At 43.0% G+C, this 57671-nt stretch carries 48 protein-coding genes (1 of these 48 running past the window's edge); 23 read left to right on the top strand and 25 right to left on the bottom strand.

Annotated features, from left to right (window positions below; all coding sequences use genetic code 11):
• The 4 genes from hutI to BLS59_RS29040 form a co-directional block, all read right to left on the bottom strand.
• Positions 1–534, bottom strand: the start of a protein-coding gene (hutI, locus tag BLS59_RS29055; RefSeq protein ID WP_091156829.1) for an imidazolonepropionase. Its footprint begins 687 nt before the window's first position; only the first 534 of its 1221 coding nucleotides appear in the window; it begins with the start codon at positions 532–534; its stop codon lies off the left edge, out of view.
• 219 nt (positions 535–753) lie between these two features.
• Entirely contained in the window at positions 754–2427 is a 1674-nt protein-coding gene (hutU, locus tag BLS59_RS29050) for a urocanate hydratase (RefSeq protein ID WP_091156825.1), read from the bottom strand.
• A complete protein-coding gene (hutH, locus tag BLS59_RS29045; RefSeq protein ID WP_091156822.1) occupies positions 2405–3961 on the bottom strand; it encodes a histidine ammonia-lyase in 1557 nt (518 codons plus the stop codon). Before hutH ends, hutU begins: the two co-directional genes overlap by 23 nt.
• A 4-nt stretch (positions 3962–3965) precedes the next feature.
• Positions 3966–4463 (bottom strand): MarR family winged helix-turn-helix transcriptional regulator, encoded by a 498-nt coding sequence (locus tag BLS59_RS29040; RefSeq protein WP_091156817.1) that lies wholly within the window; start codon positions 4461–4463, stop codon positions 3966–3968.
• A 201-nt stretch (positions 4464–4664) separates the two neighbouring features.
• Here BLS59_RS29040 and BLS59_RS29035 point away from each other — a divergent pair, with 201 nt between their 5' ends.
• A complete protein-coding gene (locus BLS59_RS29035; RefSeq protein ID WP_143014272.1) occupies positions 4665–5414 on the top strand; it encodes a hypothetical protein in 750 nt (249 codons plus the stop codon).
• Between the two features lie 63 nt (positions 5415–5477).
• Positions 5478–7349, top strand: a complete 1872-nt coding sequence (locus BLS59_RS29030) for a patatin-like phospholipase family protein (protein ID WP_091156811.1) — start codon at positions 5478–5480, stop codon at positions 7347–7349.
• A gap of 92 nt (positions 7350–7441) precedes the next feature.
• On the opposite strand, the gene BLS59_RS29025 is transcribed toward BLS59_RS29030, so the two are convergent.
• A complete protein-coding gene (locus BLS59_RS29025) occupies positions 7442–7954 on the bottom strand; it encodes a YdeI/OmpD-associated family protein (protein WP_091156807.1) in 513 nt (170 codons plus the stop codon).
• 160 nt (positions 7955–8114) lie between these two features.
• Between BLS59_RS29025 and BLS59_RS29020 the strand changes: the two genes are divergently transcribed.
• Positions 8115–8543, top strand: a complete 429-nt coding sequence (locus BLS59_RS29020; RefSeq protein ID WP_091156803.1) for a nuclear transport factor 2 family protein — start codon at positions 8115–8117, stop codon at positions 8541–8543.
• A 68-nt stretch (positions 8544–8611) separates the two neighbouring features.
• Here BLS59_RS29020 and BLS59_RS29015 read toward each other — a convergent pair whose 3' ends face one another.
• From BLS59_RS29015 to BLS59_RS28995, 5 genes are all read right to left on the bottom strand, one after another.
• The gene (locus BLS59_RS29015) at positions 8612–9271 is read right to left on the bottom strand and encodes a GDSL-type esterase/lipase family protein (protein WP_091156799.1); all 660 of its coding nucleotides are present in this window, start codon (positions 9269–9271) and stop codon (positions 8612–8614) included.
• 4 nt (positions 9272–9275) lie between these two features.
• Positions 9276–9764 (bottom strand): cytidine deaminase, encoded by a 489-nt coding sequence (locus tag BLS59_RS29010; RefSeq protein ID WP_091156796.1) that lies wholly within the window; start codon positions 9762–9764, stop codon positions 9276–9278.
• Between the two features lie 154 nt (positions 9765–9918).
• Positions 9919–10338 carry a hypothetical protein gene (locus BLS59_RS29005; RefSeq protein ID WP_091156792.1) on the bottom strand — a complete coding sequence of 140 codons (420 nt, stop codon included), beginning with the start codon at positions 10336–10338 and terminating at the stop codon, positions 9919–9921.
• A 184-nt stretch (positions 10339–10522) separates the two neighbouring features.
• A complete protein-coding gene (locus tag BLS59_RS29000; protein WP_091156790.1) occupies positions 10523–12418 on the bottom strand; it encodes a DNA topoisomerase IV subunit B in 1896 nt (631 codons plus the stop codon).
• Positions 12419–12530: 112 nt separating this feature from the next.
• Positions 12531–13223 carry a hypothetical protein gene (locus tag BLS59_RS28995; protein ID WP_091156787.1) on the bottom strand — a complete coding sequence of 231 codons (693 nt, stop codon included), beginning with the start codon at positions 13221–13223 and terminating at the stop codon, positions 12531–12533.
• 314 nt (positions 13224–13537) lie between these two features.
• On the opposite strand from BLS59_RS28995, the gene BLS59_RS28990 reads away from it, so the two are divergent.
• Together BLS59_RS28990 and BLS59_RS28985 are read left to right on the top strand one after the other, a co-directional pair.
• Positions 13538–13831 (top strand): GNAT family N-acetyltransferase, encoded by a 294-nt coding sequence (locus BLS59_RS28990; protein WP_091156784.1) that lies wholly within the window; start codon positions 13538–13540, stop codon positions 13829–13831.
• 24 nt (positions 13832–13855) lie between these two features.
• Complete coding sequence (locus BLS59_RS28985; protein ID WP_091156780.1) at positions 13856–14470, top strand: class I SAM-dependent methyltransferase; 615 nt, start codon at positions 13856–13858, stop codon at positions 14468–14470.
• A gap of 135 nt (positions 14471–14605) precedes the next feature.
• Here BLS59_RS28985 and BLS59_RS28980 read toward each other — a convergent pair whose 3' ends face one another.
• The 3 genes from BLS59_RS28980 to BLS59_RS28970 form a co-directional block, all read right to left on the bottom strand.
• Positions 14606–15607, bottom strand: a complete 1002-nt coding sequence (locus BLS59_RS28980) for a LiaI-LiaF-like domain-containing protein (protein ID WP_091156776.1) — start codon at positions 15605–15607, stop codon at positions 14606–14608.
• 4 nt (positions 15608–15611) lie between these two features.
• On the bottom strand, positions 15612–16202 hold the full coding sequence (locus BLS59_RS28975) for a PspC domain-containing protein (protein ID WP_091156773.1): 591 nt from the start codon (positions 16200–16202) through the stop codon (positions 15612–15614).
• A 178-nt stretch (positions 16203–16380) separates the two neighbouring features.
• Positions 16381–17085 carry an SDR family oxidoreductase gene (locus BLS59_RS28970; protein WP_091156771.1) on the bottom strand — a complete coding sequence of 235 codons (705 nt, stop codon included), beginning with the start codon at positions 17083–17085 and terminating at the stop codon, positions 16381–16383.
• A gap of 217 nt (positions 17086–17302) precedes the next feature.
• Here BLS59_RS28970 and BLS59_RS28965 point away from each other — a divergent pair, with 217 nt between their 5' ends.
• The 6 genes from BLS59_RS28965 (at position 17303) to BLS59_RS28940 (ending at position 24889) form a co-directional block, all read left to right on the top strand.
• Complete coding sequence (locus BLS59_RS28965; protein WP_091156767.1) at positions 17303–18034, top strand: MlaE family ABC transporter permease; 732 nt, start codon at positions 17303–17305, stop codon at positions 18032–18034.
• Positions 18031–18783 carry an ABC transporter ATP-binding protein gene (locus BLS59_RS28960; RefSeq protein ID WP_091156764.1) on the top strand — a complete coding sequence of 251 codons (753 nt, stop codon included), beginning with the start codon at positions 18031–18033 and terminating at the stop codon, positions 18781–18783. Before BLS59_RS28965 ends, BLS59_RS28960 begins: the two co-directional genes overlap by 4 nt.
• A gap of 113 nt (positions 18784–18896) precedes the next feature.
• Positions 18897–19787 (top strand): class I SAM-dependent methyltransferase, encoded by an 891-nt coding sequence (locus BLS59_RS28955; RefSeq protein ID WP_091156761.1) that lies wholly within the window; start codon positions 18897–18899, stop codon positions 19785–19787.
• Positions 19788–19909: 122 nt separating this feature from the next.
• On the top strand, positions 19910–20977 hold the full coding sequence (locus BLS59_RS28950; protein WP_091156758.1) for a hypothetical protein: 1068 nt from the start codon (positions 19910–19912) through the stop codon (positions 20975–20977).
• A gap of 133 nt (positions 20978–21110) precedes the next feature.
• Positions 21111–22076, top strand: coding sequence for a Gfo/Idh/MocA family protein (locus tag BLS59_RS28945; protein WP_091156755.1), 966 nt, complete (start codon positions 21111–21113; stop codon positions 22074–22076).
• A 257-nt stretch (positions 22077–22333) separates the two neighbouring features.
• Positions 22334–24889 (top strand): phosphocholine-specific phospholipase C, encoded by a 2556-nt coding sequence (locus BLS59_RS28940; protein ID WP_091156752.1) that lies wholly within the window; start codon positions 22334–22336, stop codon positions 24887–24889.
• A gap of 237 nt (positions 24890–25126) precedes the next feature.
• Here BLS59_RS28940 and BLS59_RS28935 read toward each other — a convergent pair whose 3' ends face one another.
• Entirely contained in the window at positions 25127–26377 is a 1251-nt protein-coding gene (locus BLS59_RS28935; RefSeq protein ID WP_091156748.1) for an alkaline phosphatase family protein, read from the bottom strand.
• Between the two features lie 326 nt (positions 26378–26703).
• Here BLS59_RS28935 and BLS59_RS28930 point away from each other — a divergent pair, with 326 nt between their 5' ends.
• On the top strand, positions 26704–28401 hold the full coding sequence (locus tag BLS59_RS28930) for an ArnT family glycosyltransferase (RefSeq protein WP_091156744.1): 1698 nt from the start codon (positions 26704–26706) through the stop codon (positions 28399–28401).
• A 3-nt stretch (positions 28402–28404) separates the two neighbouring features.
• Here the strand turns inward: BLS59_RS28930 and BLS59_RS28925 are convergent, their stop codons facing one another.
• From BLS59_RS28925 to BLS59_RS28895, 7 genes are all read right to left on the bottom strand, one after another.
• Positions 28405–29733, bottom strand: coding sequence for an acetylxylan esterase (locus BLS59_RS28925; protein WP_143014271.1), 1329 nt, complete (start codon positions 29731–29733; stop codon positions 28405–28407).
• A 25-nt stretch (positions 29734–29758) separates the two neighbouring features.
• Positions 29759–30628, bottom strand: a complete 870-nt coding sequence (locus BLS59_RS28920; protein WP_091156737.1) for a hypothetical protein — start codon at positions 30626–30628, stop codon at positions 29759–29761.
• A gap of 19 nt (positions 30629–30647) precedes the next feature.
• On the bottom strand, positions 30648–31985 hold the full coding sequence (locus BLS59_RS28915) for an acetylxylan esterase (protein ID WP_162842805.1): 1338 nt from the start codon (positions 31983–31985) through the stop codon (positions 30648–30650).
• 10 nt (positions 31986–31995) lie between these two features.
• Positions 31996–33228: an acyltransferase family protein gene (locus BLS59_RS28910; RefSeq protein WP_091156731.1), complete on the bottom strand. Its 1233-nt coding sequence runs from the start codon at positions 33226–33228 to the stop codon at positions 31996–31998.
• A gap of 157 nt (positions 33229–33385) precedes the next feature.
• Positions 33386–34336 carry a tRNA modification radical SAM protein MnmL/YtqA gene (locus BLS59_RS28905; protein WP_091156727.1) on the bottom strand — a complete coding sequence of 317 codons (951 nt, stop codon included), beginning with the start codon at positions 34334–34336 and terminating at the stop codon, positions 33386–33388.
• Between the two features lie 340 nt (positions 34337–34676).
• Positions 34677–35456 carry a DUF5995 family protein gene (locus BLS59_RS28900; RefSeq protein WP_091156723.1) on the bottom strand — a complete coding sequence of 260 codons (780 nt, stop codon included), beginning with the start codon at positions 35454–35456 and terminating at the stop codon, positions 34677–34679.
• Between the two features lie 219 nt (positions 35457–35675).
• The gene (locus tag BLS59_RS28895) at positions 35676–35912 is read right to left on the bottom strand and encodes an HTH domain-containing protein (protein ID WP_091156719.1); all 237 of its coding nucleotides are present in this window, start codon (positions 35910–35912) and stop codon (positions 35676–35678) included.
• A 387-nt stretch (positions 35913–36299) separates the two neighbouring features.
• Between BLS59_RS28895 and BLS59_RS28890 the strand changes: the two genes are divergently transcribed.
• The 5 genes from BLS59_RS28890 to BLS59_RS28870 all read left to right on the top strand — a co-directional run bounded on the left by BLS59_RS28890 (position 36300) and on the right by BLS59_RS28870 (position 42911).
• Complete coding sequence (locus BLS59_RS28890) at positions 36300–40250, top strand: methylmalonyl-CoA mutase family protein (RefSeq protein WP_091156716.1); 3951 nt, start codon at positions 36300–36302, stop codon at positions 40248–40250.
• Positions 40251–40351: 101 nt separating this feature from the next.
• Complete coding sequence (locus BLS59_RS28885) at positions 40352–40927, top strand: pentapeptide repeat-containing protein (RefSeq protein WP_091156713.1); 576 nt, start codon at positions 40352–40354, stop codon at positions 40925–40927.
• 45 nt (positions 40928–40972) lie between these two features.
• Positions 40973–41683, top strand: coding sequence for a M23 family metallopeptidase (locus BLS59_RS28880; protein WP_091156710.1), 711 nt, complete (start codon positions 40973–40975; stop codon positions 41681–41683).
• Positions 41680–42441 carry a DUF4846 domain-containing protein gene (locus tag BLS59_RS28875; protein WP_091156707.1) on the top strand — a complete coding sequence of 254 codons (762 nt, stop codon included), beginning with the start codon at positions 41680–41682 and terminating at the stop codon, positions 42439–42441. The genes BLS59_RS28880 and BLS59_RS28875 overlap by 4 nt, the downstream gene beginning before the upstream one ends.
• Positions 42442–42635: 194 nt before the next feature.
• A complete protein-coding gene (locus tag BLS59_RS28870; RefSeq protein WP_091156703.1) occupies positions 42636–42911 on the top strand; it encodes a hypothetical protein in 276 nt (91 codons plus the stop codon).
• Positions 42912–42917: 6 nt separating this feature from the next.
• Here BLS59_RS28870 and BLS59_RS28865 read toward each other — a convergent pair whose 3' ends face one another.
• The gene (locus BLS59_RS28865) at positions 42918–43937 is read right to left on the bottom strand and encodes an aldo/keto reductase (protein WP_091156700.1); all 1020 of its coding nucleotides are present in this window, start codon (positions 43935–43937) and stop codon (positions 42918–42920) included.
• 112 nt (positions 43938–44049) lie between these two features.
• On the opposite strand from BLS59_RS28865, the gene BLS59_RS28860 reads away from it, so the two are divergent.
• The gene (locus BLS59_RS28860) at positions 44050–44376 is read left to right on the top strand and encodes a hypothetical protein (protein WP_091156696.1); all 327 of its coding nucleotides are present in this window, start codon (positions 44050–44052) and stop codon (positions 44374–44376) included.
• A gap of 43 nt (positions 44377–44419) precedes the next feature.
• Entirely contained in the window at positions 44420–46063 is a 1644-nt protein-coding gene (locus BLS59_RS28855) for a mechanosensitive ion channel family protein (protein WP_162842804.1), read from the top strand.
• Positions 46064–46284: 221 nt separating this feature from the next.
• Here the strand turns inward: BLS59_RS28855 and BLS59_RS28850 are convergent, their stop codons facing one another.
• Both BLS59_RS28850 and BLS59_RS28845 read right to left on the bottom strand, forming a co-directional pair.
• A complete protein-coding gene (locus BLS59_RS28850; protein ID WP_091156690.1) occupies positions 46285–47265 on the bottom strand; it encodes an acyl-ACP desaturase in 981 nt (326 codons plus the stop codon).
• Between the two features lie 52 nt (positions 47266–47317).
• The gene (locus tag BLS59_RS28845; RefSeq protein ID WP_143014270.1) at positions 47318–48346 is read right to left on the bottom strand and encodes a glycoside hydrolase family 5 protein; all 1029 of its coding nucleotides are present in this window, start codon (positions 48344–48346) and stop codon (positions 47318–47320) included.
• 193 nt (positions 48347–48539) lie between these two features.
• Between BLS59_RS28845 and BLS59_RS28840 the strand changes: the two genes are divergently transcribed.
• From BLS59_RS28840 to BLS59_RS28825, 4 genes are all read left to right on the top strand, one after another.
• Positions 48540–49886, top strand: a complete 1347-nt coding sequence (locus tag BLS59_RS28840; protein ID WP_091156682.1) for a sensor histidine kinase — start codon at positions 48540–48542, stop codon at positions 49884–49886.
• Between the two features lie 13 nt (positions 49887–49899).
• Complete coding sequence (locus BLS59_RS28835; RefSeq protein ID WP_091156679.1) at positions 49900–51981, top strand: cellulose biosynthesis cyclic di-GMP-binding regulatory protein BcsB; 2082 nt, start codon at positions 49900–49902, stop codon at positions 51979–51981.
• Positions 51982–52097: 116 nt separating this feature from the next.
• Complete coding sequence (locus BLS59_RS28830; protein WP_091156835.1) at positions 52098–53942, top strand: glycosyltransferase; 1845 nt, start codon at positions 52098–52100, stop codon at positions 53940–53942.
• Positions 53942–55507: a hypothetical protein gene (locus BLS59_RS28825; protein ID WP_091156676.1), complete on the top strand. Its 1566-nt coding sequence runs from the start codon at positions 53942–53944 to the stop codon at positions 55505–55507. The genes BLS59_RS28830 and BLS59_RS28825 overlap by 1 nt, the downstream gene beginning before the upstream one ends.
• Positions 55508–55599: 92 nt before the next feature.
• Here BLS59_RS28825 and BLS59_RS28820 read toward each other — a convergent pair whose 3' ends face one another.
• A complete protein-coding gene (locus BLS59_RS28820; RefSeq protein ID WP_091156672.1) occupies positions 55600–56991 on the bottom strand; it encodes a glycoside hydrolase family 76 protein in 1392 nt (463 codons plus the stop codon).
• Between the last annotated feature and the right edge of the window lie 680 nt (positions 56992–57671).

Below are 57671 nucleotides of genomic sequence, written 5' to 3'. Positions count from 1 at the left end.
GGTTGGTATTAAACCGGCACGGGTTTTCTCCGCCGCGTTTTGTATTGCTTTTAATTGTTTTAACTCGGCATCCATACTTAACCCGTAACCACTTTTTATTTCGATAGTGGTTATACCCTCGGCCAAGTGCCGTTGTACGCGTTGCAATAAAAGATTAGTGAGCGTAGCCTCATCAGCAGCGCGGGTTTGGGTTACAGAATCCCAGATGCCGCCGCCCGATTGTGCAATTTCGAGGTAGGTCTTTCCGCTATTGCGCATGGCATAATCCTTTGCCCGACTGCCGGCAAAACAAATGTGCGTATGGCAATCTACAAAGCCGGGAAGCAGCACATGTTCGCCAATAATTTCCTCAATTTGTGCGGATGGATTGGCTTTTCTTAATTCTTCAAAACTTCTAACGTCCGCTATCAATCCATCATTAACCAACACGCCCCCTTGCGGAATAATGTGCAATTGCTCATCATTCAAAGCACCTTTAAGCGGCAGCCCTGTTAATGGCAATATTTGCGTAAACGGACCGATTAGTTTTTTCATTTACTTTACCCCTTTATAGAAATTTGTCATTGCGAGCGATAGCGTGGCAATCTCCTCGTGCTATTCCACCTCACTAAGCGTGCTGCCTGTCCCGTGAGATTGCTTCGTTCCTCGCAATGACATAGTTCTTTTAAGACTTATGAAGTTTTAAAAACTTCGTAAGTCTCTTACCATTATTACGATGCTTTGAGCTTTTTGCTTTAAGCCCTCAGCTTCCTCCTACCACACCTTCAACCCAAACTTATCTGCCCATTCCTGCGCCTTGTCGTAACCGGCATCGGCATGGCGAAAGATGCCCATTGCCGGGTCGTTGTGTAAAACGCGGGCAAGGCAGGTTGCGGCGCGGTCGGTGCCGTCGGCCAGTACAACCATGCCGGCGTGCTGCGAGTAGCCCATGCCTACCCCACCGCCGTGGTGGAACGAGATCCAGGTAGCGCCGCCCGATGCATTGGCCATCAGATTTAACAATGGCCAGTCCGATACCGCATCCGATCCATCTTTCATGGATTCGGTTTCGCGGTTGGGTGAGGCCACCGAGCCGCAATCCAAATGATCGCGACCTATAACTATAGGGCCTTTTACCTTTCCTGTACGTACCAATTCGTTAAAAAGCAAACCGGCCTTTTCCCTGTCGCCCATGCCCAGCCAGCAAATACGGGCGGGTAACCCCTGGAACGAGATCTTTTCCTGCGCGTTCTTTAACCATTTTATCAGTGGCTTATCTTCAGGGAACAGTTCCATCAGTGCCCTGTCTGTAGTAAAAATATCTTCCGGATCGCCGGATAAGGCTACCCACCTGAACGGGCCCTTCCCCTCGCAAAATAGCGGACGGATATAGGCCGGTGTAAATCCGGGGAAATCAAAGGCGTCCGGCTCGCCTCCCTGCCTGGCAAACTCGCGCAGGTTGTTACCGTAATCAAAGGTTATGGCACCTTTATCCTGCAATTGCAACATGAGGCTAACGTGGCGGGCCATACTTTTCAGGGATAGTTTTTTATATTCAACCGCATCAGCTATGCGCAGGGCAGCCGCTTCGTTCAACGACAGTCCATTTGGGATATAGCCATTAAGCGGGTCATGCGCCGATGTTTGATCGGTTAAAATATCGGGAATAATATTGTCTTTCAGCAGGTGCTCCAGCATATCGCCGGCATCGCTCACCAGGCCAACCGAAAGCGTTTCTTTTTTGGCGATAGCTTCCTTAACCCAGGCAATCGCCTCGTCATAAGAATGTGTTATCCTGTCGATATATTGCGTATCCACCCGTTTTTGAATGCGGGTTTCATCTACATCGGCACCTAAAAACACGCCACCTGCCATAGTCGCGGCCAAGGGCTGTGCACCACCCATGCCGCCTATACCGGCGCTCACGATAAGCTTACCCGCCAGATCGCCGTTAAAATGCTGATTGCCACACTCCACAAAAGTTTCGTAAGTGCCCTGCAAAATACCCTGCGTACCTATGTAAATCCAGCTGCCGGCAGTCATCTGTCCGTACATCATGAGGCCTTTGGCACGTAGTTCGTTAAAATGCTCCCAGTTTGCCCAGGCAGGTACCAGGTTACTATTGGCAATTAAAACACGCGGCGCCTGCGGATGGCTACGGATGATACCAACCGGTTTACCCGATTGCACCAATAGCGAATGATCTTCGTCCAGTTCTAAAAGCAGTTCGATGATCTTGCGTAATGCTTCGGGATTGCGGGCGGCCTGGCCAATACCGCCGTATACTACCAGTTCATCCGGATTTTCGGCAACCTGCCCATCCAGGTTGTTGAGCAGCATACGCAATGGCGCTTCGGTTTGCCAGCTTTTGGCGTGCAGTTTCATGCCGCGCGGGGCCTTGTATACCGGGTGGTTGGCGTAGATATTAATAAATTCCGAACTCGTCATGACTGAGGTTTATATGGTTTTCAACGGCAGCTTCATCGGCAGTAGCCAACAATACGCCATTGGTAATTAGTTGATGTAAATTATTGATATCATCCGCGAAAACACGATCGTCATTTATAAAGGGCACATGCTTGCGAACCAGGCTGTGCAGCGCTTCAATAACCGGGGTTGACTTTAACGGCCTGCGAAAATCCATGGCCTGTGCAGCGTACAGCAGTTCAATAGCCTGGATGTATTCTATATTATCCATCACCTGGTGCAGCTTGCGCCCGCTGATAGAACCCATAGATACATGGTCTTCCTGCCCAAGCGATGTTGGCACACTATCAGCACTGGCCGGGAAACAAAGTGTTTTATTCTCGGTAACCAATGCAGCCGTGGTATACTGCGGAATCATCAGGCCGGAGTTTAGTCCCGCGTTGTGCGTAAGTAATTTGGGCAAACCGTAGCGACCTTCGCTCATGAGGTAACAGCGGCGATCGGCTATGTTACCCAGTTCCGCGGCGGCAACCGTGGCGTAATCCAGCGGCAGGGCCAATGGCTGGCCGTGAAAATTGCCACCGCTAATGGTATCATCGGCATTAAAAATAACGGGGTTATCGGTAACCGAGTTTAGTTCTATCTCGGTAAGTTCTTTTAAATGCAGCCAGGCATTGCGAGATGCACCATGTACCTGCGGCATACAACGCAACGAATACGGGTCCTGCACCCTATCGCAATTGATGTGCGATGTGTTTATCTCCGAGCCATCCAACAAGGTAGATAACCGCTGGGCTACGTGTTTTGTACCCTTAAACGGACGAATGGCATGTAAACGCGCATCAAACGGCCGCGCCGAACCCATCAATCCTTCTAAAGACATCGCGCCTATCAAATCGGCCCGGTTAAGTGCATCATCCAATCGCTGTACCGCTTTTACGGCAAACGACAAAATGAACTGTGTTCCGTTAATCAGCGCGAGGCCTTCTTTTGGGCCTAAAATTAAAGGTTGCAGGTTATGTTTTTTCAACAAAGCCCCGGCAGGTATCGGCTGGTCGTTCTCATAAACTTCGCCTAAGCCTATCAGGGGTAAAAATAAATGCGAAAGCGGCGCCAGATCGCCGGAGGCACCTACTGAACCTTTTTCGGGTACGAGGGGTATAATATCATTATCGATATGCCAGATGATGCGCTCCAATGTTTCCAGCGCCACGCCAGAATAACCCTGCGCCAGCGCCTGCACTTTGGTAATGAGCATCAGCTTGGCTATTTCCTGCGGGATGGGTTTGCCCACGCCTACGCTATGGCTTTTTAAAATATTACTTTGCAGCAGACTGGTATCGGCTTCAGAAATGCGGGTATCGCAAAGCGGACCAAAACCTGTATTAATGCCATAAACCGGGTGCTGCGCGTGTACAATTTTTTCTACCTCGCGCCATGAAGTACGGATGGCTTTTTCTGCATTGGCGTTGATAATGCCCTTGGTTTTACCCGCAGCAATATCAAGGCAAATGCCTATGGTAAGATGGTCTGTGCCATAATTAAATATACTCATGGCTTTATGATTTTGATTGGTTATGAATATTACGGCTAATACGGTTTGCCAGCGGGTATGATTGCAGGGCGCTTTCCAGCGCGGTAATGGCTGGCAAAAGTTCCTTGCAGCCCAGCTCGCTATCCATCATGGCGTTCATGGATAGTTCAACCGCGTCCCAAACAGGTTTTATTTGGGTTAACAGCTCGCGGCCTTTGTCGCTAAAAGTAACTTGTTGTTTTCGGCCATCTGTAGTACTGGTGGTGGTAACTAACAACCCCTTTTGTTTGAGGTTGGTAATAAGCTGACTTGCGGCCGGATGGCTCACCTCTATCTGCTCACTTAACTCTTTAATAGATAAGGTATCATGCTGCGACAATAAATAAAAAACAGGAAACCAGCTGGCCTCAAATTCAATACCTTCCTGCTGGTAAGCACGGTTAATTTCCGATAAAAAAGATTCACTGATCCGCCGTAACCGACTGCCCAAAACCAGGTAACCCAAACGCTGATAAAAATTCATAACGCAATTTATATAAGTACTTATATAAATACAAGTTTTGGAGGAAGAATATTTAGGGGCAGGCGCGGAGTATCGATGCCAGGTTAATTGCATGCGTTAAACTACGTGTTAACACCCTACAAGTCAGGTATTTTTACGCATGTCAATATGTACCAAACACGTTATTTTTATACAAACCGAAATACCTTAATCCTTAACAGCATGGCGAAAGAACAAGTAAACGTACCTGAACCGGCAGCAAAACCTCTTTTTAGTAACACATTAACCGTTTGGATAGGAATTATTACCTCTATTACAACCATCGTGTTAACTATTTATACTACCTCAAATAAAGTACGGCTGGATCAATTGGAAACTGATTTTAAGGATCGGTCTGCCAAGGTGGAAGAATCAAAAGAAAGAGTTGAGCGCTACAAATGGGTATATAGTTTATACAGTGATTTAAATAATACCGATGTAAGAAAGAAAAACTTTACCGTTGGCTTAATAACCCTCGCTCTTAACGACCAGGAATCAAAAAAACTATTTTCGGCTTTGCAAACATCCAATGATACGCTGCTGCAAGGTGTGGGCCAAAGCGGGTTAAAGGCTTTAAAAGCAATAGCGAACAATGACATTGCTGTTCTGGTATCGAAGATAGATACCTCAAATTATAATGAACGGGTAAAAGCCGTTGGTAAACTCGAAAGCGATTATATAGCATCGCCCCCGGCTATAACTATGGTTTTAAACCTGTATAATCCGGATAATATTGTCACGCTATCGCCTGATGGGATCATCAACGGTCTGTACTTTTTAAACCGTACCAATCCAAAAGCCTGGAACCAACAGCAAATAAAACAGGGGCAGGATGTTACCGACCAGATAAAAACCTTAAACCCCGGACCAAATACCCTTAAAGAACTCGCAAAGTTTAATAAGATACTAACGCAAGCAGCAAAGGGCCAATAAAACAATCTTTTTTATCCCAGCTATAATTACCTAAATTTATACAGTCTGCATCATTCAATTTATATGAAGAAGATCCCGCCTCAAAATCTCGCCGCCCAGATCGAACTAAAACCCGATTCGATAAAACCGTTTGAAAACATTGCGCTGGCCTTTTCTGGCGGTGGCTTTAGGGCGGCATCGTTTTCGCTCGGCGTGCTTTCGTTTCTTAATACGGTAACGTTTGACGATGAAACAGATGAACTTGCGGGCCAGGTGCTTTTGCAGCAGGTAAGCTATATGTCGTCGGCCTCGGGTGGTACTATTGCCACCACCTTGTATGCTTTGTATAGCGCCCGGGGAAATAGCTTTGGTACGTTTTACAGTAAACTGCTTACGCAACTTACCGGCGATAATCTGCTTAAAGATTCCCTGAAAAATCTGGCGGGCAAAAAATGCTGGGACAAAACAAGCCACAAAAGCCGAAACATTATTAATGCCTTCGCGCTGGCTTATAATGCCGATTTGTTTGAAGGTGCCACGCTGCAGACCCTTTACCCGGTTGATGTACCTACGGCGCATTTGAAAGAGGTTTGCTTTAACGCTACTGAGTTTTATACCGGCCAATCATTCAGGCAACACGTTAAGCTGGCGCCCGATAAAAAACCCGATCTATCATTTGTATACGGCAACGCCGATATCTACCTTGATAAAGCAGAAGCTGAAAAAATACGCTTGGGCGATGTACTGGCAGCCTCATCTTGTTTCCCGGCGGGTTTTGAGCCGATTGTTTTCCCGGAGGATTTCACTTATAACGGTGGATTAACCGAGGCAGAGCTAAAAAAAGCCGTTCACATGGAGCCGCAAACCGACGATAAGAAGGAAACCAAATTTATAAAAGAAGCGCAGTTTGGTTTAATGGATGGCGGCATAACCGACAACCAGGGACTGCAAAGTTTGATGGATGCCGATAAAAGACGGCTGGAAAAACAAACCGACTTTGCCCCTTTCGACCTGATGCTGGTTAATGATGTGGGCAGTCACTTTATACATCCTTATGAAATACCCAAAGTTAAGAAGGATGGCACACTTACCATAAACAGCACATTTGGTTTGGCGGGTACATTTCTCGTACTGTTTGCCGGCCTGGTATGGTTCGGCATTTGCAAGCATTGCACCTTTGCCGTAATAACAGGATCGCTACTGGCTGCACTGCCTATTATATATGTGGGTGGGATGCTGCTGATTGGTCATTTGCTATTCGGGGCTTCGGAATCATCATCGGGGGTTAACCTGCAGCGGAATTTTACCAAAAAGATCATATCCTTATTACTGAAATATTTTACACAAACTCCCTTAACGGTTATTAAACAGATGCTGGCTGCCAGGGCCGAATCGGTATTGATGCTAAACACCAGTATATTTCTAAAAAGGATACGGCAATTATTGTATGATCAATTTTATGGGTCGCCGCGTTGGGAAAACCGAGGTAAGGGCAACCACGTTTATGACCTTTCTTTTTCAAACGATATTAACCGCGCCAAAAGCCCCGAACCGCCTGAGCTTAACCCAAGCCATGAAATGCAAATTGTGGCACAGGTGGCATTTAATATGGGCACAACCCTTTGGTTTGATAAACAAACCACCGAACAGGAACATTGCGAAGCCTGCCTCATTGCCTGCGGACAATTTACCACCTGCTACAACCTGCTTCAATACACCGAAAGGCTACTGACCAAAAGCACCACAGGCATTTACGATAAAAAATACACAAAGCGTTTACAGCACCTTAAAACCCAACTGCAGGAACATTACGAACATTTTAAGATGGAACCTTTCTTCCTCTACAATCAATCGGGTGTTGGTTTTAACGTGCCGGGCTTTGTTAAGATAACCATGAGAGAGATCCCCATTCCGGATAATTCAAATTACTCGTTAAAGCCAAGGGCGAAGAAGTAAGGAATGGCAATAACATAATGTTAATTTTGTAAAGTCGTTACCTGGCCTGTGAGATTGCTTCGTACCTCGCAATGACATTTCTTTTTATCTGCCTACTCCCTTGCCTTTTTCAGCGCCCTTAACATTTGCGCGTAGTCCATTCTTTTTACCATTGCGTTCACGGTGTGGGCAATGCGGTTATCGCGGGTAGGCTGGGTTTTGGCACTGTCTATCCATTTGGTAAAATAGCCGCGGTGGCTTTCGGTAAGGCTGTTAAAATACTCTTCGGCTTCGGGTTCGTATTCAAAACATTCCAGTAGTTCGAGCGGTACGGCAAATTTAAAATCGTCGTCGGGCTCAAGCTGTAGTTTGAGCATGGCTCCCCGGCCTTTACGCAGGGCCTTGCAGATCTCCTTTTTAAGCGACATAATAAAATTACCCTCGCCCATCGGCATAAGGGCCATGCCAGCTATAGGCAACTCATCAAGTTTTCCTTTTACCCGGAATGATCTTTTATTGCCGGGCTTCATTTGCTGTGCTACATCGGCCGGAATTTCAACGTAGGTCCAGCCGGTTTTTTCGCCTTGTTCAGCGAATTGCAAAATAATGGTATTATAGTCAACCATAGATGGGCTTTAGCGGGTTTATGTTGCTAAGTAATTAAAAAAAAGGGCCACATGTTAAATGATTGTTAAATCGTACAAATTATTGTAATTGTTTGTAACGTAATGGATACTACCGCTGTCTTATGAGTATAAATATAATAATAACCTTAACAACAACAATATGAAAACCTTAAAATCAATCATCCTTGGCTTAGCCTTAATTATAGTGTGTGGAGTTGCAAAAGCAAACGTAACCAACGAAGGCGAATATTTAACAAAAAACTACGCTATCAACACTTATGTTGATGCCATTACCCGCGGTAAAATACAAGGCTTTAATGACGTAATTGATCAGGAAGCAAAATTCACCATGTTACGCGGCAAAAAAGTGTTAAGCTTTACAAAAGGCGAGATAATGGAATCAGTAAAAGTTAACAAAAATGTAGAGCAACAATGTACAACAAGCACCACAATAGTTGAAAGCAACTCTGACCTTGCTGTTGTAAAAGTTGATATGCAGTTTGATGGCTTTGTACGCAGCAACTATGTAACCATTGCCAATACCGGCAAAGGCTGGAAAATAACAAACGTTTACAGCGTTTTCAAGTAAGTTTTAGTTTAGTGTTTAAATGTAAGTAAGTGTAGTCCCCGTCTTTTGGCGGGGACTTTTTTTGTGTTTTATTTTACCAGTGGTTGCAGCACTGCCTGCCATTTATCATACCCTTTTGAATTAAGGTGCAGGTAATCGCCTTTGAACAGGCTGGAATCGGACCGTGTGGTGCCTGGCTTATAAATAGCGGGTACCAGATCAACGTAATGGCTTTTGGGTTTATCTTTAAGATAGTTTTTTATCAGCTCATTGGCCTGCAAAACCACGGCCTCAAATTTTACCCTTGAAGGGCTTGGCTTAATCGACATAAAATAGATTTCTGTTTTAGGTGCTTGCTTGTTGATCATCACCCATAATTTGGCAAACTCATCGGCGACAAACTGGGCTGTTTTGCCATTGGCAATATCATTTTCGCCGGCATAAATAAAAATCTTACGTGCATGATAAGGGAACAGGATATAGGGCGTATAATAATCAACCAATTGCCAAAGCTCGCTGCCGCCAACACCGCGCTTAATGATAGGCTTATCGGCAAAACGTTGTTCCAGATCTCCCCATAAACGGATGGATGAACTGCCGATAAAAAGGATGCCGTTTGGCTTAGGGAAGCTGAGGCTGTCCTGGTGTTTAAATGCCCTTATCTCGTTATCAAAGGGAAAGCCTTGCTGGGCAAACACATTGGCGCTAAAAGCGCAGCCAATTAACAATAAAATCAGTTTCAGTTTCATAGGTTTATGTAGTTAGGCGTTCTTCAAAAAACAAAAATGGCAATTGATTTTCAATCCCCCTGATTACCCAAACGGGACCCTGCTCGGCGTAGAGGATAACTTTTATGGGGTTGTTCTGTTTCTTTTCCACTTCGGCCAGTACCTGGAGGCATGAACCGCAGGAGGTTACCGGCTTTGTTAATTCAAATTCGTTGGTTTGCGCGGTAATGGCCATAGCCTCAACAGGATCATCCGGGTGATTGGCTCCCCAGTAAAACAGTGCCACCCGCTCGGCACACAGGCCCGAAGGGTAGGCCACATTCTCCTGGTTACTGCCATAAATTATTTTGCCGCTTTGCAAACGCAGCGCCGCCCCCACCCTAAATTTTGAATATGGCGAGTGCGAATTTTTCATTGCCTCCGTCGCTTCCAGGCAAAGTTCATAATCGGTTTTATCGAGTTCTTTTATAGAATGGTATTCTTCAAAAGCTATTTTTATTTCGTGGTTGATCATTGCCTCACCTTGCCCTCTCCAAAGGAGAGAGTTCTTTTAATTGTTTATAAAAAAGTATATACCTCGATTATTTAATAACGGGGTATACAAGGTAAGGAATTTTTTGGAAATATGTTTGATTTTGTATAGACGAATATTGCTTCCCACGATATGACTACGAACGGAAAGAGACACAAATATGTGTCTCTACATTTAATTTAAAAACTTCCAGAATTTGCCCCCCCTCTTCGGAACTTATAGCCAGCGTATCCTTTATAAAATATACATTAGCATTAAAAGTGTAATCTTCATAATATATTTTTATAGAGTCTCCGCGGGTCGAATACCTATAGCTTTTCATTTGCTCAACATAATAGATTGAATCCTTTCTGATATCGAAAGTTGCATTCTCCGTACGGCCGTCTGTCCAAATTCCAATTAATTTATTGTTTACTGGCGATAAAGAATCCTTTACAGTAACAGTATTCTTGCTTTCAGAATTTCCTGATGTATCATGCAATCCTTTGCTTTTATCGACTGGACTGTTACATCCGTAACAACATAATACAGCGAGCAAAAAAAATATTCTTTTCATTGAGATGCTTAGGCATCATTGCAAGCTATGAAGCAATCCCAAACTTACAGAGCGAACTTTAAAAGTGGCTCTACTAATCAGGGATTGCTTCGCGCAATAACGTGTGTTTTATTGATTGCTATTATTAATTTCTATTTATCAAAAATCCCATAGTCAAAATAGTCCCACAGTCCAATAATCTCTTTTACACCGCTACCGGCAACGCTACACCATCCACCTCTTCGGCAATCAGCGGGTTAATGCTTTCATCATCTTTTTCAACACGCAGGTTGTTTACAATGTGCATTTGACGGGCTGGGGTATTTTTGCCCATGAAATATTCAAGCAGACCTTTTATGTTGGCGTCCTTCAATATCACCGGATCAAGGCGAATATCTTTGCCTATAAATAAGCCAAACTCATCGGGCGAAATTTCACCCAGCCCTTTAAAGCGGGTTATTTCGGGCTTGTTGCCTAATTTGGCTATCGCGTTGCGGCGCTCTTCGTCGCTGTAGCAATAAATGGTTTCCTTTTTATTACGCACCCTGAACAGCGGCGTTTGCAAAATAAATACGTGACCGGCCTTCACCAGGTCGGGGAAAAATTGTAAAAAGAAGGTCATCAGCAACAGGCGGATGTGCATACCGTCCACATCGGCATCGGTAGCTATCACAATGTTGTTATAACGCAGTGCATCAAGGCCATCCTCAATGTTAAGGGCGTGCTGCAACAGGTTAAATTCTTCGTTTTCGTAAACCACTTTTTTGGTTAGTCCGTAGCAGTTAAGCGGCTTTCCTTTTAAGCTAAACACGGCCTGGGTTTGCACATCGCGAGATTTGGTGATGGAACCCGAGGCCGAATCGCCCTCGGTAATAAATAAGGTAGTATCCTGGCGGCGCTCGTGCGTATCTTCAAAATGCAGCTTACAATCGCGCAGTTTACGGTTATGTAACGATGCTTTTTTGGCGCGCTCATTAGCCAGTTTTTTGATACCGGCAATATCCTTACGCTCCCGTTCCGATTGCAAAATGCGTTTTAGCAGCGCATCTGCAACGGCGGTATTTTTATGCAGGTAATTATCCAGTTCTTTTTTTAGGAAATCGTTGATAAAACCACGAACTGATGGCCCATCCGGTCCAATATTTTGCGAACCCAGCTTGGTTTTGGTTTGCGATTCAAATACCGGCTCCTGTACCTTTATAGCAATGGCAGCCACAATAGATGCACGGATATCGGCTGCGTCAAATTCTTTTTTGTAAAACTCGCGCACCGTTTTTACCACTGCCTCGCGAAAGGCAGCCTGGTGTGTACCGCCCTGCGTAGTATTTTGTCCGTTTACGAAGGAATAATATTCCTCGCCGTAAGCCTGCCCGTGGGTAAGGGCTATTTCAATATCCTCGCCTTTTAGGTGGATGATGGGGTAACGCAGGGTTTCCACATCGGTATTGCGGGTAAGCAGGTCATAAAGCCCGCGTTCCGAAAAATATTTTTGACCGTTAAAGTTTAGCGTAAGGCCCGAATTAAGGAACACATAGTTCCATATCATGCTCTCTACAAACTCGGGGATAAACCTGTAGTGCCTGAAAATGGTATCATCCGGTATAAAGTTTATAGCAGTGCCATTGCGTTGGGTAGTTTCCTTTTCGGCTTCATCACGTATCAGTTCTCCTTTGGCAAATTCGGCCAGTTTAGTGCGGCCGTCGCGGTATGATTGTACGATGAAATTGTTCGACAGCGCGTTTACCGCCTTGGTACCCACACCATTTAACCCTACCGATTTTTGGAAGGCTTTACTATCGTACTTACCACCGGTATTTATCTTAGATACGCAATCTATCACTTTACCCAAGGGAATACCACGACCGTAATCACGTACAGAAACCTTATGATCGCTCATGCTTACCTCAATGGTACGGCCGCTGCCCATCACAAACTCATCTATAGAGTTGTCAATGATCTCCTTTAGCAATACATAAACGCCATCGTCATAAGCCGAGCCATCGCCCAGCTTACCAATGTACATACCGGGGCGTAAACGGATGTGCTCTTTCCAATCGAGCGAGCGGATGCTATCTTCACTATAATTAACTGGTTCTGCCATTTATAAAGTAGATTTTTTAAAACGGGCGCAGTACTGCACCTAATTGCAAAAATATACTTTCGGCATTGAACTTTTGGTTCAAAACTGTCAACTTATTAACATTTGAGCATTATCATTTAAACTTGAGGCAGTTACTGGCCTTATCGATGTTTTTGAAAAATTCGGGATCTTTTTCGTTAGTGAAGTAAACTACCATGATGGTACCGGTATGGTTGCGTTGCAAGGTAAGCAGCAAAGCATACTTATAATGTTTTGTTGATGGCATATCTACCAGGTTAAGTAAATATGACCTGCCCGCATCAGCATTGTAACGGGACAGTACATTTGCGGGTATGGTGCGGATAAAAAAATTGGGATCGCCGGCAAATGCAGTGGCCTGGGCCTTGCCCATTTCTATGTATAACGAATCGGGATTGGCTACTTTACGGATATTATCGTCCTTGGAGGCCTCATAACTGGCGTAATTTTCCTTTTGCGATTTTACCTGGAACCATACTTCAAAATCCTTATCGGGAATTTCCATGGCGTAATCATATGAAAAATCTTCATCGTTCATAGCCGAAATCTCACTGAAGCCCTTGGGAGGGCTGAAAACCGCACCAGCCCGCGTTACCAATTGCATAAAATCTTTATACTGATTGCTCACAGGAGCTGTAATTTTTTGTTTCGCATGCATACCTATGGGTTTCTTTTTAAGCCCGGCATATACCTGCTGTTGCTTTACCTGCGCGGTAGCACCGGTAACACAAAACAAAAGCAATGCTTTTATTAAAATGCGCTTAAATTGATACTCAATAGTTTTCATTATAGGATGAAACAAGGGGCGTTTCTACTGTAATTCTATACAAATAGATGCACAAGTCAAAATTAATTAAAATTAAAAACACAAACAACTAAGTTAAAATCAGATACTTAACCAACTTACAGCCTTATAAACGTAAGATCAACCTATTTATTTGACCAATACCTGTAATAGTTCAGGAATAATTCAAACAAAGTTATTTTATACAAACTATGTGTTGTTTTTAAATTTAACAAAATAATTTAAAAAGTTGAAGTAACTTAAAGCAAAAGCAACTGTTTAATTTTTTTTATTGGATTATATTTACAGTTACAAATATGAAATACGAAGACATCCCGCTTATAAATAACATTGACGCACATAATTTTGAATTAGCTGTCGATGGTGTAGTATCATTTATTGACTATAAACAAAAAGGCGATAAGATATACCTCATACACACGGAAGTGCCCCAAGAAATGGAAGGCCATGGTATCGCGGCAGCCCTTGTTGAAAAAACATTTATTTACCTGGAGCAGCATAATTTAAAAATAATTCCGCTTTGTGTTTACATTGTGGCTTTTTTAAAACGCCATCCCGAGTGGAGCCGCTTGCTTGCCGTACATGATTAGTCCGGTCTTTAAAAACATTATTCTATGCAAAATAACCTTCAGCAAATATTTGGCAACATTGACATTTACCTGTTTGATCAATTGCTGAAAGGGCGCTTTAATGGCTGCCGAACCGTACTGGATGCAGGCTGCGGAGGTGGGCGCAACCTGGTTTATTTTTTGCAGAATGGTTTTGAAGTTCACGGTATAGATCAAAGCGCAGAGGCCGTTGAAGCGGTTAAACAACTATCAACCACGCTGGCGCCGGCTAATGGTTTAGCCAATTTTTCCATATCCGGGGTTGAGGATATGCCTTTCGAGGATAACTTTTTCGACTTGGTGATTTGTAGTGCAGTATTGCACTTTGCACATAACCAACAGCATTTCGATAGTATGATGCAATCGCTTTGGCGCGTGTTAAAACCCGGCGGCTTTCTGTTTGCCAGACTGGCATCTGATATAGGTATCGAAAACCTCGTAAAAAGCAATGGCAACGGCCGATACCAACTGCCCGACGGCTCCGAACGTTTCCTGGTGAACCAGCAAACACTAGTTAATTATACCCGCCAATTAGGCGGCACACTTTATGAGCCTATAAAAACCACCAACGTGCAAAACCTGCGGTGTATGACAACATGGTGTGTGAGGAAGAACTTTTAGATGTGCAGATTTCAAATGTGCAGATATGCAGATGAGGAATTAAATATGCAGATGAAATCAGCCCACAAAAAAAACCGCCCCGGGATTACTCCTGGGGCGGCCATAAATATATGGTAGTACTGTCCCGGTAAATGTTTAGTACCTGTTCACTTTAAAATCAGATACAGCGCCGCTCATGTGGATGTATATTTTGTTTTTTGCTGCATCAAAACCGGCTGTTTGGTAAAGGTTATTATCTTTTTTAATAAACCCTTCAAACTCGTTTGATGACAAGCCCGAATTTGTACGAATGCTACATGCGGCGTCTTTTGGTATGCTGAAATTTATTTCAGACACTCCTGTTGAAATCTCAACATTGGTAGCCACCAAAGGATTGCCCAGCTTTACATTGAATGATGCTGCACCACCCTTTAAAGTTACATTTTTTACTTTGAATTTTGTCAAGTCGAAATCCAATTTTGTTGCACCGGTTTCTACATTAAATTCATAAACCGGGTTAGGGTTAAGTTTAATAATAGCTTCGTTTGATTTGTTATCATCCGAATCAAAATGCCAGCCTTTATTATTGTTTTTCATGCGCAGGTTTAATACTGTAACAGAATCATCTTTATTGCTGTTAAACTCGTATTTGCCATAAAACTCTTTGGTTGATGCGGTGAAAAGTTTACTGGTGGTATCGTTAAGGGTGTAGGTTGTGCCACCGCCGTTAATGTTAAGGCGTACCAGCTTATCATCAGTAGCGTTATAATCTTTATTAAACATGCTGCTACCTTCAATTTTCACTACACTGCTATCGGCGCTTGTGCTATCACTGTCGTCATTATCATCATCGCTGTTGTTATCATTATCATTGTTGTAATGAAAATTGTAAACGCCAGGCCAAAAATTATAACGATTGCTAAAGTTACCAAACACCAGCAAGGCAAAACCTGCAACAACCACGCTTAGTTTTATAATAGTTGCCAACGGCGACCGATTGCCTGCAAATACCAGGTTAACACCGCCCATTATTAAAAAGATAGGCCAAAGGTGTAAGATGTTCATCCAGTGAAAATCAATAACATCAAAGTTGTTAAGCAACAGTATAGCACCTATACAAGCAAGGATGGCTCCGGGGATTAATTTATCGTTTCTCATGATCTTAGATAGTTGGAGGAGTGGTATCTTTTAAATTATCATCCTGTGTAAAAGTAGCTTCTTTTTTCACGGTATCATCGGCAGCGGGGGCCTGGCTGGCATCTGCGTTCCAGTTATCCTCTTCCCATGGCTTTTTCTTTTGGCCCGATACAATAAGCGCTAAACCTGCAAATACTATTACTGCGGGCCATAACCTGCCCAAATGTAAAAAGGCAAACAAGCGCAGCTCATGCAGCAGGAACGATGCACCTATCAGTATTAATATCACCCCTATAAAAAGGCCGGTATTTGACTTCTTTTTAGGCGGCATCTGGTCAAAGCCAAATGGTTGCTGAGGCGGCGTGCTGCTAAACGGATTAAACGGATCTTGATTTGGTACGCGGTAATCAACACCAGGGTTAAAAAAGTTGTAGCCTTTTTTTGGTAATACTACCCATAGTACAAGGTAAACCAAAAAGCTGCTGCCTCCTACAAAAAGCGTAATCAAAAATATTGCTCTTATAATGGCAATGTCGGCATCAAAGTAGTCGGCAAGGCCAGCGCAAACACCGCCTATAACTTTTCGGTGTTCGTCGCGGTAAAGTTTCTTTTCCATAATTTATTTAAGATATCGTTCAAGTTTGTGTTTGTTTGATGATATAAAAGTACGGCGGACGGCTAAACTAACCTATATAATATAGGTTAGTACGGGTAACAAGTCGGTGAATTGCCGGGTTTTGGCGGTGAAAATCCCCGGTAAAAAACCGCCGGCTATCTAATATTATCAAATGCTTTTATACCTGACCGGGAGCGGGTTTAATAATTATCTCATCCACGTTAGCGCCTGGACTCATTCGGTAAATATTGATAATTGCCGATGCTATATCTTCTGGCAGCACCATGGTGTTTTTATCTACCACGGCATCTTTCCATGAATCCGTTAACGTAGATCCGGGAATTACAGCCGTTACCTTCACGCCATGTTCCTGCAGTTCAAGCCGCATTACCTTGGTTAAGCCCAGCAGTGCGTATTTTGTTACACTGTAAGTACCAGCTTGGGGTATGGGGTTTAAGGATGCTACAGAACATATATTAAAAAAGTGTCCGGTGCGGGCGGCCATCATGGCTTTACCAAAAAAACGATACAGCTCATAAGTAGGCATAAGGTTGGTATTCAGTTGTTTTTCAAAACTGCCGGCCTCATCATCCAATATGCTGGAGTAAATATACATGCCCAGGTTGTTCACCACGATATCAATAAAGCCCAGTTGCTGTTGCGCGGCGGTGGCAAATTTTAGCAGTTGTTCCCTGTTGCTTCCATCGGCCTGCATGGCAAAAACCTCAATATCGGGGTTGATGATTTGCAGTTCATTTTTAAAATCCAATAATTCTTTTTCATTTCGAGAACAAATTGCCACGTTTATTCCTTCATTAGCAAGAGAAATTGATATAGCCCTGCCCATACCTTTTGTTGAGCCTGTAATAAGAGCGTTCTTCATGGTTTATGTGTATGTGTTTCGGTTAAACAAATTTTAAACAGCACGGCATAAAGCAGCGCTGATTTTTTTTGATATAAAATAAAGCTTTTAAGCGCCAATTTTCGTATGCATAAATTGGTACCGTATAAAAATGTGTTTTTTAAAGGTAATTCAATATACGGCAATCGGTAAAGGTTAATTTAAAAATGTAATTTTATCCAATTTTTAATAGATAACAATGTTTGATAGTTTAGGAAAATATGTGCTCCTGCTTAGTTTAAGCTTTCGCAGGCCCGAAAAGTTTAAGGTTTATTGGGCCGAAGTTATGCGCGAAATGGTATCCGTAGGCATCGGCTCGCTGGGTATCATCAGTATCATATCGGTATTTATAGGTGCGGCAACCACCATACAGGTGGCTTTCCAGTTATCAAGCCCGCTGGTGCCCCTTAGTATTGCGGGTAAAATTGCACGCGATTCAACCATTCTTGAATTTAGCCCTACCATATCCTCGCTGGTTTTAGCGGGCCGTGTGGGGTCAAGCATTGCGTCGCAAATAGGCACTATGCGTGTAACCGAGCAAATAGATGCATTGGAGATCATGGGTGTAAATGCCCCCGGGTATCTCATAGCACCCAAGATAATTGCCGGTGTAACCATGGTTCCGTTGCTTATCATAGTATCTATCACTTTAGGCATTACAGGCGGTTACATCGCTTGTTTAGCATCTGGCGATATCACTCCTGCTGATTACATTGCAGGTGTACATGATGGTTTCGACGGACTTACCATTAGGGTTGCCTTAGTTAAAGCTGTTGTTTTTGGATTTATTATCGCTTCAATTTGTGCTTATCAAGGGTTTTATACTTCGGGCGGTGCGCTTGAAGTGGGCCAGTCGGCTACCAAAGGTGTTGTATACAGCTGCGTGATGATATTATTTGCCGACCTTGTTATTACCCGTATAATGTTATGATTGAGATTAAGGATATTTTTAAAACATTTGGCGAAAACGAAGTACTTAAAGGTATCAGCGCCACTTTTCAAACGGGTAAAAACAATTTAATCATAGGCGGTTCTGGTTCTGGTAAAACAACCTTACTTAAATGTATTGTAGGTTTACATGAACCAACCAAAGGCGAGGTTTTTTTTGATGATGAAAATTTCACTACCATGGATTTTACCCAGCGCGTACCTATCCGTACGCAAATTGGTATGCTTTTCCAAAACTCGGCCCTGTTTGATTCCATGACGGTTGAAGAAAACATTTTGTTTCCGCTTAACCTGTTCACCAATCAATCGCAATCCGAAAAGCTCGATCGTGCAAACTTTTGCCTGGAACGCGTTAACCTTACCGGTAAAAACAAACTGTATCCTTCAGAACTATCTGGCGGGATGAAAAAACGCGTGGGTATTGCCCGCGCCATATCTATGCAACCCAAATACCTGTTTGTTGATGAACCCAACTCTGGCCTCGATCCGCAAACTTCCATCCTCATAGATGACCTGATAAACGAACTCACCGACGAATACAAAATAACAACCGTTATAGTTACCCACGATATGAACTCGGTTATGGGCATTGGTGATCATATTGTGTTTTTACACCAGGGTAAAAAATGGTGGGAAGGCAGCAACAAAGAAATTGCCCACACCGATAACAAGGAACTTAACGACTTTGTATTCGCGAGTAAATTCATGCAGGCGGCTAAGAGTAAGCTGTAGATTTTTTGTCCGAAAGTCGGGTGTCCGAAAGTCCGAAAGAAAAATTAACTTTGCGCCATTAACCAAAGCTTACGGACTTCCGGACTTTTCGGACTTCCGGACATTAAAAAAAAATGATCCAACTATTAACTCCAACGCACTGGAAAGATTACGAGCTGATTGATTGCGGCGATTTTGAAAAGCTGGAGCGTTTTGGCAATACCATACTCATACGCCCCGAACCACAGGCGGTTTGGAGCAAAAGCCTGCCCCAGGCAGATTGGCAGCGCTTACACCATATTAAATTCAAAGGCCGTTCGGCCACCGCGGGCGACTGGGTAAAAAAAGATCCAAAAACTCCCGACCGCTGGCATATCGAATATAAAAATAACGACGCGGCTATAAAGTTCCGTTTAGGTTTAACCTCGTTCAAGCACCTCGGTATTTTCCCCGAGCAGGCTGTTAACTGGGATTTTATCACCCAAAATATAAAACACTTTAAAACACCGCAGCCAAAAGTACTTAACCTATTTGCTTACACTGGCGGGGCCTCGCTTATAGCACAGGCTGCCGGTGCCGATACCACACACGTTGATTCTATTAAACAAGTAGTTACCTGGGCAAATGAAAACCAGGAAATCTCGGGTTTAAAGGATATCCGCTGGGTGGTTGAGGATGCCTTGAAATTTGTAAAGCGCGAACTTAAACGTGGTAAAAAATACAACGGCATCATTCTTGATCCGCCGGCTTATGGCAACGGCCCTAACGGCGAAAAATGGAAACTGGAAGATAACATCAACGAAATGATGGCCGATGTAATTCAACTGCTCGACCCGGAAGAACATTTCCTGATCCTGAACACTTACTCGCTGGGATTTTCATCGGTAATTATTGAAAATCTTATAAAAAGCGCATTTCCCAAAGCAGAGAATCTGGAAATTGGCGAACTTTATTTGCAGGCCACAGCTGGTCCCAAACTTCCACTTGGTGTTTTTGGAAAGTTTCATAAAGTTAAAAGTAATTAATTTTCAATATCTATATTTGCGCCAAACTAAACCGCCTTTTGTTGCTTTATAAGTAGCTGAAAATAAGTTTATATTTACGATACATCTTACACACACCTGCCATTTACTGATCATCATTACACATGAAATTAAAACACGTCCTACTATCTGCCACCCTGCTCTTATCATCACTTGTAATATTACCCAGCTGCTCACAAGGCGGCAGTACTGCAAAAACAGATAGTAAGAAACCTAAAACCGCTGCCGACTCGGCCAAAGCCGAAGAAGCCGACACCCTTAGCGTTAAAAAATCGGGCTATCCGCCAATTGATAAAGCTAAGTATGATGAACTAATGAAATTTAACGCCCATGGCGATACTACCGGCAGATGGCCTGTTAAAGGTGCCCCATACCCAGAAGGCGGCGCCATTTTACCATACAAACGGGTTGTTGCTTTTTACGGTAACCTTTACTCTAAAAAAATGGGTATCCTGGGCGAATTACCGCCAAATGAAATGCTTGCCAAACTAAAAGGCGAAGTAAAACATTGGGAAAAGGCTGATCCTAAAACACCTGTACAGCCTGCCCTGCACTACATTGCCGTAGTTGCCCAGGGCGATGGCGGTAAAGACGGAAAATACCGTTACCGCATGCCGTTTAAACAGATAGATAGTGTATTGGTATTAGCCAAAAAAGCACATGCCATTGTATTTTTAGATGTGCAGGTTGCTTTAAGTAACATCCAGGCCGAGCTGCCGTTGTTCCAGAAATATTTAGAAATGCCGCAGGTACATTTTGGTATGGACCCTGAATTTTCTATGAAAGATGGCACCAAGCCTGGTAAAAAAATAGGCACTTATGATGCTGCCGATATTAACTATGTATCAAACTACCTGGCCAATATTGTACGCAAAAATGGCTTGCCTCCAAAAATTTTGGTAGTACACCGTTTCACCAAAAAAATGGTGACCAACTACAAAAACATCAAACTGCATAAAGAAGTACAACTGGTTATGGATATGGATGGCTGGGGCGAGCCTGATCTTAAAACCGGTACTTACCGCTACTTTATTAACCAGGAGCCGGTACAGTTTACAGGCTTTAAATTATTCTACAAAAACGATATTAAGAAAGCACCTCACCATATGTTAACACCAGAGGAAGTTTTATCAAGATACAAACCTTACCCTATTTACATTCAGTACCAATAGTTTTTAGGTCGAAAGTATTAAGTTTGAAGTCTTAAGTCGGGGAATATATTTTCCAGATTTAAGACTTTTTACTTTTAATAACCTCGGTTTTCCTGCTCAGAACACCTGACTTAGGAACCCAAGACTTCGAACTATGATTAAATGGGGTGTAATAGGTTGCGGGCGCATTGCGCACAGGTTTATGCAAGGCTTTGCGGCAGTGCCCGATGCGGAGATGGTTGCTTCGTGGTCGCGCAGGGTAGTGACTGTTAATGCCTTTGTTGAACAATACGGAGGCAAGGCCTGCGCAAGTATAGATGAATTGCTGGCCTGCGATATTGACGCGGTTTATATAGCTACCCTACCCGATAGCCACGCGGCTTACAGCATTGCCGCTCTTAAAGCGGGTAAACACGTGCTTTGCGAAAAACCTGCCACTGTAAATCAAGTCGAACTGATACAGGTTATTGCCGTAGCCAAAGAAACCAACCTGCTTTTCATGGAAGGCATGAAACCTCCTTTCTATCCATTATACACACGCTTAAAAGAGCACTTAATTAACGATCCAATCGGGCCAATCGGCTACCTACGCGCCGGATCCTCGGTAGCCGATTGCCCGCCCGATCATCCAAATTACAACCTCGATCTTATTGGCGGAAGCCTCATGCAGATAGGCATTTATGAGGCTTACCTGGCAATCGACTGGCTTGGCGATCTGCAAGATGTGCAGGCAATGGGCCGCTTTGGCGAAACCGGGATAGATATGTTTGCGATATTTCAAACCAAACACGCGGGTGGCTTTGCCCAGCTTTACGCCGGTTTTGATTTGCACGGCAAAGGCGACGCGTTGATAGCCGGTACCCTGGGTCACATAACTATTCATAAAAACTGGTGGAACCCCGCAAAAGCAATAATAAATTATCTGGACGGCCGCACCATTGTAATTGACGAACCTTTTACCAGCGGTGGGTTAAATTACGAGATCGATCATTTTTGCAACCTTATAAAAACCGGCGCTATTGAAAGCCCTATTGTTAGTCACCAAATGTCGTTACAGATGATTGATATGATTGACAAAGCAAGGGCACTGATTGGATTAAGGTATCCATCGGAGGGGTAAGACAACCATTGTAAATAAAAGGTTGTCATTTCTAAGTTTTGTATGGCATAATCCCCCCTTCCCAAAACCTTAACACCAAATTAGTTTAGCATTAATACGCAATGCTTACTATTGCGCTGCAATACACAGATAGCACGGCTTCATGGCGTACTTTCAGGTAACAATTACCACGCAAACGTTTGTAATTCACTTGTGTTAAAGCAAAATTCCTTATAATTTGTACTATCCAATACTCAAAAATTATTACCTACTAAGCTATGCTTGATTCACGCAGAGATTTTATTAAAAAGGCAGCATTCTTAACCGGCGCGGCGGGCCTCGCAAGTGTTTTACCCGAGTCTATCCAAAAGGCAATGGCCATTAACCCGGCTGCCGGCAGCACCTATATGGATGCCGAACATATTGTTATCCTGATGCAGGAAAACCGCAGTTTCGACCACACTTACGGAACACTTAAAGGCGTGCGCGGTTATAATGACCCACGCGCTATAGATCTGCCCAATAAAAATAAAGTTTGGCTGCAATCAAATAAAAAAGGCGAAACCTATGCCCCTTTCAGGTTAGACATGAAGGGTAGCAAAGCTACCTGGATGTCGTCGTTACCACACTCCTGGGGCAACCAGGTAAATGCCCGCAACGATGGCAAGTTTGACCAATGGCTTAATGTAAAGCAAAACGGCATTAAAGAATACAGCCACATGCCCCTTACCATGGGCTACTATAACCGCGAGGATATCCCTTTTTACTATTCCCTTGCTGATGCGTTTACTGTTTGCGACCAAAATTTTTGTTCGGCGCTTACGGGTACTAACCCCAACAGGCTGTATTTTTGGAGCGGTACCATCCGTGCCGAGCAGCATGAAAATTCGCTGGCCCACGTTTGGAACGATGATATGGACTACGGTACCCTTAACTGGGCCACCTTTCCCGAGCGTTTAGAAGATCATGACATTTCATGGAAACACTACCAAAACGAAGTAGCAATTGACACAGGTTTACAGGGCGAACAAGATCCATGGTTATCAAACTTCCAGGATAATGCACTGGAGTTTTTTGGTCAGTATAATATTAAGCTACACCATAAGCATATTGAGCACCTGCAAAAAAGGTCGGCCGCTTTGCCAGAGGAGATCACCGCGCTTGAAAAACAAATAGCTGCCCTGCCTACCGGCGATGCGCATATCGACCACCTGAACAAAACGCTGAAACAAAAGAAACGCGATCTGGAAGATATCAAAAAAGACATGGCAGACCTTGATCCGGGTAAGTTTGCAACATTATCGCAACGTCAAAAAAACCTGCACCAGAAAGGCTTTACCACCAACACCAATGATCCGCATTACCGCGAACTTGTTAATTTAAAATACGACGATAACGGTACTCCGCGCGAGTTGGAAGTGCCCAAAGGTGATATTTTACACCAGTTTAGGGAAGATGTAAAAAGCGGACAGTTACCAACCGTTTCATGGGTAACCGCACCCGAGCATTTTTCCGATCACCCAAGTTCGGCCTGGTTTGGAGCCTGGTACGTATCTGAGGTTATGGATATCCTTACCCAAAACCCAGATGTTTGGAAAAAAACCATCTTCATTTTAGCTTATGACGAAAATGACGGCTATTTTGATCACATCCCACCTTTTGTAGCGCCGCATTCGCATAAAGATGGTACCGGTAAGGTTTCAAAGGGTATTGATACCAAAGTAGATTTTGTTACACTGGAGCAGGAAAAGGCACGCAACAACTTCCCCGAAGTTTATGACCGTGAAAGTTCCATAGGTCTTGGTTACCGCGTACCGCTGGTAATCGCCTCGCCATGGACGCGCGGCGGCTGGGTAAACTCCGAAGTGTTCGACCATACATCTACCCTGCAATTCTTAGAGCATTTCCTGAGTAAAAAAACGGGCAAAAAAGTAGAAGAAACCAATATCAGCGATTGGCGCCGGACCATTTGTGGTGACCTGTCGTCAGTTTTCAGGCCTTACAATAACGAGAAAATTGCTAACCCCGAGTTTGTAGCTAAAGACGAATTTGTTGAAAGCATCCACAAAGCGCTATTCAAAAAGCTACCAACCTATAAATTACTTACCGATGCCGAGATAGCGCAGATCAATACAGATCCCCATGCTTCGCCATATATGCCAAAACAGGAGCCGGGCATCAAGCCGTCATGCGCACTGCCTTATCAATTATATGCCGATGGTAAATTAAGTGCCGACAAAAAATCGTTCGAAATAAAATTTACCGCAGCCAACAAGGTATTTGGCGCAAAGGCCCTGGGCTCGCCTTTTAACGTTTACGCGCCGGGTAAATACGCAACTATTGCTGACCCGCAGCAAATGGAGGCTTTACGTACATGGTCATACGGACTTACAGCTGGCGATAGTCTTTCAGATACCTGGCCTATTTACGAGTTTGAGAACGGTGAATACCATTTGCGTGTATACGGCCCTAATGGTTTCTTCCGCGAATATAAAGGCACCACAGCCGATCCGCATATTGATGTTACTTGTGATTATGAGCACGGCATTTCCAACAAACTCACCGGTAACATAGCCCTTAAACTGGCTAATTGGGGCGGTGATAAGGCACATACTGTTGAGATAATCGACAACTCTTATAAAACAAACAACCACAAAGTTTCGGTAGCCAAAAACGGACAAAACAACCTCGTACTTAACCTAAGCAAAAGCTTTGGCTGGTATGATTTCAGCGTAAAAGTAAGCGGCAGCCAATCGTTCGAGAAACGTTACGCGGGTCGCGTGGAAACCGGCAAAAGCAGCTTTAGTGATCCTTTGATGGGAAGAACGGTTTAAGATAAGAGAAACACTTACGAAGTTTTAAAAACTTCGTAAGTGTGTAATGCAAATTCCAGGGCCTATGTTTGCACCCGCAAAGTTGGCTGTCATACTGAGCCTGTTGAAGCATAGCGGACAAAGGCCTCTGCGCTCAACCCTTCGACAAGCTCAGGGTGACCGTCCCTTCAAATAAAAACACCTCATTGCTTTGTACAGCAATGAGGTGTTTTTTTTAGTATCCGTTCTGATTCTTCTCTATTTCTTCTCTTCCAATACCACCCACCTGTTCACCGTATTAAACTCCCCTTCAATACAAACTTTATAAAATTTAGATGGCAGGCTTTTAACATCAATCAAGGCATGCTCTTTAGTTACCGGTACTTCGGCTAATAGTTTATAATCATCAGGCTGGCCTTCTTTATAGTTATTGGTAGCGGCTACCCAGATCTTTACTTTGCCTTGCGGGTTTAATGCTTTCCAGCTTACATCTAATGCGCCTTGTACAAAGTTAGCACCCGGTTCGGCAACCGAAACCTGGCCTATCAGCGATATACCATCAACCTCACGCAGTTGTGCCGCGGGTAACTTTACATTTAAAAAACTATTAATGGATGGGGTAATATCCACAATACCCGGGGTGTAATATTTTGCGTAATTATTAAGCGGTTTATAATTGGTAACCATCCAGGTAGAACGCTGACGGGTGCTTTGACCACCGTGACCGCTACCGGTTTGCTCATCACGACCATGATCCGTAGTAATAAATATCAGCCAGTCTTCCTTAAAGTTTTTCTCCCGATACTGAATAGCCTGCCAGATCCGGCCAACCTGCGCATCCATTTTTTCAATGGCGTCATAATATTGCGGACTATCGCCATACCGGTGCCCCATATCATCGGTAAACTCCAGGTATACCCATGACAAGTCGGGCGCTTTATCCTTGATGGTGGCAGCGGCCGAAGTAACCACCTGCTCATCTATCAGGTGCATATAATTGCTCAGCTTATCATGCGGAAATTTCACGGTATCCAATTCATAACCATCATAAGCATAATCCGGGTGGATATTGCCAGCAGCAGGCAGTTTATCACCGATAAGTTTGGTTCGGTTATCTGTCCAGCTGGAAAAAATGGCTGTCTTTTTATTGGGATAGGCATTTTTAAACATCCGGAATATGTTCCAGTAATTGTAATTGGGTGCTTTAATATCGTTGCCCCAAACATTGTGTTTGTTAACCCAGGTAGAAGTGAGTAAACTATTATACCCATTGGCCGAAATGGTTGGCGTTTGCGAGTACCCGCCTTTTTCGCCGCCAACATGGGCGCGCAGGTAAGTACCCTGCTGGGCTATCAGTTTAAGATTGGGCGTATTCAGTTTCTCGATCACATCGGCAGGTATGCCATCGGCAATAATAAAAACAGCTTTCTTGCTGCGGGTTTGCGCGCTAACACTCAATGTTGCCAGTAAAAACAGGCCCGCTAAAGTTAATTTAGTAGATTTTTGCATTGTTTAAATTTGGTATAAATTATAAGGAATTTTGCTTTAATACAAGGGAATTACAAACGTTTGCGTGGCAATTACTATTTGAATTATGTAATAAAGTGGCAATACCTGTTTATTGCAGCACAATAGTAAACATTGTGTATTAATGCTAAACTAATTTGGTGTTAAGGTTTAGAGGAGTAGGAACTTTGGGAACAAGGAGCAAAGACAGAAAAGTTGACTTAATTTGAAAGATCATTTCTTTATACCGTCCCCTAAATCCTTGCTCGTTGTTCCTTTCATCCTTGCTCCTAAAATCTGTTTATATTTGCATACATGATACCCGCAAGATGAGCTCCCGATACACGCAACACGAACCAGGATACCCAAATACCGCTCATCAAACAAAATGGCTTTACCTTTTTATCGGGATGGCCGTTTTGGTAAACTTTAGCGGTCTGTTCACCACCATAATAGGCCCCGACGGCAACCTGTACGCCAACGTAGCCAAAACAATGGTGCTGCGTAATAACTATACCGATCTTTTTGCCTGGGGTACCGATTGGCTGGATAAACCTCACTTCCCGTTTTGGGTTACGGCTTTATTTTTCAAATGCTTTGGCATAAGCACATGGGCATATAAGCTGCCAGGCATCCTGTTTATGATGATGGGTGTGACTTATACCTATCATTTCGCCAAAAACCTTTACAATAAACAAATTGCTCTTTGGGCGGTGCTGATATTACTTACGGCCCAACACATTATACTATCCAACAACGATGTACGCGCCGAACCTTATTTAACGGGGCTAATTATTGCCGCTGTTTATCACTTTTATAAAACCTATACCGGCAACAGCTTTTTGCAACTGGTGCTGGCCTGCCTTTTTACCGCCTGCGCTTTAATGACCAAGGGGATGTTTGCCCTCATTACCATCGGCGGTTCCATTATCGGGCACCTTATTATTACGCGGCAATGGAAACAGCTGTTCCACTGGAGGTGGCTGCTGGCCGCTGTACTCATCTTTGTGTTTATCCTGCCCGAGATCTGGTGTTTATACCAGCAGTTTGATCTTCGCCCCGAAAAGGTGGTGTTTGGTCGTACGGGCGTATCGGGTATAAAATTCTTTTTCTGGGATAGCCAGTTTGGGCGTTTCTTTAATACCGGCCCCATCAAAGGCCACGGCGATCCAACCTTTTTTATTCATACCAGCCTTTGGGCATTTTTGCCGTGGTCTTTATTGCTATTTGCAGCTATTTTTCAGTTCGTTAAAAAAGGGATTAAAAATGTGCAGGCGCAGGAGTGGTATTGTATAGGTGGGTCGATGCTTACTTTTCTGTTGTTCTCGGCATCTAAATTTCAGCTGCCGCATTACCTCAACATTGTGTTTCCATTTTTCGCCATTATTACTGCGCAATACCTGTACAATTTGAAATTACCTGCCAGTGTTAAAGCGGTACGCATTACGCAAATTGTTGTGGTTATTCTTTTAGTAATTATAGTTGGCGTGCTTGAGTATTTTTTCAGGCCCGAAACATATAACTGGCTTACCGGCGGCATTCTTATTTTACTACTACTGGCGCTGATAGTACTGCCGCAAAAAATATCCACAGGAATGCAGCAAACCATTTACCAAACTTTAATGGTAGCTTTTTTTGTGAATTTTTACCTTAATATTTGTTTTTACCCAGCCCTTGTGCGTTACCAGGCTGGCAGTGAAGCGGCATTTTACATCAACAAAAACAACCCGGATAAACTACCCGTGTACATTGCCGATGGACCAATTCATGATGATATAGGTTTTTATCTTGATTCGAAGCTTATCGATACCAATCCCGATGGTAATGGTACCTTACCCTCTCCGGCTTTGCTTTATGCCAGTAAAGAGGTGATTAATACCTACATTAATAAAGGCTGGGATGTTAAGGTTATTAAAACCTTTCAGCGTTATGCGGTAACCCGTTTAAAGCCTGCGTTTTTAAATGCAGCCACAAGAGAAAGCCAATTAGGTGAAATGGAGCTGGTATTGATAAAATCCGGAAAGTAACTACTAAAACAAGCCGAACACATCACGCATCCGGTGCCCTTCTTCCAGTACGTAAGTCATGGGTACTTCGTGGCCCAGATCTTTAAACACCATAATATCTTTGTATTTTTTGGGGATGTTATTGTAAAAAGCGTACTCGTTGTTTGGCGGTGCCAGGTGATCAAGCAGACCTATGCCCACCAAAATCGGTGTCTGGATATTTTGCGCGAAGTTTTTTATATCGAAGTAATCCAGGTTATCCAACACTTTATCAAACTTAATTCCTTTTTCACCGGCGTATTTACGGAGGTCGTACATCGGCCAATCATCCTGATCGGTGAGGTTGCGGATATCGCTTAGGATAGGGTTTTGGGCCGAGATGAGTTTGGCGCGGCTATCTAAACCGGCAAGTGCTGAAGCCAGGAAACCACCCATACTACCGCCCGATACTTCAATACGGTTAGGATCAAGTTCGGGCCGCGAGTAAATGAAATCCATTGCGCGTACACAATCCATAATGGCGCCGCGTAAAACGTATTTATTTTTATCATCAACGTTAAGGCTTATGTAATCCAGCCTTTTGGGGTGAATTACATCACGGCTATTACCTTGTCCACGAACATTCAGCGTCATTATGGCAATATCATCATCCTGCCCAAGCATGGGTTTCAAATCAACCTGGTAGCCGGGTAAGGCCAAAAACGTAGTAAACCTCTTATTTTTAATATTGGTTTTAGGTATGGTAAGCCAGCCGCGCACGGTAATATCTCCTAAAGATTTCATCTCAATGAGATAAACCTTACGGTCTTCTCTGCCCAGTTCGGGTTTTTCGGTCATTTTAAATTCTGGCTTCACGGCCGCCAGTTCTGCCTTGCTCGACTGCCAAAAGCTGTCAAAATCTGCCGGGCGGTTATGGTTCGATCTGATCTCTTCTGGCCGGATGCCAAAAACACGGCGGGTGGTATCGTCATAATCAGATACATTCACCATGAAGTTTATTTTATAAAAACCAGGTTTCATCCCCGGTACGCTAAAATCATAGGTGCTACTGCTGTTCTTTGAAACTTTAACATCCCTGCTTTCCTTAGCCACCACCTGGCCTCCCGGCGTGGTAGCCACATAGGATACTTTACCTGTTTGCACGGCATCTGAAGCGTTTTTTATGCTGAAGCTATAACTGGCCCTGCTGGTAAAAATAGCGTCTTTACTACCTGCGGTAAGTACAGTAGTGATCTCTTCATCGGCCTTTATCCTGCTTTTATACGCGCTTGCTTTTTCAGTTACGGTTGTATTGTTCATACCCATTAACGCGGCACAGGCAATAAGCGGGAGGATAAGTTTAAGTTTGTTCACAGGTTTATTGGGATAAGTATAGGTTTTATTTAGTATCGATACGGTAATTTAATGATGCCGAAACGCTGGTACCAACCGCCGTATTACGACCAGTTATAAACCTGCCGCCCGTTAAAAACAACGACAGGTTTTTGGCAAACGCGTGCCCATAGCTAAGCGATACCTGGTTAAAGGCAAAGTTTTTATTGGTGCTTGGGTTGGCCGATATCAGCGGATCGTTATTGAACGCTTTGCTTGAACTGGTTGAATAAAAACCACCAACGCTTAAGGATACCTGCTCATGGAAATTTTTATCCAACGTTAAGCCATAGGTGAGGTTATACCTGTCCTGAAACACCGATTCGTAACCAAAATATTCACGCACACCGTTTTCGGCAACAAAGTAGCTGTTCCTGCCAAACAGGTGCCCGCTGCCAGCAAAAGCAAGTTTTAGCTCGGTACCGTACTGGCTATAGCCCAGGCTCGGGTTGTTTTTATAGGTAGGTATAATACCTGTAGCCTTTATGCTGAAGTAATATTTGTAGTTGATATTGGCGAGGTAATACTTTAATCCTATTTCAATATCTTGCAAACCCGAACTACTGAATTTACCACTATCATTTTTAAAACTATTAATAGTATAGGGTAATAATGCCGATACGGTGAACTTTCTGCTTATGCCATACTCACCGTAAAAGGCATAGTTTAATGAATGGAACCGGCCGTTATCATCAAATGATTTTTTGTGGCTTACGCTATCCCATTGTTTGTTGGCAAAAAAGTAACTTACCGATGGCGATAAAATAAACCGGCCCGGCCTTACCGGGAAACCATCGGCATAGGTTTTATTTGCCGCTACAGTTAGCAGTATGAGGGCGGCAATTGTGTATTTGAGTAAGTTTCTGTTAAGGGTCATATGTTGTTGATAGGTGAAGTTAAAATAATCCGAAGGTATCGCGCATCCAGCTGCCTTCGTAGTCCTTATATTTTTGGCTTACCTCGTGGGCAAGATCTTTATATACCATCACGTGTTTATCGGTATTAAGCGAGTTGTAAACCGCATAACCGTTGGCCGGCGGTACGTAAGGGTCAAGCAAACCTAAACCAAGCAGCGTTGGGCAAGTAATGGTGGTAGCAAAGTTTTTAGTATCGTAATATTCCATGTTGTTTACCACCTGATCGAAAGTTACGCCGGGTTTTGATAATACGTATTTTTTTATATCGTTCATAGGCCACTCAACAGCGCCAACCAAATTATGTACATCGCTTAAGATAGGGTTTTGTGCGGAGCAAATAGTAACACGCTTATCCAACCCTGCAAGGGCAATAGCGAGGTATCCGCCCATACTACCGCCAGTAGCCAGGATTTGATCGTGCCGTAACTCGGGGCGCGAATAAATAAAATCGACAGCGCGCACACAATCCATAATTACGCCGCGCATTACATATTTGTTTTTATCCTCAATGTTGTAAGAGATAAACGCATCACGCTCGGTATGGATCACATCGCGGCTGTTACCTTGTCCGCGGGTATTGAGGGTGATAATGGCCAGGTCATCATCTTTACCTACAATGGGCTTCAGCACAACCTGGTAACCGGGCAAACCCAGCAGTACCGAAAACTTTTTATTTTTATTGCTCGTTTTAGGCAACGTCATCCATCCGCGAATGGTAAGGTTATCTAACGATTTCATTTCGATAAGGAATACCCTGCGGTTATCAGTATTTTGCTCGGGCACTTCGGTAACCTTAAATTGTGGTTTCACGGTAGCAAGCTCGGCCTTGGCGGTTTTCCAAAAGCTGTCGAAATCGGCAGGCTTTTTATAGGCCGACTGGATCTGATCGGCCCTAATGCCGAAAGCTCGGCGGGTGGTATCGTCATAATCAGATACGTTGATCATCATATTTAACTTGTAGAAACCGGTTTTTAACGACGGAATCTCAAAATCATAACGCTCATGCCCATTGGCTCCAATTTTTACAGGCTTTGATAATGTTTTTACCTGAACGCCTTTTTCGTCGGTAAGTTGGTATGATACCGTGCCTTCCTGCCCGGTGCTATAAGTGTTTTTTACATCGAAAGAAAACGATGCCGTTGAATTAAAAAGTCCTTCTTTATCGTTAATAGTTAATATGGTTGATACCGATTCTTCATCCTCCACAGCAGGTTTTGCCTGCTTACCGGGCGGCGGCGAATCATGCTGGGCATAGGCCTGCTGAAACGATGCGGCTGCAAAAGCTAATACTAAAAGTTTTTTTAAGTTATTTACCATCAAACAATTATTAAGCGTTAATCTTTGCCGACTCATTCTCGGGATTCTTAGCTTTATTCTTAATCAGGAAGTCTGATCTACGAATATAATGGTTAAGTGGTTCCTCAATGAGCTTAAACAAAGTGATTGAAATGATATTTAAAACGATAAAAGCATACAGAAGGTTTAAACTATCGTACTCAAAGGGCGAATGCCAATCAACACCCCACTTGTCGTATAATTCAAAAACATAATCATTAAGCCAATTAAAACCATCGTGCAAAAAGTTGTACATATACCCCAGGTGAATGAGGTAAAATATGTAGGAGCTTTTGCCTAACAGCTCAACAAAGGGGTTAGATAATATTTTCTTTAATATGGTAGTTTCGGTTAACAACCCATAAAAAAACAAGGCTATTGACGATGCCAGCAGGTAATTATTGGTAACAATACCCCAGGGATTATGTAAACCGGCTTCCTGGCCCGGCGGTATGGGCAGTGTGCTCATGATCCATACGCAAAAGAAAATCATGAAAAAGCCCAGGTAAGTGAACTTCTTTTTGCTGCTGCCATCCAGCTTTTGTTTACGAACAATAAGCGCCAGTTGTATACCTGCAAAAAACTCAAAACACCTGCCCAAAAACGTGTACAGCATCATAAACGTAAAGTTGCCGAAAAAGTCATAAAAACTTACCCGACTGAATATGAGTACTAATACCACACCCAAACCGGTAACGGCTATTGGCTGTATATAAAATTTTTTATACCTGGTAGCTATTAAAAAGATAAACGGCGCCGAAAAGTAAAAACACTCCTCAACCGTAAGCGACCATCCCTGGGCTATCCCAGTAAATTTAAACTGATCAAAAAAACCACGCAGAAAAACGATGTTCATAAAAAACATTACCACCGGATTTTGACCCGCAGTAACGGTTTGGTTTTTGGTAAAATAAAAAGCAATGAACGCACCGACGGTTAAAATAGCGTACATGGGATAAATACGCGCCATCCGGTTTTTTAAGTATTGCTTAAACCAATCCTTGGTAAGTTTAAAACTGTCGAAATATCTGAAAGCTATTAAAAAGCCTGATAACACAAAGAAAATGGTTACCCCTATGTGGAACTCGTTGAAAAAACGTTGCACAGTATGAGGAAATTTTTCATCAAAAATATACGCGAAATGCGATATAAACACCAGGTATGCGGCCATGGCCCGTACACCGGTTAAGGCAGGAATGTAATTTTGTTGCGCTCTTTGTGACAAAACGATTGAAAGTTAAATATTTCTAACCAAATTTTTCAACTAAGGGTTAACAAAACTGAGGCCAAAGAGCCTCACCTAAATCCTCTCCAAAGGAGAGGACTTTGAATAGCACACTAATTATTTAGCTCCCTCTTCTTTGGAGAGGGTTGGGGTGAGGCTAAAGTTTACTCCCCTGCACAACGCCGCGGCTCAATATCCTTTGGTCTATATAATATTGGATCTCCGACTTTTTCAATCCCCAGTTGGGGGCTATCAGCAACTCCCGATCGCTAAGGCCGAAGAGGCGCTGGATCACGATATCCGGGCGAACGCGGGGTAACAGCTCGCACAGGAAATCGGCATATTCATCAATACCGAATAGTTTAAACGGTTCGCGTTTGTATTTAACGCCCATCACCGAACCTTCTACAATATGCAGGTGGTGGAATTTCACAAATTTTATCTGCGGAAAACGGTTGATCTCATCGGCATATTTCAGCATCATATCATGCGTTTCCCAGGGAAAGCCGAAGATGGTATGTACACAAACATCAAGCTTGCTATTCTCTACCAGTTTAAGAGCTTTTATTAATTCGTCATGACTGCAGCCACGGTTTATCTGATTCAGGGTTTCGTCGTAAATACTCTCCATGCCCATTTCAAGATCAACGTCAAATCGGTCGGTATAGCTTTCCAGCAGGGCAATCTTTTCGGCGTCGATACAATCGGGACGGGTGCCAACCGACAGGCCTACGATGTCTTCGGTGCCATAGCTCAGGGCCTCGTCATACATCATTTTTAAATAATGGGCCGGGGCGTAGGTATTGGTATTGGGCTGAAAATAAATAATGAACTTATCGGCCTTGTTGCCCTTGCGGGCACGTTCCATACCTTCCATTACCTGCTGCTTAACCGTAGGCGCATTACGACTTACCGACGGCGTAAACGAATCTACATTACAATAGGTGCAACCGCCATAACCCTTGGAGCCATCGCGGTTGGGGCAGGTAAAGCCCCCATCAACAATAACCTTAAATACGCGGTGCCCCTTGTACTTATCCTTTAACCACGGACCATAATTGTTATAGCCTTTTTCCCACGTTGCTGTTGTTTCGCCTGTTAATTGCATTCTGCTGCAAAGATAAGTATTTTTTGTGTGCGGGGAGTGTAGTGCGAGGAGCGGGATGTGCTGATGATGAAAGTAGATCCTTAACACCTTTCCCAACGCCCCTGCTCACTTGTTGACTAACCCCGAGAGCGCTTCGCTTGTCACCCCTCTATGCCAGTTTTGTCACGCTGAGGTACGAAGCATCTGTTAACAAACTTTGCAGAGCGTTTATACAGGGTGCAGAATAGATGCTTCGTACCTCAGCATGACAAAAATGGTCGGTTCCTTGCATCCTTTAGCTGGTGCGTGTGCATTAGTCTTCGGAACACACGCGGCACGCGTGCGCCAGCAATAGGAACTATCAATTTACCTTAATATAGGTTTTCTTATAAGTATTCAATATCCCGGTAACTTTTGCGGGATTCCTGGTTTCAAACAGGTGAATGACCCAAACGGTAAAATGCAGCAGGCCTACCGGGTTAATAATACCCAGGCCCAGTTTATTAATATCATCATCGCGTTTGGTTATGGCATTTAGATAATCCTCATTCTTTCGCGGGGCAAGATCTTCAGCAAAGCACCATGCGCCATCCCGGGCATTACCCAGTGCAAATTGAATAAGGATAGAGTTGTTTTGCGCGTGTAAGCCTGCAAGTGATAGCAACGGCGATACCTGGTTAAGCTCATTTATAACCTCGTAAGTTAATGCGGATAGTATGGTATTAATGGCATTAAAATCCTTATGTACCTGACTCAGGGGCTGGTTTAGTTTGTTTGATACTTCTACAACCGCTACCCCCAGATCAAGGTTGATGTGGGCATTCATCCCGGCAAGCAGGTGTTGCAATATAAGTTTAGATGGCTTGCTAAAAATATCAAAGGCAAGCTTCCACGATGCCGAAACCGGTTTCTGCTGCTGCCAATCGCGATAGGCTTTAATGTAGCGGTTGGCAAACATAACATCCAGCTGTTCCATACGTCGGGCATCTTCAAACTCGCCGCCTTCAATACCTTCCTTTACTTTACAGGTAACCTTATGATAAAGCGCGGCAAAATATCCGGCCCGGCTGCCGGTAGTAATGGCTTCGGCAATAATACTTTCCAGCTCATTGATGATCTCATCTATATTAACCGCTTCCATAAGGTTTATAGGTTAAGCTATTTATCGGTGATACTAATATAAAACAATAAGTATGATAACGGATTATGGTTTTGACGACGGATTGAGATCAAGCTTTAAATAAAGGTAACAGCTACATCCTTGCTTAACGGTTACGATGCTTCCTTCGGAACACACGCGACACGCGTGCGCCAGCAATTGCCATATGTGAATTCAGAAACAGCGAATAACAACACCACCCTACATACCCTCTTTCAAAAACTTTAATTGAAATCGCCCTCTTTCCACATAATAATAACTGCGCCTTTGTTTGCAAAATTTAATGGGGGCGCCATGATCTTTCATTAGTTTGATGTAATTATACAGGCATCGTTCTGATATTTCCAGTTTGGAGGCAAGGTCAAAAGGTGAGCCGGTTGCTTTCAGATGTATTAGCTGATCTATTCTTTTAAGATAATGAATAATATATCTGGACATGGCTTAGCTATTATAGTTATATCATTGCTTACAGATCAGAAATTATCTTAATACAAAAACAAAGCGCATATTATTCAAATACGTCTTTATTATATTTCAAGAAATTTTCGGGCAGATGCCTTTTAAGTTTATGTATAACAAATATATTCGCCTCCCATTTTTATAACATAGCTTATCCGGTTATTTTGATGGATTATTGTTTACTATAACAGGTTATTAAAAACTATAAATAGCATATAATAATTACACGCATGAAATAATAGCCCGGCAGCCTTTAACCCAGGTCCAAAAATCTTTACGCTAAAAGTCTAAACCTGAAACAACTATGCATGCATAGTATTTACCTCAAAACTATTGTTAAATTTGTGGTACACCAGTATTGCGTTTATGGAAAGTATTGCCCCGTATCAGTCCAAATACAAAATCCGCTTTGTAACAGCCGCTTCGCTGTTTGATGGGCATGATGCTACCATTAACATTATGCGCCGTATACTGCAAAGCAGCGGTGCCGAGGTGATACACCTGGGCCATAACCGCAGTGTAGATGAGGTGGTGAACTGCGCCATACAGGAAGATGTGCAGGGCATTGCCCTCACCAGTTACCAGGGCGGCCATATAGAATATTTTAAATATATGTATGATTTGCTGGCAGAGCGGGGTGCCGGCCATATCAAGATCTTCGGCGGTGGCGGTGGGGTTTTTCTGCCTAACGAAATCACCGAGTTGCATGCTTATGGCATCAGTCGTATTTATTCGCCCGATGATGGCCGCACCATGGGCCTACAGGGCATGATAAACGATATGCTGCAGCAATCCGATTTTTTAACACCAGTACCCACCGGAAATGCAGAAAAAATAATCGATAAAGTACAAATAGCCAAGCTAATTACCGCAGCAGAGTTAGGGAACGCACAACCATTCACTACGCACAGCTCATCACTCACTCCCCCCGTCCTCGGTATCACCGGTACCGGGGGTTCGGGCAAATCCTCGCTGGTTGACGAAATTGTGCGACGTTTTTTGATGGCTACGGATAAAACGCTGGCCATTATTTCTGTCGACCCAAGCAAGCGCAAAACAGGAGGGGCATTACTTGGTGATAGGATAAGGATGAATGCTATTAATAGTCCGCGGGTGTATATGCGGTCGCTGGCTACGCGGCAGGCTAATCTGGCCTTATCGAAACATGTGCAGGAGGCCATTGACATTTGCAAGACAGCCGGGTATGATATGGTGATTGTGGAAACCAGCGGCATAGGGCAATCGGACACAATGATCACCGATTATTGCGATGTTTCCCTCTATGTAATGACACCTGAATTTGGTGCTGCCACCCAACTGGAGAAGATTGACATGCTTGACTTTGCCGATCTGGTGGCCCTCAACAAATACGATAAACGCGGCGCCCTTGACGCCCTGCGCGATGTACGCAAGCAATACAAACGCAATCACCAGCTATTTACGGCTAAAGACGATGACCTGCCAGTTTACGGCACAATGGCCTCCCAATTTAACGACCCGGGAATGAACATCCTGTTTGATGCCATCATGAAAACCATTAAGGCCAAAACGGGGGCTGATCTGGTGGAGGAGGTGAAAGGTGAAAGGTTAAAGGCAAAAGGTGAGGAATCTGAAAAGATCTACATCATCCCTCCAGATCGCAACCGCTACCTAGCCGAAATTGCCGAGAGCAGTAAAGCTTATGACGATTGGGTGAACGAGCAATGCAAAATTGCCCAGCAAATGTTTCAGGTAAAAGGGGTGCAAGGCCTCACCCCGACCCTCTCAAAAAGAGAGGGAGTAAGCATCACACAAAGTAAAGTCCTCTCCTTTGGAGAGGATTTAGGTGAAGCTTTAAATCACCTGTACACCCACCTCGAAAACCAATTGCACCCTGAGTGCAAACGCCTGCTCAACAATTGGCCCGATACCATCAAAAAATATAAGGCCGACGATTTTATTTATAAAGTGCGGGATAAGGAAATTAAGCTACCGCTGTACTACACCTCGCTTTCACAACTAAAAATTCCTAAAATAGCACTGCCCAGGTACGAAGCCTGGGGCGATGTGTTGCGCTGGCTGCTTACCGAGAATCTGCCCGGCGAGTTCCCGTACGCTGCGGGAGTGTTCCCGCTGAAACGCGAGGGCGAAGATCCTACCCGCATGTTTGCCGGCGAGGGTGGGCCCGAGCGCACCAATAAACGTTTCCATTATGTATCGCTTGGTCAGCCCGCGCACCGGTTATCTACCGCGTTTGATTCGGTAACCCTGTATGGCGAAGACCCGCATATCCGGCCAGACATTTATGGAAAAATAGGCAACTCCGGCGTAAGCATAGCCACGCTTGATGATGCCAAAAAACTTTACTCGGGCTTCGACCTCTGTAAAGCATCCACCTCCGTATCCATGACCATAAATGGGCCTGCCCCCATGCTGCTTGGCTTTTTTATGAATGCCGCCATCGATCAGCAATGCGAAAAACACATCACAGAGCACAATCTGCAACATTTGGTTGAAGCTAAATTTAAGGAGTTGTATGATGATAAGGGTTTGGCAAGACCAAGGTATGGCCTCACCCCAGCCCTCTCCAAAGGAGAGGGAGTAAGCACCACGCCAGAAAAAGTCCTCTCCTTTGGAGAGGATTTAGGTGAGGCCTCTAAATTCGGCTTTCAAACTGCAGATCTTCGTATCTGGGACGCATTAAAATTAAACGCGAAGGCTAACCGTCAAAACCCAACCGAAGCAGAGAACATTTTATGGCAGCTATTAAGAAACAACCAAACCGGTTATAAAATACGGCGACAGCACGCCATTGATGGTTACATAGCCGATTTTGTTTGCATACCCAAAGGCCTGGTTATTGAAATTGATGGCGGCTATCATCAACTAACCCAAGAGCAGGATGCCATAAGAACAATGGTTTTAAATCATGAGGGGTTCGATGTTATCCGCTTCACCAATGACGAGGTACTTCATAATCCAGAAAACGTAATAAGTGTTATTAAGGAAAAGTTAGCAAACCAACACAACAGAAGCCTCCCCCCAAACCCCTCTCCAAAAGAGAAGGACTTAAAAACTACGCAAAGCGAAGTCCTCTCCTTTGGAGAGGATTTAGGTGAGGCTTCCCTCCCCACCGGCAACAACGGTCTTGGCCTTATGCTATTGGGCCTCACCGGCGATGAGGTTTTGCCTGCCGATGTATATCAAAAAATAAAGGCCTACGCTATCGCCACCGTACGCGGAACAGTACAAGCCGACATTTTAAAGGAAGACCAGGCGCAAAACACCTGCATTTTTAGCACCGAATTTGCCTTGCGTATGATGGGCGATATGCAGCAGTATTTTATAAGCGAGAATATGCGCAACTTTTATTCAGTTTCCATCTCGGGTTATCATATTGCCGAGGCGGGGGCTAATCCCATTACGCAGCTGGCTTTTACGTTATCGAATGGGTTTACTTATGTAGAATATTACCTAAGCCGGGGAATGCACATTGATGAATTTGCACCCAACCTGTCGTTCTTTTTCAGTAATGGGATAGATCCGGAGTATTCAGTGATTGGCAGGGTGGCACGCCGTATTTGGGCAAAGGCCATTAAAAATAAGTATAGGGGGAATGATCGCTCGCAAAAGCTCAAGTACCATATTCAAACCAGCGGACGCTCCCTGCATGCCCAGGAAATTGATTTTAATGATATCCGCACCACGCTGCAGGCCTTGTATGCCATTTACGACAATTGTAACTCGCTCCACACCAATGCTTATGATGAAGCCATTACCACCCCAACAGAAGAATCTGTTCGGCGGGCAATGGCTATTCAGCTTATCATTAACCGGGAGCTTGGGTTGGCTAAAAACGAAAACCCTATCCAGGGAGCATTTATTATTGAAGAACTAACCGATCTTGTGGAACAAGCCGTACTTACCGAATTTAAAGCAATTAATGATCGCGGCGGTGTATTGGGCGCTATGGAAACCATGTATCAACGCGGTAAAATTCAGGAGGAATCATTGTATTACGAAACCCTTAAACATACCGGCGAATACCCTATAATAGGCGTAAACACCTTTCTTAACAAAAAGGGCTCACCAACCATTGTACCTTCGGAGGTGATCAGGGCTACCGAGGAAGAAAAGCAATACCAGATAACCACCCTTCATGCCTTTCAGCAACGCAATGAGCAACACATACCTGCACTGCTTAAAAATCTGCAGGAAGTAGCCATTAAAGGCGATAATATTTTTGAAAGCCTCATGGAAGCCTGCAAATATTGTTCGTTAGGACAAATAAGCCATGCCCTGTATGAAGTTGGCGGGCAGTACCGGCGCAATATGTAACCGATTAAGCTGTACCTAATCGCTGCATTTTTTTTACAGAAGCCGAGCTTAATAAACACAATTATCCTTTAATTTATACCGAGGAACCTTAAATTTGCCCTATGCCGATACAACACCACGAGGACGAGATTTTTACTAAAATTACTGCCGATAAAATTGCCGGCCGCAACCGCACTTACGAACATTGTGCCTTTATAAACTGCGATTTGTCGGGTGCCAATCTCAACGGTGTAGTTTTTATGGATTGCCAGTTCGACGGCTGTAATCTGGCCCTTGCCGATGCCGATGATACCGGCTTTCAGGATGTGCATTTTAAGCATTGTAAGCTAAGCGGTGTTAATTTCAGCAAGGCCCGCGATTTTTTATTCGGCGTAAATTTTGATCACTGCATTCTGGATAATGCCATCTTTTATAAAAAGAAAAACAAAAAGGGCACGTTCAACGAGTGCTCTATGATTGAAACCGATCTTGTGGAGTGCGACCTTACCGACGCCAAATTCATTAACTGCAACCTTAATCGCGCCTTTTTCGACCGCACAATTCTTAAAGGTGCCGACTTCCGCACCTCCTACAATTTCACCATCGACCCAACTATCAATATCATCAAAAAAGCGCAGTTCGGCCTGCATGGTCTGCCGGGGCTGTTAAGTAAGTATGATATTAAAATTGAGGGATAATATTTTAACTGATATTCAGTTATATTTATTCTCTTGATAAACCTTATGCGAAAAATAGTCCTGCTTATTGGTGTTTTATTGTTATGCTTAAACGTGTTTGGGCAGGATGATAAAGCTGTTTGTATCCAGATAAATGATTTAAACACTGCTGTTTTAAATGGCACTATCAATAAACGGGCAGCCGTTAAAAAATTGGATGAGTTAATGGCCCAATTGCGTGGTAATAAACCGATGCTTAAAAGCTACAATTGGATATTCCCACTTAAAGGCTATAAAAGCAATGCTATCGGTGGCACCAATGGCAATGGCTATTCGGATAAAGGCTATCGTTACCTGGATGGTAACAAACATGCAGCCCACCCTGCGCATGATATATTTATAACTGATAAAAACCAGGACTGTATTGACGACCGTACGCATAAACCTGTTGACGTGTTAGCCGTAGAGGATGGCATTGTGATAGCTTGTAGTAATGAATGGGAACCAACAAGTAATTTACGCGGTGGAAAATACATTTGGATATACAATTACTATTTGAATATTATCACTTACTATGCCCACAACAATATCATTTTTGTAAAACCTGGTGACGAAGTTAAACGAGGGAAAAAAATTGCCGAGGTTGGCAGAACAGGTTATAATGCTTATAAAAAACGATCGCCTACGCATTTGCATTTTTCGGCATTCAGGCTGGTTGATGGTGTGCCGGTCCCTTTTAATCCTTACTCGCAATTAAAAAAGGCTAAAACAATATGAAAGGTTTGTTAGTGCTGATCCTCGCGATGCTAACCATCACCCCGGCAAAAACCGACAATGTTTTGGCAAGGTTTAAAACGCCCGAAGGTTTCCAACAAATGGCAGCCGCTCCCGGCAGCTTTGGGGCCTGGCTGCAGGCTTTGCCGCTTAAACCCGCAGGTACAAAAACCTATACCTATAAAGGCGATATTGCCCGTACCGATGTATACACCGCCGCCGTTGTTGATATGAGTATAGGCAATCAGGATTTGCAGCAATGCGCCGATGCCGTAATGCGCCTGCGCGGCGAATACCTGTATCATCAGAAAAACTATGCCGCCATCAGTTTTAATTTTACCAGTGGTTTCCGCTGCGATTTTGTGCATTATGCCGATGGTTACCGCTACAGTAATGATCATTGGGCACTAAAAGCTAAAAAGGATTACAGCTACTCCTGCTTTATGCGCTACATGACGCTGGTGTTTAGTTATGCAGGTACATTATCATTGCAAAAAGAACTAAAACCGGTGCCCAATATTAACTCCCTTAAAGCCGGCGACGTCTTTATACATGGCGGTTCGCCGGGGCATTGCTTTATAGTGATGAATGTGGTTGAAAATGCCCGTCACCAGAAAAAGTTCTTGCTGGCACAAAGTTATATGCCCGCGCAAAATATTCAGCTGCTGCAATATGAGGGTGATCCCTGGTTTAGTGTAGATAAACCTGCAGGTATTATGTATGCCGAACTCATCAGCCAATCATATTTAAAAAGATTTTAACAGCTCATTATTGATTATGAGCCCTGTTCTGTATGGCTATGCATACACAAGCACTTTGCACTCAATCATTTACAACAACTTGGTTAGGCCGACTTTATTGACACGCAATCAGTAAGTTAACACCTCAATTTTCAACATTTCGCCAAACAGGCACAATCATTGCCTTTTGATATATAAATAATTGAATATCAATCATGAGAGATATATTGGTACAGGCACTGCACATATTTGTGGTTTTAATGATAGGGGGATTTTTCATCTTCGGGCTGATGGCCATAAACGGCAGGTTTGACCATTGGACTACCCGCTTTGTTGAAAAAGCCAAACATCTGTTTAGCAGAATAAGGCGTTATTTTCAACGAAACCGAAAAAGGAAAGAACTCCAACATATCGACGAATATCAAAACGTGCGGCATGATCATACAGCAAACCATGCCACACATACTAAAGGCAATAAAGAGATTAATTAGGTAGATCTACCTTTTTTCTACCTTATCATAAAACCCGCCGAAACTGTTATTTCTCACCGCTTCTTCGGCAAAAAAATCGCCGGGGAAACCAAGTTCAATGGCGCTTACGTCGTTGAGGCGTTGCATTTGCTCCTGGCTTAGGGTAATGTTCACGGTATTCAGGTTATCTATAAGCTGATCTACCTTGGTTGCCCCAACTATCGGGATACATGAAAAACCTTGCTGGCGCGTCCAGTTTAGCGCAACGTGACTTTCGGATACTCCCAGTTCGGCAGCTATAGCCACAACAGTTTCCGTTATTGATAAACTACGTCCATCGCGGCGCTTGCTTTCTGCTTTTATACGTCCTTGCTCGCCGCGCTGGTATTTACCGGTAAGTGCTCCGCCGGCCAAGGGCGCCCAGGGGGTAACCGTCATCCCGAAGTGTTTTGCCATAGGTATCAGTTCGCGCTCGGCAGTGCGGGCCAGCAGGCTATATTCTACTTGTAAAGCTATGAACTGGCTCCAGCCCATGAGTTCGGCAAGCGTATTGCCTCGGGCTACTACCCACGCGGGGGTATCACTTATGGCGGCGTAGTTTATTTTGCCTTGTTTTATCAGATCGTCCATAGCGCGCAACACCTCGTCAATTGGAGTAATGTTATCCCAGATGTGCAGGTACAAAACATCAATAAAATCGGTTTTCAGGCGTTTAAGGCTTTCCTCCACACTGCGCATCATGTTTTTGCGGTTATTGCCCGATGCATTGGGATTGGTAATATTATCCTTCAGCGTGTATTTGGTGGCCAGTACAAAATAATCACGGTCATGATTGCTCATATAATCGCCTATGATCTTTTCGCTGGTACCCAGTTTATACATATTGGCGGTATCCAAAAAATTACCGCCGGCATTGGCGTAGGCATCCATTATGGCAAAGCTGATATCCTTATCGGCACCCCAGCCTGCCTCGGTGCCGAAGCCCATGGTACCCAAACATAATTCTGAAACTTTAAGGCCCGAACGGCCAAGTAATTTATAATTCATGGTAAATGATGATTAAAATCTATAAAGTCCCTCTCCTTTGGAGAGGGGATGGGGTGAGGCCCAAACAATAACAAAAGTGCTTTGTAATATTAAACAATGCAAATGTATTAACATGAAAATTATAACCCTGCATAAACCCATTCAAATAAGCGACGTGCACTACCTGCTGCAGAAAAAGCTTAACCTGCTTTTTCATGAACGCAGGCAAAGCGATATTGATTTCATTGTTGAGCAAAAAGACGGTACCGTTGAAATTTCACAACCGGGACTATATGAAGGTTTTTTATTCAGGATAACAATAAACGGCACAGAACTTTGGATCACACGATCTGAACATTATGTAGATGATGTGAACTCACTTACACTGGAATCTATTTTGAACGATCTGTTTGATGATTTGTCGGACAACCTTGGTACCGACCTGGTGCAGGAGGGGTAGTAATTTTTGGAATATAATTTTTAGCTTTAACAGAAAAACTGTTATGCGCAAAATTTACTACCTGCTTATCCTGTTTTTATCATTAACCATAACAGTTAACGCGCAATATCCGGCACCTAAAGACCCCATCCCTAAAAACAGGGAACTTGTACCCATAAGCGAGCCCGTTATCATCAACAAGGATACCCTGTTTAAATTTTACGTTGGGCAAGGCCTGTTTGATGCCAGGGAACGCGCGGGTATTGTAACAAAACGCATTGAAGCTCTTTTTAAACGGGTGGATTTTAACCCCGATTCGCTCAAGATCACTAACGACTCTACCCTATCCGTTATCTCCTATAGCTCACAAATTATAATGGCGGTTAATAACGCCGATGCCACCTTTACCGAGCTTAACCGGCCACAACTGGCCGCCAGTTACGTTGCCTTACTTAAACAAAAGCTGGGCAATTATTTTACTAATAACAGCACACAGCAGGTAATAATAAATATAGCGGAAGCCATAGTTGTAATCGTTATTTTACTATTGCTGATATGGGCATTAAATAAAGCATCGCGATGGGTGAAGTTAAAAATACTACGCAGTTGGGAAAACCGCATTACCAAACTTGCTGAAAAGGGTGCCCCAGTTGCCTATGCTAATCGCTTGCTGCCGGTTATTACCGGTTTACTACGCATAGCCCGGTTTATAATTATTATTATTTTGGTTTACCTGGCGCTGCCTGTTTTGTTTTATATTTTTCCGTCTTCTAAACCAATTTCGGTACAGTTGCTGGCTTACGTTGTAAATCCTTTAAAGAATATACTGCTCGCCCTTTTCAATTTTATACCCAACCTGCTTACCATAGCTGTTATTTATATGGTTACGCGGTACATTGTAAAACTGGTAAAATTTCTGGCCAGCGAAATTGCGCATGGCGCCATTACGCTCGGCGGCTTTTACCCTGAGTGGGCCATGCCAACATACAACATCATTAGGGTATTGCTTTACGCGTTTATGTTTGTGGTTATATTCCCATACCTGCCTGGTTCAGATACTAAGGCTTTTCAGGGGGTTACGGTATTTTTGGGAATTTTGTTTTCGCTGGGTTCTTCATCGGCTATATCAAATATGGTGGCGGGCATTGTGCTTACCTATATGCGCCCCTACAAAATTGGTGACCGCATAAAGGTGGGGGAAGTTACCGGCGATGTGGTAGAAAAAAACCTGTTGGTAACCCGTTTGCGTACCATTAAAAACGAGGATATTACCATACCCAACGCCACCATTTTAAGCGGCCATACCGTTAATTATACAACCATGGCCAAAACCACCGGATTGATATTAAATACCACCGTTACCATTGGTTACGATGTACCCTGGCAAACTGTTCACCACCTGCTCATCAGCGCGGCAGAAGCATCGGAAGGGATATCGGCAGATCCTAAACCTTTTGTTTTACAAACCGAGTTGAATGATTTTAATGTAAGTTACCAGCTCAATGCCTACACGGCACTATCAAACCAAATGGCGGTTATTTACTCGCGCCTGCACCAAAACATACAGGATAAATTTAACGAAGCCGGGGTAGAGATCATGTCGCCGCATTACACTTCCCTCCGCGACGGTAACCACATCCAGATACCGGAAAACTATGTACCTGAAGGGTATAGCAAGCCGGGATTTAAGGTTGAAGGGGAGGTTTAAAGTTCAACATATAGCCTTAAAAGCAAGGGCTTTGCGCCATTCCCCTCTTTAGAGGGGTGGATGGGTATGTACTTCAATTTGTGCTCCTTGCTTGTGACTAACACACCCCTCCTATTTCACTTCCTTACGCGCGCCCTCTCAAGAGGGAAATTAAAAAAAGCTACAAACAAAAAAAAGACGCAAACAATGCGTCTTTCATAATATCTATAAAGCAGGGAAACTTATCCGTTTATCCAGGTAAATTTATATTCCAGCATTGGGTTTTTCATTCTGTCGGCAACACGTAATAAACGGGCGGGCAGATTCATGATATAATCACGGGCCTTTTCTCCGGCTTCGTTAAGATCGGTGGTGCTTTCAATGTGCCAGTCTTCAATAAGTTCTTTCAGGATATCAACATAATCAATGGCCGTATAAATCCCTAAACGCTGTGCAGCATCAGTAAAGTGACCAAAGGTTTGGCCTATTTTTAACCCTACTTCGCGCAGGAAGTGGGCGGGCATTACAATTTTTTTGCGCATCATATCCTCAAAGGCAATCATGGCCTCACTTGGATCTACCTCAAATATTTTTTCGATAAAGTATTTGTAGGCTTTGGCGTGGCGGGCTTCGTCGCTGGCAATTACGCCGCACATTTTTGATAGCAAGGTATCACCGTCTTTTTTAGCCTGTGAAGCTACACGTCTGTGCGATACATTGGTAGCCAGCTCCTGAAAAGATGTATAAATAAAGTTGCGGTAAGGATCATGACCTGTACCAATATCAAAGCCATCGGCAATAAGGTATTGGGTGCTGATCTCCATCATGCGCATATCAACCCTGCCAGACAGGTATAGATATTTGTTCAGCAAATCGCCATGACGGTTTTCTTCGGCTGTCCAATGGCGTGTCCATTTCATCCAGCCGCCTTCTTCGTTCCTTGATACACCTTCAACCATGGTAAGCCATGATTCATAGGTAGGCAAAGCTTCTTCGGTAATGGTATCGCCAATTAAAACTGCGATAAGATCATAGCTAAGGCCCTGGGCACTTTCCTGCAATTCTTTGATCTCGTTAAAAAAAGTATCTCTTGAAGAATCGGGCAAAAAATCAGATGGCTGCCATATGGTGTCAATGGGCTTTAAATATTCGTTCATCTTTTCAAGCATGAACTTTTCTATGTGCACCATTACTTCCCTACGTTTTTCTTCAAAAAATTTCATAAAACATTATTAATGCAACAAAGATAATCATTAAACTAATAAAAGTGCTACCTCATTTTGGGTCATTATAACCTATGGCATCTTTCATACAGGACGATAAATTGGCCAGCGAGGGTTTCCCGGTAAACAGGGAGAACGAGCTATCATAATCCCAAAGCATCCCGGGAATATTAAGTTTTTTAAGTGCTGCACGGGTAGCCTTGATGTAACGGCACCGACTGCCCATATCGGCATTTTTATTGTAAACTCCGTACTCGCCGCAAATAATGGGAACGTAGTATTTATCGGCCCAGGCTTTTACAATGTGCAGCTTATCGTTTATAGACTGCTCATTACCATCATGTTTGTATTGTTCGTAATTAGTTTCCCCGTATGTTCCCTTAGCCTTTTGATTAAGGGCTGGAAAATTTTCCGCATTATAAGGAAATGATACCCCGGTTGTCGCAACTTGGTCGCCCACCCACTCAGCGCCCTGGTGTGTAAAAAAGAAAGGTTCATAAAAATGAAAAGTATATACAATGTTCTCATCTGCAAGCCTTACAAACCTGCTTAACTCATATATGCTATTATAATTTGATGCGCCTACAATTAACGTACGCTGCTTATCAACTTTACGTATAGCTGTTACTATATTATATGCGGCATCTTTCCACACATTGGGGTTCATATGGGGCGGTTCGTTGTACAGTTCAAAAAATAAATCGTTTGCACTTATAGTTTTATATCTTTTAGCTATTTTTAGCCATAAATTAATAATTTTAGGCGTTTCTTCGCTATAATTAGTATCATTTATTTTCCCATAATGATAATCCAACACCAGTTTAAATCCGTAAGTATGGCATTGTTTTACAACTTTATCAATACGGGCAAATACATTTTGAAGCGGGATATGTTCCGATTCGAAGTAAGTAAAGGCAACCGGTAACCTTATGCTTTTAAAACCAAGCTTTTTAAGTAATAAAAAATCGGCAGTTGTTGGGCCGGCACCGGCCAGCGGATTTTTTATCCAGGTTTGCTCTAACCATGAAATACTGATGCCATTATTAAGACTTTGTGCCCTTTTAAACGCTAAGGACCGCATTTGCTCATTTTTTGGACTGCTTTTTGCAACAAGGCATCCTGTTGTTAAGCATAATATTATTAACAAACGGTTTAATAATTTTACAAAGGAGATATTTTTGGTATTCAATATTTTATAGTTAATTTGATAATCAAAAATAACCTAATACTCAACAAAGGCCTTAATTTTAATTTATAATTCAAGATAACGAATAATGTTTGTTCAAATTGCCAAAGAAGAATTAATAAAAGAGACCTCAAAGAAAGCGTGGTACCAGACAAATAATATTATCTGGACTATTATATTTCTCTTCCCTATATTCAGCATAGTTGACTTTGTGTTTGCGCCTGATATTTGCCTGCAGTTTTTTATAGTGAGGTTGATTATCAGCGCCATACTTTATGGATTACATTCGCTTTTCACGGCCAAAAATTATGACTACCGCTTATTACTACACATTACCATGTTCCTGCTTTCGGTAACATCGGCGCTGTTGTGTAATATAGTTACCATTCAAAATTTAAACACCTATTACTTGCTGTTTGCTACACTGGTTTTATTCTTTAACCTGCAGGTATTTTGGGAACCTATTAATTCACTTATTCAATTATTAATATCCATACTTCTATTAGCTATATTTTTTAATATTCAGCATGAATATAATCTTGATATAGTTATCAGCAATGGTGGCCAAGTATTTTTCATCATATCGGCCATATCATGCCTTATTCCAAGTGCCCGTTATAAAGTGATGCAGCGCGATGTGCGCTCGCAGATCCTTATCGAAAAATCAAACGAGCAGCTTAAACAGCAAAACAGCGATATCAACGCAAAAAATAATCTCATTGATACGCAATATGAGCAATTGCGCAAACTCGACGGACAAAAGAACAGCTTTATTAATATTGCCGGTCACGATCTTAAAAACCTTATAGGCTCAATAGTAATGAGCAACAATATGATCAAGGAAGAGGATTACCGCTTAAGCACCGATCAGAAAGAGTTTGTTGGTTATATATCAGAATCGGCCGACAAGATGCAGTACATGCTTAACAAACTGATGGATGTAAAAGAGATCGAATCGCCGGAGATGAAATTTAACCTGGAGATCTTTGATATAAACCTCGAGGTAATGCATGTATTTAAAGGGCTGTATGAAACTGCCCAGATGAAAAACATCCACCTTATTGATAACATCCTGAAACTGCCCCTTAACGTTAAGCTCGATAAGGTATTTGCGGGCCAGGTGTTCCAGAATTTATTATCAAACGCTATAAAGTTTTCGCAAACAAATAACAACTTAAAGGTTATTACCAGTTTGCAACGCCAGCGTTTTGTTTTTGAAATTATTGACGAAGGTATTGCCATTGGCCAGGAAGAGTTGGATATGATGTTTGGCAAGCTAAAAACCCTTAACGACACATCAAACGTTGGCGAAAGCCGTTTAGGGCTTGGCCTTTCCATAGCCAAGCTTATGACCCAGGAAATGGGTGGCGACCTTACCTACCGCAGTGATGAAAATGGTAATTATTTCAGAGTAGAATTTTACGTTATAAATTAATATTTACAACCAGATGAATAAATTTTTTTCCCTATTAGCCTTTGTATTTTTATTTAGTACAGCCACGCAAGCTCAAAGCATTGTAACCTTTAAACAGCTTGGCCATGAGGATGATATGATTTATGGTATGAGTGGTGCCAACTCTTTTTATTTTAAGATAACACCGCTTACCGAAATGAATGGCAGCAAAGTGGTTTTATACTTTGAGCCTTCACAGGCCTTGATAAAGGAGCATTCATTCATTAACGTTGTTATTAATAACAAACCTGCATATAGTGGCCGTATGACCAGGGACTCGATCCAGAAGCTTACACTTAACTTAACCCGGGCCGATTTATCAAACGATAAATTTTTAAAGGTGCAGATAAAAACCCTGCTTACCATCACCGATGATGAGTGTAAAGATCTGGATAACCCCGCCATGTGGTTAAAGGTAAAAAACTACTCCTATCTATCCCTTGTACGCAGCAGCAAAAGCTTTTTTGATAACGTAAATATCAGCAATTGCTTTGATTCAAAGAAAGCTATCGTATACCCTTCAAACCCAACACTATCTGATCTTAAAGCGGTGGCCTGGGCTTATTCAAGGTTAAAAAAGACACAGACCAGGGATATCATGGTTTACGAAGAAAGTAAACTACCAGATAGCGTAAGAAACTACATCAGGGTTGGTAACATGGGTTCATTGGGTAACGAAGCTCGTGACCTTGTAAAAATTACGCCTCAAAATGGCCAGGGCTTGTTTTACCTGCACAAATCAATAAGCCTGGTAACTGATACCACCGTACGTATGGTTGAAGTTAAAGGCATGCTGATGCCGGTTAAAACCGCCACACAAGAAAACCAGGTTAAAGAAATATTATTTGTAACAGGCGGTGATGACCCTGGTTACGAAAAAGCAATTACTGCTTTAGGTAACATGAATGTTTTAAATTCAACCTATGGCGATTACCTTTTGATACAAACAGCACAAAACACTTTCTCTAAAACACTTGACGAAAACCGCTCAAAATTATCATTGAAACAAATTGGTGGTATCAGCGACTTCTTATCGGGTATAGGATCATTAAAAAGTGCCTACACCTTTAAAAACAGTGATTTTAGCTTTACCCCAAAAGAAGTTGAAATACGTTTTGTAGCCAACTACAGCGCCTTAAATCCTGGCGACCGTGGTTTCTTTAACATTTACCTTAACGGCTTGCTTATCAGCAGCGAAAAGCTCGACGGAACCGGTAAACTAAACTCGGCTATTACAATTAACCGTTACCAGCATCATAAATACAACACACTGGAGGCCGAATTTAGATTTTATCCAACAAGCGGCCATTGTAAAGACAGCTTCACCAACTTTTTTGCCGAAGTTGATGTTGATAAATCATACCTGGAATCAAAAAATCCTTTTGTAACTACTGATCTGAGTTTTTACCAATATCCAGAGGCATTTAACACCGGCACTACCCGTATAATAGTAACCAAGGATTACGCCAAATACGCTGCCGGTGCCATGGGCGAGATCATTTATGAGCTAAACAACAATATCAACGCCAATAATTTCCCTGAGTTTGTTTATTCAGAATCGGTTCAACCCGCTGATCTTAAAAAATTCAATACCATAGCATTGTTATCTAAAGATGATAAATTGCTAAATGAATTCCCCGATGCTCCAATTAAGTTCGACAGGGATTTCAGGTTATATAATACCGATAACAACAAGCCGGTTTACTCGCTTTCTGACACGGTATCAAACGGTTTGGCACAAATATTTTATGGCCGCAGCAATAACGCAACGCTGGTTATAACCGCTACGGGTACACACATTGCCGAAGCTTTCTTAGCATCAACAAAGTCAATTACCGAGCAGCTGTCAACACTGTCAAGCAACGTTTGTATCTCTGATGTTAACTCTAATAAATACCTGTTCAACATCAACAAATCGAGCGAAAACCTGGAGTATATTGATACCAAGAGCGGCCTTACCCGTTTCTGGGATAGCTATAACCTGTACATTTTATTAGGTATACTTATATTGATATTGCTATCATTCCTTTACGTACGTTCAAAGGTTCAAAAATCACAGGAACTGTTTAACGATTAAACCTCTTTTAAAAGGTATCAAGTAGTTAGTATCAAGTATCACGATTAATGGTGCTTTAACTACTACTTGATACTATTTACTTGCTACTTGATACTAACTACTTGATACAAAAAACAATGAGTATTTCAATTCCTGAACTTTTGGTTAACGACGGGTTTATTACACCAGGTGATCAGGGAAAAATTCATGCTTTTGCTGCACGTTCGGGATCGTCATACGCCAAAATAGCCCTTAATTTTGGCTACATATCCCGCAAAAATTACGAGCGCTCATTAATTAACGCCGGCTTTGTCTTCGCACCCGTCCGCGAAGAAGCGTTTGATATCGAAGTATTAAAGAAAATAGAACTTAAGTTTGCTAATGACCATGTGGCCCTGCCCCTGCGCATTGAGAACAATAAGGTAGTAACCTTAATGACCGACCCCAGCAACCAATTGTTTATAGATTTTGTAAGGTTTACCTATGATCTGGAGCCAGAGATAATTGTGGCGCGGGATCTTGATATTACCTGGCTGAGTCACAAACTGCTTGGCGAAAAGTACGTTAAATCGTCAGTATATGAATTGTTAAGGCGCGACCCTTCCAGTTCTGCTTCCATCACATTTACCACTCCGCAGCTTGTATTTATATTTGCGCTGATAGCTGTAACCACCATAGGGCTGGTTTTAAGGTTTAAAGATACCTCTATCATCATAAACGTGATCATCAGTATGTTTTTCCTGGTGGCCATTATATTTAAGCTGTTCCTGGCATTGGTGGGCTCGCGATTCGAGCTGCACCAAGCCGTAACTAAAAGCGATGTGAGAAACATTGTTGACGACGAACTGCCGCAATACACCATACTTTTACCGGTTTACAAAGAAGATAAACTGATTAAAAAACTCATCTGGAACCTGCAGAGTTTGGACTATCCCCGCGAGCAGCTTGATGTTAAGTTATTGATTGAGGAAGATGATGATAAAACGCTGCAAGCGGTTCAAAACCTTGATTTCCCGGCTGTTTTTGAGGTTATTGTAGTGCCTTTCCACATGCCTAAAACCAAACCAAAGGCTTGTAACTATGGTTTGCATTTTTCAAAAGGCAAGTATTTAACCATTTACGATGCTGAGGATATCCCCGATACCGATCAGCTTAAAAAAGTAGTGGCCCTGTTTGCAAAACTGCCAGAGCGTTACATCTGTATCCAAAGCGCGCTTAACTACTTTAACCGTAATGAAAACTTCCTTACCAGGATGTTCACCCTGGAGTATTCGTACTGGTTTGATTATATGCTGCCCGGGCTTGATACCCTGGATATCCCCATTCCATTAGGCGGTACCAGCAATCACTTTAAAATGGATGCACTTATAGAGTTAGGCGCCTGGGATCCGTTTAACGTAACCGAAGATGCCGATTTAGGTGTACGCGCTTATGCGAAGGGTTACAAAGTGGCTATCGTTAACTCTACCACTTATGAAGAAGCCAACAACGATCCATTAAACTGGATCCGTCAGCGTTCAAGATGGATAAAGGGTTACATGCAAACCTACCTGGTGCATATGCGCAACCCTGCAACATTGATCCGCAAAATTGGGTTTAAAGGATTTTTGGGGTTTAACTTTTTTGTTGGCGCTACATCGGCTACATTTTTGGTTTACCCGTTATTGTTAGCAATTTTTATAAGTTACCTGGTATTTGATCTATCTACTATCCGTACCCTATTCCCTGATTGGGTTTTGTTTATGGCCATATTTAACCTCATGGTAGGCAACATCCTAATGATATATGTAAACATGATGGCCGTATTTAAACGGCGCTATTTTGAGCTTATTTTGTTTGCCATAGCCAACCCGGTTTACTGGTTAATGCACTCGGCAGCGGCTTATATGGGCTTGTACCAGTTAATAACAAATCCTTTTTATTGGGAAAAAACCAATCATGGTTTAAGTAAAGTTAATAACCCCACAAACGTTGTTAAGTAATGAGGATCTCTAAAAGTCAATACCTGTTTATATTAACCGTAATGCTGGCTGTTTATTACCTGGTAATTGGCATCTATTTAAACCATTTGGGTTACTATAACCAGGAGAGTATTTTTTATATCGAAAAAACCAAGATCATTTTTGAAGGCCTTGGTAACCGTATTAAAGTAATGGGGCTTACGGCGCCACTTTTGCCATTCTACTCCACATTTATATTCAGCCTTATAAATACCTACCTGGCACCGGTAATGGCATCGGCAATAGGTACGGCCATCTTGTTTTATATTATAGCAAGGGCGCTCACCAGCCGTATTGAAAATGATTTTTACCTGTACCTGGTGCTCGTCATGTTTTTCTTTCATCCTGGTATTATATATGCGGCCTGTTCGGGCAAGGCAATTTACCTGGTGCTTACCTTCTTTTTTCTTTTCTTTTTTAATTTGCTTAAGTTTTACCGATCCAACACAACGTTCCACGTATCAATTGCCAGTATTTGCCTGGTTACGCTTATTTTTTGCGATTACCGGTTCATCTGGCTTACACTTTTCTTTGTACCACTGGTGTTGGCTATCTCCATACAAAGCTTAAATCTGGGCGAGAAGGAATCTATCTTCCGTTTGTTTTTAAGTTTCAACAGCCCTTCGCTGCGTCGTAAGCTCATCAGCAAAACATTCGCCATTTACGTTATCCTGTTCATATTACCGGTGGCATCGGTTATTTGTTATAAACTACTTAACCTTACCCACTCCGGCGATCTTAACTATTTTATAGAAAGCCCATACGCCACCTGGAGTGTACTGGTTGATAAGCTTAATTTTGATATAACCACCGTAAGTTCCAACTATCAGCTGCCCGAACTTCCAATCCTGGTATCATTAAGGGTGATCTATTTTTGTCCGCTAATATTGGTGGCTATTTACCTTTTCAGAGAAAGCACCTACCAGGCGCTTACCATTTTAACGCCGTTTGCCTTTATAGAATTTTTGCACATTAAGTACGATAAGCTATTTCTTAACTACGAGTACTATCTTATATTCCTGATACTTGCCATATTGTGCCTCATATTTAAAGCGCTCACCGTAAAAAATCAGTTTATATTTAAAGTGATACTTACGGCAGTAGTGCTGGTGCAATTATATACGGGCTATATCTTCCTCAACAAATCGTTAATACGTGATGAAAAGAGGTTTATAACCACTCTTATTGGCCAAAAGCCAAATCTCGACCAGGGCGAAAGCATGGAAATGGCTGGCTTTATTAACAGCCTGCCGAAAGATTCGCACGTGCTTATGGATGATGCGATAGCTTATCCTATTGCCGCGTTCACTACCAATATACGCCGGTTAACCCTACCCTACCAGGACCTTTTCCTGAGCGCCATAGAAACGCCGTACCGGTACGACGATTATATATTAATTGCCACCGCAACAAACCCATATACCGGCTACACGCAGCTCAACAACAAATATCTGCCGGCCATACGTACAGTAAACAGCGGCGTAAACTACAAACGCGTTTACGTAACCGACAACTGGATCCTTTACAAGATCATCACTATTCAATAATATACGTACCCTGATATAAAAAAAGCCTGTCGGATAATCCGGCAGGCTTTTTGCAAAATAAAATTTCAATAAGTGGTTTATATATTCATTTACTACTTAACAATATCCAACAGCCACAGTTCGTGCACGCCCTCCAACAGCATCAAGCCGCTTAGTTGTACCGACGACTGGTATTCATTGGTTTGCGGCAGCTTACGCCAATCTGGGCCATAATAACCCTCCGGAGAGTTTATGGCGTTAGCAATTAAATTATTGGCATTATTCACCAAGTAGGTTGAATAAGTGCTTTGGGTTGAAGCATCGAGGTTGCCTTTAATAATCAGCTGTACCATATATCTGATGAAGATCCCTTTAAACAGACCGCCGTCGCCGGTTCCGTTCCCAATTAAAACCCCGCCATTGTTAAAAAACGGATCAGTTATAACCGAGCTGGTGGTTTGCTTGGCATCGTTAAGATACTTTAAATCCTTTGTACAGGCATAAAGTTCAACCGCTGCACCAACGTAAGTTCCCTGATTATAAGTGAAGCGCCAGCCATCGTTGTAATTACCATAGCTATCCCACACCAGGCCGTTTGCAGCATTAACCAGGTATTGTTTTTCCCAGGCATAAATCTTAACCGCCCAATCAAGGTCCTCCTGTTTTTTATCCAACTGATACAAGCGCGCGGCAATAATAGCGGCAGGGCCGTTTGAGCAGGCGTTTTTGCCATTACTGTCGCCGGCATTCCACATGATACCGCCGTGGTTATTATCGTTCCAACCGGTTTTTATATATCCCCATAACTCAAGGGCGGCATTTTTGTAAGCCATATCATTGCTGGCATCGAAAGCCCGCAGGCAGGCAATAGCCCACCATTCCATATCGTCGTAAAAGTCGTTCTTGAATTTATTTCCGTTTTTAGCGAAGGAACCGCTTAGCACATTTTTCATCCGCGTAAGGTATTTAGCATCTTTAGTGCGGTTATAGGCATCAACATTCACGTCCAGCGCATGGGCGTTCCACCAGTAGTTAAAGCCATGATCTGTTTGAGTGGTTTTATAAAATTGCTCGTTTACATCGTAAAAATACGATTGCAGGGTAATTTGCCCCTTGTCGGCATTTATGCCCCAGCTGCTGGGGTCGGCAACGTTTATTGTGGTTACATCGGAAGCAGCATTGCCATCGGCATCGGTAGCAGTTAAAGTTACTTTGTAGATGCCATAGCTAACAAATTTATGTTCGATAGTGATATCGGTAGCGGTGGTGTTATCACCAAAATCCCATTTTATATTTTTGTAATTGGTGGCCAGCCCTTTAAAAGTATAAGTTTTTGCAAACTTATCCGTGGTGTTTAATCTGGGGCTAATGGCTGCGGTAGGTTTAATTTTTTCAGGTACAACAGCCGCAGGATCACCAGTGTTGTTGTCACTCTTTTTGCAGGATTGCATTACTGTTGCCGCACATAAAAGCAGCATGAAAGCGATAGATGTAAATCTGTTCATGTTTAGGTATAATTTGGTAAATTGGTTTACTGGCTGAAGTGGTGTATTGCAATAGGGATAGCAAATACATCAACGACATTGGTCTATAAATCAAATCTAAAACAATTTAGTTGATATCCAAAAGGGTTTTTTTAAATTCAGAGGCCAATAGTTTATACTCGCAAAAGTCCAGCTTAAAGTAATTGTATAGTTGAGGAAGAAGGCAGTAAAATCAGTAAATCGCATTCTGTTTCATGGCGTTCCCCTTTGGGTCAGGCTATGCGCTCATACTGCACGGGCCTTAACCGCAATGGCCGGTATCCGCTCCTATCCTTAACGCGGGAAAAGATGGTAACAGGGGAAGAATAAAAGGCAAAAGGTTAAGAGTGCGTGGATCGGGGAGACGGTTGCTCTGAACCTTGGATCAATGAGCTAATGCCCAATAACCCAACTACCGATATTTACATGGTGCCAGCACTTTGTCAGTAGTGTTAAATATGTAAAATCCTGATTACCAGCTATCAGTAAGTGGTCACGAGCGTTCACGGGGCTGTGAACGTGAACACCTGGTGTGGATTTGCTGATGTTAGAGCAATGACTGAATGACCAAATGCCGGCTAATAAAAAAAGCCCTTAACTGTTTCCAGCAAGGGCTTGATTTAAGATTGGGCACCGACCTACTCTCCCACGTTTTACCGCAG

Origin of the sequence: Mucilaginibacter pineti (assembly GCF_900101875.1) — a bacterium.
In the GTDB taxonomy this organism is placed as follows: domain Bacteria; phylum Bacteroidota; class Bacteroidia; order Sphingobacteriales; family Sphingobacteriaceae; genus Mucilaginibacter; species Mucilaginibacter pineti.
Note: the sequence above shows the minus strand (reverse complement) of the source record. Positions and strands in the feature narration are given on the sequence as shown.

Coding starts and splice junctions, on each gene's coding strand:
- BLS59_RS29035 (WP_143014272.1), top strand. CDS start 4,665: ATGGCGAAAGAACAAGTAAACGTACCTGAACCGGCAGCAAAACCTCTT.
- BLS59_RS28935 (WP_091156748.1), bottom strand. CDS start 26,377: ATGCAAAAATCTACTAAATTAACTTTAGCGGGCCTGTTTTTACTGGCA.
- BLS59_RS28890 (WP_091156716.1), top strand. CDS start 36,300: ATGGAAAGTATTGCCCCGTATCAGTCCAAATACAAAATCCGCTTTGTA.
- BLS59_RS28835 (WP_091156679.1), top strand. CDS start 49,900: ATGAATAAATTTTTTTCCCTATTAGCCTTTGTATTTTTATTTAGTACA.
- BLS59_RS28820 (WP_091156672.1), bottom strand. CDS start 56,991: ATGAACAGATTTACATCTATCGCTTTCATGCTGCTTTTATGTGCGGCA.
- BLS59_RS28865 (WP_091156700.1), bottom strand. CDS start 43,937: ATGAATTATAAATTACTTGGCCGTTCGGGCCTTAAAGTTTCAGAATTA.
- BLS59_RS28965 (WP_091156767.1), top strand. CDS start 17,303: ATGTTTGATAGTTTAGGAAAATATGTGCTCCTGCTTAGTTTAAGCTTT.
- hutU (WP_091156825.1), bottom strand. CDS start 2,427: ATGACGAGTTCGGAATTTATTAATATCTACGCCAACCACCCGGTATAC.
- BLS59_RS28980 (WP_091156776.1), bottom strand. CDS start 15,607: ATGAGAAACGATAAATTAATCCCCGGAGCCATCCTTGCTTGTATAGGT.
- BLS59_RS28885 (WP_091156713.1), top strand. CDS start 40,352: ATGCCGATACAACACCACGAGGACGAGATTTTTACTAAAATTACTGCC.
- BLS59_RS28960 (WP_091156764.1), top strand. CDS start 18,031: ATGATTGAGATTAAGGATATTTTTAAAACATTTGGCGAAAACGAAGTA.
- BLS59_RS28905 (WP_091156727.1), bottom strand. CDS start 34,336: ATGCAATTAACAGGCGAAACAACAGCAACGTGGGAAAAAGGCTATAAC.
- BLS59_RS29005 (WP_091156792.1), bottom strand. CDS start 10,338: ATGAAAAGAATATTTTTTTTGCTCGCTGTATTATGTTGTTACGGATGT.
- BLS59_RS29025 (WP_091156807.1), bottom strand. CDS start 7,954: ATGGTTGACTATAATACCATTATTTTGCAATTCGCTGAACAAGGCGAA.
- BLS59_RS28970 (WP_091156771.1), bottom strand. CDS start 17,085: ATGAAGAACGCTCTTATTACAGGCTCAACAAAAGGTATGGGCAGGGCT.
- BLS59_RS28915 (WP_162842805.1), bottom strand. CDS start 31,985: ATGGTAAATAACTTAAAAAAACTTTTAGTATTAGCTTTTGCAGCCGCA.
- BLS59_RS29015 (WP_091156799.1), bottom strand. CDS start 9,271: ATGAAACTGAAACTGATTTTATTGTTAATTGGCTGCGCTTTTAGCGCC.
- BLS59_RS28990 (WP_091156784.1), top strand. CDS start 13,538: ATGAAATACGAAGACATCCCGCTTATAAATAACATTGACGCACATAAT.
- BLS59_RS28850 (WP_091156690.1), bottom strand. CDS start 47,265: ATGAAATTTTTTGAAGAAAAACGTAGGGAAGTAATGGTGCACATAGAA.
- BLS59_RS28825 (WP_091156676.1), top strand. CDS start 53,942: ATGAGGATCTCTAAAAGTCAATACCTGTTTATATTAACCGTAATGCTG.
- BLS59_RS28955 (WP_091156761.1), top strand. CDS start 18,897: ATGATCCAACTATTAACTCCAACGCACTGGAAAGATTACGAGCTGATT.
- BLS59_RS28840 (WP_091156682.1), top strand. CDS start 48,540: ATGTTTGTTCAAATTGCCAAAGAAGAATTAATAAAAGAGACCTCAAAG.
- BLS59_RS28860 (WP_091156696.1), top strand. CDS start 44,050: ATGAAAATTATAACCCTGCATAAACCCATTCAAATAAGCGACGTGCAC.
- BLS59_RS29010 (WP_091156796.1), bottom strand. CDS start 9,764: ATGATCAACCACGAAATAAAAATAGCTTTTGAAGAATACCATTCTATA.
- BLS59_RS29000 (WP_091156790.1), bottom strand. CDS start 12,418: ATGGCAGAACCAGTTAATTATAGTGAAGATAGCATCCGCTCGCTCGAT.
- BLS59_RS28950 (WP_091156758.1), top strand. CDS start 19,910: ATGAAATTAAAACACGTCCTACTATCTGCCACCCTGCTCTTATCATCA.
- BLS59_RS28995 (WP_091156787.1), bottom strand. CDS start 13,223: ATGAAAACTATTGAGTATCAATTTAAGCGCATTTTAATAAAAGCATTG.
- BLS59_RS28845 (WP_143014270.1), bottom strand. CDS start 48,346: ATGCGGTCCTTAGCGTTTAAAAGGGCACAAAGTCTTAATAATGGCATC.
- BLS59_RS28870 (WP_091156703.1), top strand. CDS start 42,636: ATGAGAGATATATTGGTACAGGCACTGCACATATTTGTGGTTTTAATG.
- BLS59_RS28880 (WP_091156710.1), top strand. CDS start 40,973: ATGCGAAAAATAGTCCTGCTTATTGGTGTTTTATTGTTATGCTTAAAC.
- BLS59_RS29030 (WP_091156811.1), top strand. CDS start 5,478: ATGAAGAAGATCCCGCCTCAAAATCTCGCCGCCCAGATCGAACTAAAA.
- BLS59_RS28985 (WP_091156780.1), top strand. CDS start 13,856: ATGCAAAATAACCTTCAGCAAATATTTGGCAACATTGACATTTACCTG.
- BLS59_RS29040 (WP_091156817.1), bottom strand. CDS start 4,463: ATGAATTTTTATCAGCGTTTGGGTTACCTGGTTTTGGGCAGTCGGTTA.
- BLS59_RS28920 (WP_091156737.1), bottom strand. CDS start 30,628: ATGACCCTTAACAGAAACTTACTCAAATACACAATTGCCGCCCTCATA.
- hutH (WP_091156822.1), bottom strand. CDS start 3,961: ATGAGTATATTTAATTATGGCACAGACCATCTTACCATAGGCATTTGC.
- BLS59_RS28975 (WP_091156773.1), bottom strand. CDS start 16,202: ATGGAAAAGAAACTTTACCGCGACGAACACCGAAAAGTTATAGGCGGT.
- BLS59_RS28855 (WP_162842804.1), top strand. CDS start 44,420: ATGCGCAAAATTTACTACCTGCTTATCCTGTTTTTATCATTAACCATA.
- BLS59_RS28945 (WP_091156755.1), top strand. CDS start 21,111: ATGATTAAATGGGGTGTAATAGGTTGCGGGCGCATTGCGCACAGGTTT.
- BLS59_RS28830 (WP_091156835.1), top strand. CDS start 52,098: ATGAGTATTTCAATTCCTGAACTTTTGGTTAACGACGGGTTTATTACA.
- BLS59_RS28900 (WP_091156723.1), bottom strand. CDS start 35,456: ATGGAAGCGGTTAATATAGATGAGATCATCAATGAGCTGGAAAGTATT.
- BLS59_RS29020 (WP_091156803.1), top strand. CDS start 8,115: ATGAAAACCTTAAAATCAATCATCCTTGGCTTAGCCTTAATTATAGTG.
- BLS59_RS28940 (WP_091156752.1), top strand. CDS start 22,334: ATGCTTGATTCACGCAGAGATTTTATTAAAAAGGCAGCATTCTTAACC.
- BLS59_RS28875 (WP_091156707.1), top strand. CDS start 41,680: ATGAAAGGTTTGTTAGTGCTGATCCTCGCGATGCTAACCATCACCCCG.
- BLS59_RS28895 (WP_091156719.1), bottom strand. CDS start 35,912: ATGTCCAGATATATTATTCATTATCTTAAAAGAATAGATCAGCTAATA.
- BLS59_RS28930 (WP_091156744.1), top strand. CDS start 26,704: ATGAGCTCCCGATACACGCAACACGAACCAGGATACCCAAATACCGCT.